We start from the raw sequence: 57,671 nt of genomic DNA, 5'->3' as shown, positions 1-57,671 counted from the left end.
TCTATGAAGGTAACAAGAGAACAATATGCACAGTTTTTACATAGAGCAATATTGCATGATATGGAACAAGGGCAGTAATAAAGTTTAACTAGTCAAAGTGAAATTTAAAAATAATACAAAAAAGGTCGTTGTTGTATAACAGCGACCTTTTTTGTATGAAGTAAAGTGCGAAAGAATGGCATTTTGAAAAAAAACGAAATGAATTTTCAAAAAAAACTTCCTTTTCTGAAGATTTGTTATATAATATAAAACATGAAATCAAATCTGTTATAAAACAGTTTAAGAAGGGGATGCTAATATGTCGACGCAAACTTCACGGGTTACACTCGTTGGAGAAATGTTACCAGCGTACAACGAAATATTGACACCTGAGGTGCTTAGTTTTTTGAAGGAACTACATGAGAATTTTAATGAGCGCCGCATAGAACTTTTACAAAAACGTGTAGAAAAACAAAAGAGAATTGATGCAGGGGAGTTTCCGAAGTTTCTAGAAGAAACAAAACACATACGTGAAGCGGATTGGACAATTGCCAAGCTGCCAAAAGACTTAGGGGACCGCCGCGTAGAGATTACTGGACCGGTAGATAGAAAGATGGTCATTAACGCTTTAAATTCAGGAGCGCATCTTTTTATGGCGGATTTTGAAGATTCGAATTCACCAACTTGGGAAAATGCAGTTGAAGGTCAAATCAACTTACGAGATGCAGTAAAGGGAACGATTTCACATGAAAATGATAAAGGGAAAGAATATAGATTAAATGAGAAAACAGCTGTACTCATTGTACGTCCAAGAGGATGGCATTTAGAGGAAAAGCATATGCAAGTTGATGGGAAAAATATGTCGGGTAGCTTAGTAGATTTCGGCTTGTACTTTTTCCATAATGCGAAAGCTCTTTTAGCAAAAGGGAGCGGCCCATACTTTTACTTACCAAAAATGGAAAGTTATTTAGAAGCGAGATTATGGAATGATGTATTCGTATTTGCTCAAAAATATATCGGCATTCCAAATGGAACGATTAAAGCAACTGTGTTACTGGAAACGATTCACGCTTCGTTTGAAATGGATGAAATTTTGTATGAGCTAAAAGATCATTCTGCTGGCTTAAACTGCGGAAGATGGGATTATATTTTTAGCTTTTTAAAGAGTTTCCGTAATCATAATAAATTCTTACTACCAGATAGAGCGCAAGTTACGATGACGGCGCCATTTATGCGTTCGTATTCTTTGAAAGTAATTCAAACATGTCACCGCCGTAATGCACCAGCAATTGGAGGAATGGCGGCACAAATTCCGATTAAAAATAATCCAGAAGCAAATGAAGCAGCTTTTGAAAAAGTGCGTGCTGATAAGGAGCGCGAAGCTTTAGATGGTCATGACGGGACTTGGGTTGCCCACCCTGGACTTGTACCGGTTGCAATGGAAGTATTTAATCACATTATGAAAACACCGAATCAAATTTTTAGAAAACGTGAAGAAATATGTGTAACAGAAAACAATTTACTAGAGGTACCGGTGGGAACGATTACAGAAGAGGGCCTTCGCATGAATATTAGCGTAGGTATTCAATATATTGCATCTTGGTTAAGCGGACGGGGAGCAGCACCCATTTATAACTTAATGGAAGATGCGGCAACTGCTGAAATTTCAAGAGCGCAAGTATGGCAATGGATTCGTCATGAAGGTGGAAAACTAAATGATGGTCGTAATATTACGCTTGAATTAATGGAAGAGTTAAAAGAAGAAGAATTAGCAAAAATAGAAAAAGAGATTGGTAAGGAAGCCTTTAAGAAAGGGAGATTCCAAGAAGCGACAACGTTGTTTACAAATCTCGTTCGAAATGATGAATTCGTACCATTTTTAACATTACCGGGTTATGAAATTTTATAAAAAATGAAAAGGGGATGGAACAAATGAAAAACGAAAGAATCGAGAAATTACAAGAGAGCTGGGAATTAGATGAGCGTTGGAAAGGGATCACACGTCCATATTCGGCAGAAGATGTAATTCGCCTGCGCGGATCGATTGATATTGAACATACATTAGCGCGCCGCGGTGCTGAGAAGCTTTGGACATCGCTTCATACAGAAGACTATATTAACGCACTTGGCGCATTAACAGGAAACCAAGCGATGCAACAAGTAAAAGCTGGGTTAAAAGCGATTTACTTAAGTGGTTGGCAAGTAGCAGCTGATGCAAACCTTTCTGGACATATGTATCCAGACCAAAGTTTATATCCAGCGAACAGCGTACCTGCTGTAGTGAAACGAATTAATCAAACACTTCAACGTGCGGATCAAATTCAGCATATGGAAGGAAGCGATGATACAGACTATTTCGTACCGATTGTAGCAGATGCAGAAGCTGGATTTGGTGGACAATTAAACGTATTCGAACTGATGAAAGGTATGATTGAAGCAGGTGCATCAGGTGTGCATTTTGAAGATCAATTATCTTCAGAGAAAAAATGTGGCCATTTAGGCGGAAAAGTACTACTACCAACGCAAACAGCAGTACGCAATTTAATTTCTGCACGCCTTGCAGCAGATGTAATGGGAGTGCCGACAATTATCGTTGCAAGAACAGATGCAGATGCAGCTGATTTAATTACGAGCGATATCGATCCTGTTGATAAAGCATTTATTACAGGAGAAAGAACACCAGAAGGATTTTACCGTACGAATGCAGGTCTTGATCAAGCAATTGCGCGCGGTTTAGCGTATGCACCGTATGCAGACCTCGTTTGGTGTGAAACGTCGGAACCAAATTTAGAAGATGCAAAACGATTTGCGGACGCAATTCATAAGGAGCATCCGGGAAAGCTACTTGCTTACAACTGCTCTCCGTCATTTAACTGGAAACAAAAACTAGATGAAAAAACAATTGCGAGCTTCCAAAAGGAAATCGCATCTTACGGTTATAAGTTCCAATTCGTAACGCTTGCTGGATTCCATTCATTAAATTACGGTATGTTTGAACTAGCACGTGGCTATAAAGAGCGCGGCATGGCAGCATACTCTGAACTACAACAAGCAGAATTCGCAGCTGAAAAACATGGCTACTCTGCAACACGTCATCAACGCGAAGTAGGAACAGGTTACTTTGATGAAGTTGCACAAGTAATTACAGGCGGAACTTCATCAACGACAGCGTTAAAAGGATCTACAGAAGAAGCACAGTTTACGAAATAAAAGGAAGGGCACCTTTTTGAAGGGTGCCCCTTGTTATTTTGTAATTGATGCGAGAGTAAAGGAAATTATACTAACTTACCGACACGAAATGACAATATCGTCATATGTTTATCAGATCCAATCCCCTCTATGCTCGCGAATAAACTTTATATCTTTTTCATAATGCTCTAGATGTCCTTCATCAATCATTCTTTGGAAGTTAATATCGCCCTCTTGAGCTTTTCTTTTCATATATGTACATAACCCTTCTAAACGAAGCAACACCATTCCTAAGTAATCTTCACCCATATTTTTACCATAGGATTGAACAAACAACTTCACTTTTTCTTTAATACGATCTGCATGTTGCGATGATTCATAATGAATGGCTTCACCAGATTCTGTATAATACACTCTACTTAAAGGCACACAAGTATAAAGTGTATAAGCGATATCCCATAGTCTTGGACCAGGAGCAGCAACATCGAAATCAATAATCCCTACTGGTTTCTCATTATTGAAAATAATGTTATATATGGCAAAATCATTGTGACATAAAACCTCAATGTTATTTGGCGTGTGATCCATCGGTTTCCAATCATCTAATAACGGAAAATCACTTACAGCATCATGGTAAAGGCGGAGCATCTTTGCGATTTCTTTTAATACATCATTAGATCGCATATATTCTTTTAAAGGATAATTGCCAGCTTCTCCTTCAATAAAGGATAAAATCTCTCTATCTTTTTCATCTACACCTAAAAACTTTGGAGCATAATGAAATCCTTTGTTTTCTAAGTGTTGTAATAGCTTATGGATCTTTGCGCTATCTGGCTTTAATTCTCGACGAACAGTATTTTCAGAACGATATACGTTCGAAACGTTTCCGCCTGTTAGCTTTTCTTCGTTATCGTAGTTTGACATGTGAAAATTCCCCCTATAATTAAAAAATCCAATTCCAAATAGTGAATAGACCAACAATGGCAGAAAAGAGAAGGCAAGCAAGGAATGCTAGACAGCCAAAAGGAACTAGCTTATCTTGCCATGTTTCTTTATACTCATAAATTAACTCCTCTGCTACTTTCTTCTGCACTGAAGATAAAGGTTGATCTTTATACAAACCTTTTAAATGGTTAGAATCGCCTTTAAACTTTAAAGCACGTGCAATATGATGAGGATTATTTCCCATTGATTTTTCAAATAATAAACATGATTCATGCATAATGTCTGTTTTATGTTTCTCTAGATACCAGTAACGTCCAGCCATTTCTGGATATTGTAATGTATAATAAATATCTCCGAGTTGTTTTCGAAGATGTAATTCATTTGGGTATGTAAAGATGAGGCCATGCAATCTATCTCTTGCTTTTCCAAGATTATTATTTTCAATATCCTCTTCGATTCTTTTTAATGTTTTTCTAGGAATTTTGTTGTTCATAAATTCCTCCTTATTTGGAATAGAGATAATTATATTTTATAAGAAATACTAAAAATTAGAAATTCCATTTTAGAAAAAGATTGTACATTTTATTTTAATGTGCTATGATGATGTCAGTTGAATAGTTAAATTAAGCAATCCATATGTTATCAAGTGCTGAAAACGAACGAGAAAAAGTATGTGAGAACTAGTTTATGTTTCGTATTTGATAATGTGTGGATTCTTTTTTTAGACAGGAAGACTAAAAAAATTAAATTTGTATTTTCTTAGGAGGAAATAATCATGGCAGTAACAGGACAAGTAAAATGGTTTAACAACGAAAAAGGCTTCGGTTTCATCGAAGTTCCAGGCGAAAACGACGTATTCGTACACTTCTCTGCAATCGAAACTGAAGGTTTCAAATCTCTAGAAGAAGGCCAAAAAGTTAGCTTCGAAATCGAAGAAGGTAACCGTGGACCTCAAGCTAAAAACGTAATCAAACTATAATTTTATAGTTGATGATGGAAAAAAGGATGGCTTATGCCATCCTTTTTTTGTTGTGGGGAAAGTTTTTTCAGAGCCTGTTTTTATATCTAAATCTCTTTTTCTATGTTACAACGGGTGAAAAATTATCTGGAATGCGTATTAGTTTCTGTAGAAGAATTAGTTCAGCAAGAGCATTTACTGCGTATGATAGTAAATAACTATAAATTTGTATTCTTCATCAAAATGAGGGAATCTTTTCCAGGTAGACCTTGAGTAACATCTTTTTTGTTAGCATTGTTGTTGGAATTTTGTACGTTTTGAGATGATGTTTCTAACAGTTGTTCTTGTTCCTTACTAGGGGTATTCAGAGCATCTGAGGGGATGCTATTAACCTGCTGGCTTAATAGGTTTTCTTTATCCATAGTATACAGCTCCTTTTTGGAATTCGATAAAAAGCAATGTAAGTATGAAATGACCACTTATATATATTGTGTTTTTGAATGAAATTATATACAAAACTTATATTATAAAGTTAACTAATTAACGAATTATTAGTGATGGATAAAGGTGTACAAATTTGAAGTTATTAATAAAAATTAAAAGCGAGTAACAAGTACAAATACTTTTTCTCATGTTTTAGATAAGGATCATATTACAAATCAAAAAAGATGTAGAGAACCTTGGAAGAAAATATAGTTTTTTAGAGTGAAGAAGAATAAATAAAATGATACTACAAATGTAAAAAGGCATTCCATAAAGGAAGGCCTTTTATTGTTCTTGCCCTGATTTTTTCTTCTCACGTTTTTTACATTCTGGACATTTTGATTTACGAAACGGTTTAGCAAAGAATAGCAGAATGAAAAATAAACCGAATATAATGCTAGCTGAGTTTTTCACGATAATGACGCTGCTATTTTTCATTTGAATCGATGGTTGGATTTCTTTTTCTTCCATAGTGGCCCTCCATATATTGGATTTATATTTTAATTATAGCAAAGTTAGTTGTTGTAATGATGTGAAATGAGGAAGTGATTTCAAATATTTATAGTAGTATAAATGTTTTTTGTGTACATTATTATCTTTTTATTATTATATAGTTAATTTTAAATTTAAAGAATGGTTGATAAATAATAAATCTATGTAAAATAGTGGAATATGCAATCCGTTTTCTTTTCATAGGTGCTAAAATTATATATGCAGCTGCTAATATAAATGGAAAAAAGGAGATAATAGAGCATGGAAAGTAAAGTGGAACGCTATGTCGAAAATTATGTTGTAACGAAAAATACGATGGCCTTACTTCCTGTTATTCTAAGTGAAAAGAAAATTGTTACTCGAGTCGTTGAAATGAATGATTCTTTTTTCGTATTTCAAAAACCTCTAGATATTATAGAAAGAAGTTGCCGCAAGCATGGCTCGAGTTTCTTAGGCAGAAAAGAAGGAACGAAAGAGTTAACTCATATTACACATAAAGCACCAATTGCGATTAGTCCTACAGATCAACTTTATTTTTTTCCTACCTATTCTTACTCTAGAAAAGAGTGCGCTTGGTTGTCTCATTTTTATATTGAAAGTAATAAAGAATTAAAAGATGGAAATCTTATTATTAGATTTATAAATGGCTTTGCTGTGAAATTAGAAATATCAAAAACTAGTTTTGAAAATCAACAAAATCGTACAGCGAAATTACGTACTGAATATGAAGATCGTAGGAAAAAACAAGGGAGCCCTTGTTTTAAAGAGATTGATAAAAAAGAGGAATCAACATTAAGACCCGCTTATGAGAAGGTGTATGTTGTTAGAGAAGATGAAGTGTAATATAGAAAAAGCTGCCTCTAGAATGTTGCTTTAAGCGACATTCTAGGACAGCTTTTTTGCTATTTAAATATTAATAAGTTTCTTCCTTACGGGCAGCATCCATCATAATGAAGATAGCTGATAAAATATGCAAAATCATTCCTACAAACGGAATCCATGCAAGGCAAGAAGTTACAATTCCTAGCACATTACCGTTAGCACTCATATTAGCTTTTTTAGCCAATACTAAAGTAACGATATGTAATACTAGCATGAAAAGAAGTGGTAACCAAAGTAAAGAAACAACAATAGTTCCTCCGAGTACAGGTATTCCCAGTAAAGCCTCTAAGGCACCAGTAACCCATTTTAATAATTTTACTGTGTCTTTCAAAGTATTTCCTCCTAAAAACATAAAATAAATATATTGCTATATTAAGTATAACGGATTTATGGTGTTTTTTTAATAAAAAATGTAAAAAATACTATTTTTTTATAGTTAAATAAATTATTTGCAATATACTATTTTTGAAGGGATATAAGAATATTGTTGGATAGGGTGTTATTAATATGTAATATCTTGTCAAATATTGATAGATTATCATAGCTAAATAATGAAGGAATTCTTATGAAAGATATGGAAACTTTAATAAATACATCTCCATATGTCGTATCTACCATTTCCTCTTTCATATAAGCGATGATACAGTAGGGATAGTATTTAGAGTAAAGGGGTAAAGTGTAGAATGGATTTTCAGACAATCAAAGAGTATTTTTCACCAGAAAATATGGATCATATTGTTGAGAGTTATAAAGCGTTCGGACCACTTCTTGGTATTGGTTTACCGATGATAGAGGCGTTGATTCCAGCATTACCGCTTATTGTATTTGTACTGGCGAATGCTGTTGCATTTGGCTTTTGGCTCGGTTTTCTTTATTCATGGCTTGGATCAGTAATGGGTGCCTTACTTGTCTTTTTCATCATCCGCCATTTTGGCCGCAGTCGTTTCTTTTCGTTTGTAAATAAGCATGAGAGAGTACGAAAAGCAATGGGGTGGATTGAAAGGAAAGGATTCGCACCGATTTTTGTTATATTTTGTTTTCCGTTTACACCGTCAGCGCTAATAAATGTTGTCGCTGGTTTATCCCGAATTAGTGTAAAACAGTTTGGGCTAGCGTTAGCATTCGGAAAGCTTGTGATGATTTTTATTTTAACGTATATCGGTCATGATTTAATGTCATTTATTCATAATCCGGTGAAATCAGTCATTGTAGCGATTGGTATTTTTATTTTATGGTATGTCGGTAAGAAAATTGAAGTAAAGTTAGAATTACAGTAAGAATAGTCTTCTTTATAAGTGTAGGCTTCATTATTAAAGGATAAGGGGAGAAGCAGATGAAGAAAACTTTGAAAAAAGAAGGCATAGAGTGGATACGAACAATTTTAATTGGTGTATTATTAGCTGTATTTTTTCGAACGTTTTTCTTTTCAACGTATGTTGTAGAGGGGAAGTCAATGATGCCGACCTTGCAAGATGGCAATATGCTCGTTGTAAATAAGGTGAGTTATCAAGTTGGGGACTTGAACAGATTTGACGTTGTGGTGTTTCATGCGAATAAAAAAGAGGACTATGTAAAGCGAATTATCGGTTTACCTGGAGATCATATTGAATATAGGCATGATAAATTATATATAAACGGACAATTTATTGATGAGCCGTATTTAGAGAAGTATAAGAAAGAGATAAATGGAAGGCAACTAACAGGCGATTTTAAATTAGAAGAGTTAACGAAAGAAAAGCTGGTGCCACCCGGGTTTATTTTTGTAGTAGGTGATAACCGGCTCGGGAGCTGGGATAGTAGACACTTTGGCTTTGTAAAAGCTGATACAGTCGTCGGGAAAGTTGATTTGCGATATTGGCCAATTCAAGAGGTGCAAACGAATTTTTCAAAAGGTTGATATAATGAAGTAGAAGTATAGAAAAGACAAACAACTCAGTTTGTCTTTTTTCGTGTACTATAATACAATTATAGTAGCAAACTAACGTTCGTTATGTAAGTGAAAGGTGGGGTTACATGTCACTTCGATTTGTGATTGGTAGAGCGGGAAGTGGAAAAAGTACACTTTGTTTACGCGAAGTGCAAGAAGAGTTAAAACAGCGCCCGAGAGGGAAAACAATATTATATCTTGTGCCAGAACAGATGACATTCCAGACGCAGCAGGCGTTAATTGGAAGTGAGGATGTAAGAGGTTCTATTCGGGCACAAGTTTTTAGTTTTTCACGATTAGCGTGGAAGGTGCTGCAAGAAGTTGGCGGAGCGAGTCGTCTTCATATTGATGAAGCTGGTGTACATATGTTACTCCGTAAAATTGTAGAGTCTCGTAAAGATGGATTATCGGTGTTCCAAAAAGCAGCGGAGCAAAACGGTTTCTTTGAACATCTTGGCAGTATGATTGCAGAGTTTAAACGTTACAATGTAACGCCATCTAACGTATATGAAATGTGGCAACAATTAGATGCGCATAGTAGCAGTGCCGAACAAAAGTTACTAGCGAATAAAGTGTATGATTTACAGTTACTATATGATGATTTTGAGCGTGCTTTAATTGGAAAATACTTAGATTCAGAAGACTACCTGCAATTGCTAGTGGAAAAGCTTCCGCAGTCTGAATATGTAAATGGTGCGGAAATTTATATAGATGGATTTCATTCATTCTCCCCGCAAGAGTTAGAGATTTTAAGGCAGCTTATGATTTGTGGAGCGAGAGTGACGATCACGTTAACGATAGATGAAAAAACGTTAGCGCAGCCAGTAAATGAACTCGATTTATTTTATGAAACGACGTTAACGTATGAAAAAATAAAACAAGTAGCGCGTGAAGAGAAAATAGAAATTGAAAAAACAATTCCACTTATAGAACAGCCGCGTTTTCATTCTCCGGCATTAGCGCATTTAGAAGCTCATTATGAAGCGCGTCCGAATGAGAAATTTAACGGTGAAGCGAGTGTAACGATTAGTACAGCTGCGAATTTACGAGCGGAGGTAGAAGGTGTTGCTCGTGAAATTCGTAAACTTGTCGCGGATGAAAAATATCGTTACCGAGATATTGCAGTGCTTCTTCGTAATGGGGAAAGTTATTACGATGTGATGCGAACGTTATTTACAGATTATAATATCCCGCACTTCATCGATGAAAAACGCCCGATGTCACACCACCCATTAGTAGAATGTATTCGTTCTGCACTCGAGATTATTAGTGGGAATTGGCGTTATGATGCGGTGTTCCGTTGCGTGAAAACAGAGCTTTTATATCCATTAGACGTAAGAAAAGAAGCGATGCGTGAAGAAATGGATGAATTTGAAAATTACTGTTTAGCGTACGGTGTACAAGGAAAGAGATGGACTGCTGAAGATCCATGGATGTATCGCCGTTATCGTTCTCTTGATGATACGAACGGGATGATTACAGACAGTGAACGTGAAATGGAAGAGAAAATAAATAGGCTACGTGACGTTGTAAGAACACCTGTTATTCGCATGCAAAAAAGGTTAAAGCGTGCAGGGACAGTTATGCAAATGTGTGAAGCAGTTTACTTGTTTTTAGAAGAACTGGATGTTCCGAAGAAACTAGAAGAATTACGTATACGTGCAGAAGAAAGTGGAGATTTCTTATTTGCGACAGATCATGAACAAGTATGGGAAGAAGTAATGAGCCTTCTTGATACATTTGTAGAGATGCTTGGGGAAGAGAAAATGTCTCTTTCTATGTTTACTGACGTTATGTCGACAGGTCTTGAGGCACTTCAATTTGCTAACATTCCGCCGTCATTAGACCAAGTGTTAATTGCTAATATTGATCACTCCAGGTTATCTGACGTGAAAGCAACGTTTATTATAGGTGTAAATGAGGGTGTCATTCCAGCAGCACCTATGGACGAAGGGATGCTTTCTGATGAGGAAAGAGAAGTTCTTGGTGCGGCAGGGATTGAATTAGCGCCAACGACAAGACAAACTTTGTTAGAAGAACAGTTCGTTATGTATCAAATGGTAACGAGAGCGTCTGAGAAGTTATACATTTCATGCCCGCTTGCAGATGAAGAAGGAAAGACGTTACTTGCGTCTAGCTTTATTAAGAAAATAAAAAGAATGTTCCCTAATGTGAAAGATTCATTTATTACGAATGACGTAAACGATTTATCACGTTCAGAACAAATTTCATATGTAGCAACGCCAGAAGTAACGTTATCTTACGTTATGCAGCAACTACAAACGTGGAAGCGATACGGATTTGAAGGGAATTTAGACTTTTGGTGGGACGTATATAATTTCTACGTAACTTCAGATGAATGGAAACAAAAAAGTAGCCGCGTCTTATCAAGTTTATTCTATCGAAATCGTGCGCAGAAACTAAGTACAGCAGTAAGTAGAGATTTATACGGAGATACAATTAAAGGAAGCGTCTCTCGTATGGAACTATTTAACCGTTGTGCATATGCTCATTTTGCGCAGCACGGTTTATCGCTTAGAGAGCGTGATATTTTCAAGCTTGATGCGCCAGACATAGGCGAATTATTCCATGCGGCATTAAAGAAAATTGCGGACAAGTTATTGCGTGAAAACCGCACTTGGGCGGATTTATCCATAAAAGAGTGTGAACATCTTTCTGTTTTAGTAATAGAAGAAATCGCACCGTTATTACAACGACAAATTTTATTAAGTTCAAACCGTCATTTCTATTTAAAACAAAAACTACAACAAATCATTTTCCGTACGTCAATCATTCTTCGTGAACATGCGAAGTCAAGCGGATTCGTACCAGTTGATTTAGAAGTGCCGTTCGGTATGGGTGGTACAGGATCGCTTCCGCCGATGGAATTCTCGTTACCAAATGGTGTGAAGATGGAAGTTGTCGGCCGTATTGACCGTGTTGATAAGGCAGAAGATGAAAACGGGACGTTCTTACGTATTATTGATTATAAATCAAGTTCAAAAGCGTTAGATTTAACGGAAGTGTATTACGGATTAGCACTTCAAATGTTAACGTATTTAGACGTTGTTACTTCAAATGCACAGACGTGGATGAAAAAAGGCCACGCAGCATCACCAGCTGGTGTACTGTACTTCCATATTCATAACCCAATTGTTGAGATGAAAGGTGACGCATCTGAAGCTGAGATTGAAAAGGAAATATTAAAGAAATTTAAAATGAAAGGACTCGTACTAGGAGATGCTGACGTTGTTCGTTTAATGGATAACAAACTTTCAACAGGAAGTTCAGATATTATTTCTGCTGGCCTGAAAAAAGACGGTAGCTTTAGTGCGCGTTCAAGTATTGCAAGCGAGCAAGAGTTTAACGTACTACAGAAATATGTACACCATACGTTTGAAAATATCGGAAAAGACATTACAGAAGGTGTTATTGATATTGCTCCTTATAAAATGGGGAATAAAGCGGCATGTACGTTCTGTAACTTTAAATCTGTTTGCCAGTTTGATGAGTCACTTGAAGATAATCAGTTCCGATCGTTAAAAGATATGAAAGATAGTGAAGCGATGGAGAAAATAAGAGAGGAGGTTGACGGAGAATGATAGAAAATTGGCCTAAAAAACCAGAAGGTAGTCAATGGACGGATGACCAGTGGAAAGCTGTTGTAGCGAACGGACGTGATATTTTAGTTGCGGCTGCAGCTGGGTCAGGTAAAACAGCAGTATTAGTTGAACGTATTATCAAGAAGATTATTAATGAAGAAAATCCAGTCGATGTCGACCGCCTGCTCGTTGTAACCTTTACGAATGCAGCAGCGCAAGAGATGAAAAACCGAATTGGGGAAGCGTTAGAAAAGGTATTAATTGATGAACCAGGATCTCAGCACGTAAGAAAGCAGCTGAGCCTATTAAATAAAGCTTCCATTTCAACAATTCATTCATTTTGTTTACAAGTCATTAGAGGATATTACTACATGCTTGATGTTGATCCTCGTTTCCGTATCGCGAATCAAACAGAAAATGAATTGTTAAAAGAAGAAGTGCTAGATGATATATTAGAAGAAGAGTACGGAATCGAAGATAATACAATCTTCTTTGAACTTGTTGATCGTTATACGAGTGACCGTAGTGATGATGACTTACAACGTATGATTTTAGCGCTTCATACAGAGTCAAGAGCGCATCCAAATCCGGGAAAATGGCTTGATAAATTAGTAGAAGCATATGACGTAGAAGGAAAGACTATTGAAGATTTAGTATATGCTTCTTACTTATTAGAAGATGTGAAATTCCAGCTTGAAACAGCGGAACAGCATATTCGTAAGGCAACTGAACTCGCAATGCTTCCTGACGGTCCTGCGCCTCGCGTTGAAACCCTGCAAGCAGATGTAGCTTTACTTGGAACGCTATCATCAGCTGCTCGTGAGTCGTGGACAAGATTGTATGAAGCGATGCAAAACGTATCGTGGCAAACATTAAAGCGTATTAAGAAAAGTGATTACAATGAAGATGTTGTAAAACAAGTAGACTCTCTTCGTAATAAAGCGAAAGATGAAGTAAAGAAATTACAAGAAGAGTTATTTAGCCGCAAACCTGAAAGTTTCTTACGAGATTTTCAAGATATGCACCCTGTATTAGAAAAGCTTGTTCAACTTGTAAAAGTATTTACAGAGCGTTTCCAAGCGATGAAGCGAGATAAAGGAATGGTCGATTTCACAGATTTAGAGCATTTCTGTTTACAAATTTTAAGTGAACAAAGTGAAAATGGTGAAATGAATCCTTCAGCAGTAGCGCTTCAATATCGTAATAAATTTGCTGAAGTGTTAGTCGATGAATATCAAGATACGAACTTTGTACAGGAATCCATTATTAAATTCGTAACGAAAGATTCTGAGAGTGAAGGAAACTTGTTCATGGTTGGTGATGTAAAGCAGTCGATTTATCGTTTCCGACTAGCCGAACCAGGACTATTCCTAGGAAAGTATAAACGCTTCACACAAGAAGGATCGGGCGGCGGAATGAAGATTGACTTAGCGAAAAACTTCCGTAGTCGTCATGAAGTACTAGCAGGTACGAACTTTATTTTCAAACAAATTATGGGCGAAGAAGTTGGGGAGATTGACTACGATGCTGATGCTGAATTAAAGCTAGGTGCTAGCTATCCAGAAGGTGAAGATGTAGCGGCAGAGCTATTATGTATTCAGCAAACGGAAGAAGAAGTAATGGATGGAGAAGAAGGTGCAGAAGTCGAAAAAGCACAGCTAGAAGCTCGTCTTATGGCGCAGCGTATTAAAGCGATGGTTGATTCAGGTTATGAAGTGTATGATCGTAAAACGGATAGTATGCGCCCTGTACAATACCGTGATTTCGTTATTTTACTCCGCTCGATGCCGTGGGCGCCGCAAATTATGGAAGAGTTAAAATTGCAAGGAATTCCAGTATATGCTGACCTTGCGACTGGTTATTTTGAAGCGACAGAAGTAAATATTATGATGAACGTATTCCGCGTTATTGATAATCCGATGCAAGATATTCCGCTTGCAGCTGTACTTCGTTCACCGATTGTGGGACTAAATGATGAAGACCTTGCGACGCTTCGTGCTCATGGGAAGAAAGGGTCATTTTATGAAGTAATGAGCTCGTTCTTAAAAGGAGCACCGCTTGAAGAAGAGCAAGAACTTCATGATAAATTAGAGTGGTTTTATAATTTACTGCAAGGATGGCGTGAATTTGCACGTCAACAATCACTTTCTGATTTAATTTGGAAAGTGTACGGTGAGACAGGTTATTACGACTTCGTTGGCGGTTTACCAGCTGGAAAGCAAAGGCAGGCAAACTTACGCGTGCTATATGACCGTGCAAGACAATATGAAGCAACATCATTTAGAGGGTTATTCCGCTTCTTGCGTTTTATTGAACGTATTTTAGAACGCGGTGATGATATGGGTACGGCGAGAGCCCTCGGTGAACAAGAAGACGTTGTTCGCATTATGACGATTCATAAAAGTAAAGGGCTAGAGTTCCCGGTCGTATTTGTAGCTGGACTCGGTCGTCGTTTTAATACACAAGACTTAATGAAGCGTTTCTTACTGCATAAAGATTTCGGTTTCGGTTCACAATTTATCGATCCGCGTAAACGAATTAAATATACGACATTATCGCAACTTGCAATTAAACGCAAAATGAAAATGGAATTAATCGCGGAAGAAATGCGTGTATTATATGTAGCGTTAACGCGTGCGAAAGAGAAGTTAATTTTAATCGGAACAGTTAAGGATGCAAATAAGGAAATGGAAAAATGGCTTGATGCGAGGGAACATAATGAATGGTTATTACCAGATCACATACGTGCCGGAGCGTCTTGTTATTTAGACTGGATTGCACCTTCATTATATAGACATCGTGATAGTGAAATGCTTCTTGAATTAGGACAAGGAAGTATTCCAAGTGAAATTTACGGGTATGACACTAGCTGGAAAGTAGAAGTTGTGGACGGTAATACGCTACTTGCACCAGAGCCAGTTCAAGAAGAGAAACAAGAATTGTTAGAAGCGCTCCGTGAGAAAAAGGCTGTTCCATTAGAAAGTGAACGGAAAGAAGAAGTGTACGACAGATTAATGTGGAAGTACGGATATGAGGATGCGACATCTCATCGTGCGAAGCAGTCTGTTACAGAAATAAAGAGAAATTATCAATCTGAAGAAGGTAGCGATAACGCCTTTATTAAAAAACTACGTGCACCAATTAAAACACGCCCGCGCTTTATGGAGAAAAAAGGGTTAACGTACGCAGAGCGTGGAACAGCAGTCCATGCCGTTATGCAGCATGTTGATTTGAAGAAGCCGATTACGGTTGAAGTTCTTCAAGAGCAAATCGCAGCAATGGTAAATAAGGAATTATTAACATTCGAGCAGGCGGAAGAAATAGCGATTGAAAAAGTAATTTCATTCTTTGATAGTGACTTAGGTAAAAGGGTATTAGCGGCGAAAAGTGTTGAGCGTGAAGTACCATTTACGATGATGCTTGCAGCAAAAGAAGCATATCAAGATTGGCAAGGGAAGAGTGAAGAAACGATTCTTGTCCAAGGGGTTATCGACTGCATGATTGAAGAGGAAGATGGCATTACGTTAATCGACTTCAAAACAGATACGATTGAAGGGAAATTCCCAGGTGGATTCGAACAAGCAAAACCAATTTTAGAAGATCGATATAAAGTGCAACTTTCGTTATATGCAAAAGCACTGGAGAAAAGCTTGCAACATCCTGTGAAAGAGAAATGTTTATACTTCTTTGATGGGAATCACGTTGTAAATATTGAAGGATAGACAACAGAAAGGAGCTATAAAAAAATGACAACGTTAAGAACTTGTGAACAGGGACACGAGTACTATAAAAGTAGCGATTGTCCAACTTGCCCAACCTGTGAGAAAGAGAGAAAACCAAAAGAAGGTTTTCTCTCTCTTCTTTCAGCGCCAGCAAGAAGGGCATTAGAACACCGTGGAATTCAAACTGTAGAAGAACTCTCAAAATATAGTGAAAAAGAAATTTTAAAACTGCATGGTATGGGACCTGCGTCTTTGCCGAAGCTTAGACATGCTTTGGAGGAGAGCGGATTATCATTTAAATAAAATGAAATAGTGCCTCTTCACTACTTACTTGTTTATACTACTATTTGTGAACAGTAAAGCTCTTGCTTATTAAAATTTCATTTTAATAATTTGAATTAGATAAAAGAAAAAAGTAGGAGAATATCTCCTACTTTTTTTACGCTGTTCCAATCTGATCTTGATCCGCTACATCAGAATCAAACGTATTTGTTGCACTAACACCGCTAAAAGTATTCACAACAAACCCAACATTGGAAGCTCCAGATCCGTTATAGGCTTTCGTGTTTTCTTTCGGAGACACGTTATAAAAATCTCCTAAGTTGAAAGAGCCGTTACTGTTTTGAACGACGAGATTTCCTACAACCGAAGGCATACCATCCACCTACTTTACTAAGTTTTTTAATTACTATATGAATTATTGTGCGGAAGGTTCATCCGTAATATATTGGCGGATTTGCATAATACGAGAGTTATTAAAAACATAATCAACATTTCCAATTTGAAAGCAACCAGAATTTAAAAGTGTCCGCAATTCAACATTATTAACTTCAATAAAAGGGCATTCATTTACAATGTTTAATTTTACATCTGTCGTTCGTTTTGGAATTGTAATGTGTTCATCTGTAAAGATTTCAAAAGCATCAAAGCGACCTTCTCCCCTTATATAACAAGGAATTTCACGGTGGACGGCAAGAGCTCTACTTTTTAATTCCATTTGGTTTGCATCTCCAACTTGAAATACGGCAGTAATCCCTAAAGAAATAATAGAAACATTTTGGACAATGGACACATGATGCAACATAATTTCTCAGTCTCCTTATTAACCTGGAGTAGGAGGGACATCTGTTACTAATGGTACAAATGGTCCCTCTGTAACAGTTTCGAATGGTGTATCGAGAATAGAAGATAGAATGAGGAGATTGGCATCTCCAATTAAAAAGAGTGCGGACGACGATACACCGTTCATTTTAATCTGTCCGACTTTTAACTCACGGTTTACAACGTTAAGGTTCATACATACTTACTCCTTTCGGAAATTTCCCGGTATGTGCTGAATAAAGGAGAGAAAGGCTTTGTCAATATCTTGTTTCATTGCCTGAATAATGATATCTCGTAAATAATCTGGATCTGTTGAAATACCTTCATATGATTGAACTTGTGATAAATAATAAGGGAGTCGATGCTCCATCTGTTTTTTTATGTCATCCACCATCATTTGTCGATACATTTCATCAAGCGGTGTTCTCTCTTCTTGTTCAAAATGTAGAATACGATTATATGCTTCTTCATCTAAGTATCGATGCATTTCTTGGAGGATACCTTGATAAAAGTCTGGATTTGTTTCGGTTTCAGGATTTACCTTCAATGTTTCTGTATCCACTTGAAAATCTTCAATTTGTTGTCCTTTTGCTGAAAATGGATTTAAGCCAATATTTAAAGTACCATTTAAATTTTCGACTTTTAATTGATCGAATTTGTATTCCACTTTTCCTACAGAAGAGGAGGGGCGATTTTTTAATTCGTTAAGCTCTTCTTGGAGTTGGCGTACTTGATCTTCTAAATTCAGGATGGCTGCTTGTTGTGTTTGAAGAGCTTGTTGAAGTTTGTGTAAGTAAGTATATATATCTTGATTCATTTGTGAAACCTCCTTTTCAATAGGGAGGGTAAAAATATTCCTGCTATATATTTATGACAAGGATGTCTTAAGAAGAACTAGTTGATGGTTTGATAGAAATAATTTGTCCTTTTGCCTGTAATGGGCGAAGTGGCTCCGTAAATCCGCCCGTATTTGAAAATTTAGATAGGGCTTTAATACTTCCAGCAGTACCAATTTGGAATACAGAAGAGGTTGTGATGCTATCAATTTTAATACTGTTGATGATGATACTTTGGTTTACATACAAATTCAATGCAATCGCCTCCTTTAAGTTGAGCCAATTATCGCTTGATCGATTACATCTGAATCGTTGACAGTCGTTGCACTTTGATAATTGTAGACAGAAACGTTATCTCCAACGTTGAAAGAGCCGGCCCCGGCGAAAGCGCGTGAGTAACTAATAGGCCTAATCGCAAATACATCTCCGATATGAAAAATACCACTTGATCCAATATTGACGATGCGGATATGTCCGACCATAGCTGGCATACAAAACACCTTTCGTTTTTAAAATTTTCTTTTCTACTATTGTATGGGCGTTTCTAATAAAATGTGTGTTTTTTTGAAATAAAAGAAACACACGCGTTATTGCGTGTGTGTGTTGAACGTTTGAGTAGGGTGGAAATTCGTATGTACATGACAAATTACATTTAAGAGCCTGTCCAGTTCTTGGCTACAATCCACTGTTCTTTGAGAAGTCATTCCGTAGCGTTCAGCAAAATAGATCATTTTTTCACGTTTTTTTTCAATAGCTTGCTCAAACATTGAAATCGGCTCCATCTCTAAATGAAATTTTTAGTATATATGTAGTACATATTATACAAAAAATTCATAAAAAAGAAATGCCTTCGCTAAAAAAAGTAAAATTTCTACATTTTATGCTAAATAATGAATAAGTAACGAATAAGGTGCGAGAAGAATATTGTAAAAATTAGCGTGCATGAGAAGGTTTTTTTCTTGCGGATGCGAATACAATTAAAGGGCATGAGTTTTAGGATGGAGAGTGGAAATATTGCGTTTTGTAACGGCGAAGAAAGAAGAAAAGGTATTTGTAGGTATTGTGGATGAAGAAGAAGAAAAGGTATTACACTTAAGAGAAGCGCAAAGACAAAAAGGGGAAAAGGTTACAATCCCTATTACAATGTTAGAGTGTATTGAAAGAGGGACTGAATGCTTTGAGAAAGTATGTGAAATTGTAAATTGGGCAAAAGAGAACGGGGAAGCGGCGTATTATCCGTTAACAGAGGTGAAAATATTAGCGCCGATTCCAAGGCCAAGAAAGAATATTTTGTGCGTTGGAAAAAACTATCGTGAGCATGCGGTAGAAATGGGCGGAGTAGAGTCTATTCCAGAAAATATAATGATCTTTACGAAAGCACCAACAACAGTTATTGGCATAAATGAGCAAATTAATGGTCATCCTCACGCAACGGACGAACTAGATTATGAAGGAGAACTAGCTATCATTATTGGTAAGCGAGGGAAGCAAATTAAAAAAGAAAAAGCGCTTGAGCATGTTTTTGGTTATACGATTATAAATGATGTAACAGCTCGAGACATTCAAAGAAAGCATAAACAGTTTTTCCTTGGGAAAAGCTTCGATACATTTTGCCCGATGGGACCGTATTTAATTCATAAATCGGTGGTTAATGCGCCGAATGAATTACACATTGAAACGGTAGTAAATGGAGAAGTAAGGCAAACTTCCAACACAAATAAAATGATTTTTTCGATAGAAGAAATTATTTCAACGATAAGCAAAGGAATGACTTTAGAACCAGGCGATATTATCGCAACAGGAACCCCGGCTGGTGTCGGAAAAGGTTTTACACCACCGAAGTTTTTACATGCTGGTGATGAAGTGGTCATTACAGTAGAAGGAATTGGTACTTTGCGAAATGTAGTGAAATAAAGAAAAGAGCTATCTTGTATAAAGATAGCTCTTTTCTATGGTCTCGGATTATAGAGGTAATCGATAACGGCAAAAGTGTAAAGACCAATGAATGCAAGTGTACAAATGCCAAATAATATAACCGCAAGTGCGCTTTTTTCTCGTCCAAAACCAATGATAGTAAGAATAACAGCAGTCCAAAATGATGCTTTCAGTAGTGTGAATGTAGTAGGAGTTGAGTAATGAAGCCATGTTGTGGAAAGTAGGAAGCTAAAGAATGTAACTAAAATAAAAGATGTAGCTAAATAGTTAATCTGTTTACCATATCTTAATAGCATATCGCACCTCCTTTATAATTCAAAAATACAGAAAATTACAATTTCATCTTAATATAAATGAATATAAAAAGAAAGAGGTTGTCCCAACATGTTGGACAACCTCTCTATTATTACGATAATACAGCTTTAATTTTTTGGAATGCCCACTCTAAATCTTCTTCAGAGATTACTAGAGGTGGTGCGATACGAATTACGTTTTCGTGTGTTTCTTTACATAGTAGCCCAGCTGCTTTTAGTTGTTCACAGTAAGGACGAGCTGGCTCGTTTAATTCGATACCGATGAATAAACCTTTACCGCGAACTTCAGTGATCATTGGGTTATCAATTTCTTTTAATTGCCCAACTAATTTTTCTCCTAATTGAAGAGAACGCTCTGTTAATTTTTCTTCTTCTAACACTTCAAGGGCTGCGATAGACACAGCACATGCAAGTGGGTTACCACCGAATGTAGAACCGTGAGAACCTGGCTCAAATACACCTAAAATGTCGCGGTTTGCTGCAACGCAAGAAATCGGGAACACACCGCCACCAAGTGCTTTACCAAGTATGTACATGTCAGGAGTTACATCGTCCCAGTCACAAGCGAATACTTTACCAGTACGGCCTAAGCCTGTTTGAATTTCATCTGCTACGAATAAAACGTTTTCTTTTTTACATACTTCAAGAGCTTCTTTTAAGTAACCAGCTGGTGGGATGTTAATTCCTGCTTCACCTTGAATTGGCTCTAAAATGAATGCTGCTGTGTTTGGTGTAATTGCGGCTTTTAATGCTTCTAAATCACCGTAAGGAATTACAACGATGCCAGGAAGCATTGGACCGAATCCACGCTTGTACTCTTCGTTTGAAGACATAGAAACAGAACCCATTGTACGTCCGTGGAAGTTATCTTCACAAACGATGATTTCAGCACGGTTTGCTTCTACTTTCTTCACATCATAAGCCCAGCGACGAACTGTTTTAATTGCAGTTTCAACAGCTTCAGCACCTGTGTTCATTGGAAGTACCATTTCTTTATTAGTTAGTTTCGCAACTTTTTCGTACCAAGGACCTAATTGATCGCTATGGAAAGCACGAGAAGTTAACGTAACACGATTAGCTTGGTCAATTAAAGCGTTAATAATTTTCGGGTGACGATGACCTTGGTTTACTGCAGAATATGCACTTAATAAGTCCATATAGCGGTTTCCTTCAGGATCTTCTACCCAAACACCTTCTGCTTTAGAAATAACGATTGGAAGTGGGTGATAGTTATTTGCTCCGTATGTGTCTGTAAGTTCGATAATATCCTTAGTTTGAATCATGATTGTTCCCCCTTTTGTTATTACAAGAAGTTTGTAAATACTCTAAATATTATAGCATTTAAATGTAAAAAAGCGAAACATTTCCTGAAAATAAATGAACATGTTATCATATAGAGTGAAAAAGTGTGAAAAGAGGAGGTAAGGGATACGATGGTACATATGCATATTACATCATGGGCGTTAGGTTTAATTTTATTCTTCGTTGCGTATTCACTTTATTCAGCAGGGAGAAAAGGTAAAGGTGTACATATGGGGCTTCGCCTAGTGTATATCTTCATTATTGTGACAGGCTTCATGTTGTACATGAGTATTGTAAAGACAGCAACAGGTAGCATGCACATGTGGTACGGCTTAAAAATGTTAGCTGGTATTTTAGTTATCGGTGGAATGGAAATGGTTCTTGTAAAAATGAGCAAAAACAAACCAACAGGGGCGGTTTGGGGCTTATTTATTGTTGCGTTAGTAGCGGTATTATACTTAGGACTAAAATTACCGCTTGGCTGGTACGTATTTAAATAAAAATAAAACCACCTTATAATCTCAAGTGTTTGGGAGATAAGGTGGTTTTTTATTTTAAGTTGCATCGATATGCAACTCTTCTCCGTTTACTTTCGTAAAACGAAACATATTTTTATTGGATGTAGTGTGACGGACGAAATGGTGCTGTAGTGTACAGATCATCTCTTCGTTATCAAACAAAAGAATATTTACTCCTTCCCGTGACTCCTCTTTCGGCAAGAAGGATAAATAATTATGACAATACATGCAATCATATAAAGAGTAGTGAAGTGATTGCAATGATTCGGTTAATAATGTGAAGACGGAGTCAGGTAATTCTTCGAGCCATTCATTATAGCTAAGAAGTAATTTTTTTCGGATACGTATCATTTCCCCGTTTTGCAGGAGGTGCTGTTCGTTGGCAATTTGTAATATATCTTGTTCATAGAAACGAGCTGGTAGCCAGTTGCTGTTATATAAAATCTCAAAACCATCTTCGGCAATATCTTCTAATAAAAATGCTTCATCATTTTCATCATCAAAGAATACCCATTCATTGTTTATATATTCTACATTACCGACTGTATGAGCGCGGGGCTGGTTATATAAAATATGGTTACGTTGTATCATACACGATTTCTCCTTTATGAAAAGTAGTTATTCCTGTTATAGACAGTTCGTGCATTCTTTATAACTAGACACATCTAGACATAGGTGGGCATACAATAAAACACGTTTTACTGAGTGAGAATGCTATTCCATATGTGGATAGTAGGTTATCGTCAAGTTTTTCATTTTTTGATCCGCACTCTTAGGGTGGGGATTACTGCACGTTCAAGAAAAGAAATAAGATGGAAGGATGATTTATATGTGCGGGATTACAGGATGGGTGGATTATAAACGCTCATTAGAAGGAGAAAGAGATGTCGTTACGAAAATGGCTGAGACGTTAGCGAAACGTGGTCCGGATGATAATAAAGTTTGGATTAAAGGCAATGTCGCATTTGGGCATAAACGATTAATCGTTGTTGACCCTGAGGGCGGGAAACAACCGATGACTTGTTTAAAAGATGAAACGAATTACGCCATTTGCTATAACGGTGAACTTTATAACACAGAAGACATTCGAAAGGAATTATTAAGAAGAGGATATACGTTCAAAGGTCATTCTGATACAGAAGTATTATTAGCTTCTTATATTGAATGGAAAGAAGAATGTGTCGATCATTTAAACGGTATATATGCGTTTGCTGTATGGGATGAACAGAAAGAACAAGTATTTATTGCGCGAGATCGACTAGGTGTAAAACCGCTATTTTATAAATATGATAGTGGGCGATTACTATTTGGTTCAGAGTTAAAAGCGATACTGGCTCATCCAGATGTGAAGGCGGAAGTAACGTTAGAAGGATTATCCGAAATATTCGGTCTTGGACCATCGAGGACACCTGGTCATGGTATTTATGCTGGTATAAAAGAATTACGTCCAGGTCATGCGATGACATTTTCAAAGAACGGTTTATGTATATGGAGATATTGGAATGTAGAAAGCAAAAAACATGAAGATTCCTTTGAAGAAACAGTAGAGAAAACACGCTTTTTATTACAAGATGCGATTACAAGGCAGCTTGTTTCTGATGTACCACTATGTACTTTTTTATCAGGTGGTGTAGATTCGAGCGCTATTACAGCTATTGCAGCGAAAGAATACGAGAAATCAGGAAAAGGGCAATTACACACGTATTCTGTTGATTACGAAGATAATGACAAATACTTTAAAGCGAATGCGTTCCAGCCAAATTCAGATGCTCCGTTTATTAATTTAATGACTGAGACATTTCAAACAACCCATCATCGCTGCGTCATTTCGAATGAAAAATTAGCAGAGTATTTAACTGAAGCAGTACTAGTTCGTGATTTGCCTGGTATGGCAGATATCGATTCGTCATTATTATGGTTTTGTCGTGAAATTAAACAAGATTTTGTCGTCGGTTTATCTGGGGAATGTGCAGATGAAATATTTGGTGGATATCCGTGGTTTTATAGAGAAGATGATTTACAATCGAGTGCCTTTCCGTGGATGCGCTCTACAGAAGCGCGTGAACAACTGCTAAAGAAAGGATGGAGAAATAAATTAAATTTACAACAATATGTACAAAGGCGCTATGAAGAGTCGATTCAAGAAGTTCCTATTTTGGAGGGAGAAAGTCCGCTAGAAGCAAAAAGACGCCAATTATTTTATTTAAATATGGTATGGTTTATGACAACATTATTAGACAGAAAAGACCGCATGAGTATGGGGGCAAGTTTAGAAGTACGTGTTCCATTTGCAGATCATCGCCTTGTCGAATATGCGTGGAATATTCCTTGGGAAATGAAAATGTATAAAAACCGCGAAAAAGGTCTATTACGTAAGGCGTTAGAAGATGTACTTCCACATGACATCTTATATAGAAAGAAGAGTCCTTATCCGAAAACGCACAATCCACACTATACAAAAGCAGTAACAGTATGGCTTCAAAATCTATTAACGGATAAAGGTTCAATTTTACACGAATTGTTTGATAAAGAGCAGTTGACCGGATTAATTCAGTCTGGTGGCAGTGCATTTCAAACACCATGGTTTGGTCAATTGATGACTGGGCCACAGCTTTTAGCTCATTTAGCACAAATTCACGTTTGGTTTAAAGAATATGGAGTAAATATTAAGGAATAAGGGAAAAGCGGCTTACAATTATGTAAGTCGCTTTTTATTAAATAAATTGTCATATAAAATTCAAAATCACCTTATAAATAATACTTAATTAGAATTATTATTTTGACGTACTTATTATTGCTTGTTATAATTGGAAACAAACGTTCTGAAAAGGATTCTCATTTATAAAATTGAGGTGTTATATAGATGACAAAGAAAAAAATAGGTTTACTCGTAATGGCGTATGGAACACCAGAATCATTAGACGATGTAGAGGCATATTATACACATATCCGTCACGGGCGTAAGCCGTCAGAAGAAGCGCTTGAAGATTTAATTGGGCGCTATAAAGCGATTGGTGGAATTTCGCCGCTTGCAAAAATTACGAAAGAGCAGGCGCATAAATTAACAGATTCAATGAATAACATATTTACAGAGTATGAATTTACTTGTTACTTAGGTTTAAAACATACTGCGCCATTTATAGAAGATGCTGTAGAGGAAATGAAGCGAGATGGAATTGAGCAGGCAATTAGTATTGTGTTAGCGCCGCATTATTCGACTTTTAGCATTAAAGCGTATAATGAGCGCGCAATTTGCCTATCAAAAGAAATAAAAGGTCCTGTTATAGAACCGATTGAGCAGTGGTACGACGAACCAAAATTTATTTCTTATTGGGCAGATCAAATAAAAGAGACGTTTACTAATATTATAAATAAAGAGAAAGCCGTCGTAATTTTTTCGGCGCATAGTTTGCCAGAAAAAATTATTGCAGCAGGAGACCCATATGTAGAGCAACTAAAGCATACTGCAGATTTAATTGCAGAAGCTGCAAATATTCAAAACTATACAATTGGTTGGCAAAGTGCTGGGAATACTCCAGATCCATGGATTGGTCCAGATGTGCAAGATTTAACGAAAGATTTATATGAAGAGCATGGGTATGAATCTTTCATATATTGTCCAGTTGGTTTTGTGGCGGAGCATTTAGAAGTTTTATATGACAACGATTATGAGTGTAAAGTTGTAACTGATGAATTAAATGCCAAATATTTTAGACCGAATATGCCAAATGCACAATCTGCATTTATCGACTGTTTGGCTGAAATTGTTTCCGAAAAAGTGAAGGAAATAGTTGACAAAGATTTAGTTTTGAATAATAATTAGTTTATAATAATTTTAAATAAATAATAATTACTATGAAAGAAAGAGGAGGATCCCCCTAGATGAATCCAAATAATCGCTTAACAACAAACCAAGGTGCTCCAGTTGGAGACAACCAAAATTCTCGTACAGCTGGTCGTCGTGGACCGGTATTATTAGAAGACTATCATTTAGTAGAAAAACTTGCGCACTTTGATCGTGAACGTATTCCGGAGCGTGTTGTGCATGCACGTGGTGCAGGTGCTCACGGTGTATTCGTAACGAGAAATAGTATGAAGCAATATACGAAAGCAGCATTTTTACAAAATGAAGGAACTGAAACGCCTGTATTTGTTCGTTTTTCAACGGTTATTCATGGTCAAGGTTCTCCTGAAACAGCACGTGACCCACGTGGGTTCGCTGTTAAATTTTATACAGAAGAAGGAAACTACGATATCGTAGGTAATCATTTACCAGTTTTCTTCATTCGTGATGCAATTAAATTCCCTGATATGGTTCATTCTTTAAAACCAGCACCGGATACAAATATTCAAACGCCAGATCGTTATTGGGATTTCATGACGTTAACTCCAGAATCTACACATATGATGACATGGGTATTTTCTGATTACGGTACACCAGCAAGCTATCGTGAAATGGAAGGTTTCGGCGTCCATTCATTTAAATGGATTAATGAAGAAGGTAAAATTGTTTACATTAAATACCACTGGAAACCACAACAAGATGTACGTAACTTAAATGCGAAAGAAGTGCAAGAAGTACAAGGGAAAGACTTCAACCATGCAACTCGTGACTTGTTCGATGCAATCGAAAAAGGAAATCATCCGAAATGGGATTTACACGTACAAGTTATGCAATTAGATGAAATGGATACTTTAGACTTTGATCCACTAGATCCAACGAAAGTATGGCCAGAAGATCGCTTCCCATTAATTGAAGTAGGGACGATGACGTTAAATCGTAACCCGAAAAACTTCTTCGCAGAAGTAGAGCAAGTGGCGTTCTCTCCAAGTGCAACTGTAAATGGTATTGAACCATCTGAAGATAAATTATTACAAGGTCGTTTATTCTCTTATCCAGATACACAGCGTTACCGTCTGGGGGCAAATTATTTACAAATTCCAGTAAACTGCCCGTACGCAGCTGTTAACAACCAACAACGTGATGGCGCGATGCAAATGAATCAAAATCCATCTACAATTAACTACGAACCGAGCCGTCATACTGAAAATCCAGTTGAAGACAAGGCTTACCGCGATTCAACTATGAAAGTAGAAGGTTATGTATCTCGTGAAAAAATCGAGAAACCAAATGACTTTAAACAAGCAGGTGAGCGTTACCGTTCATTTTCTAAAGAAGAGCAAGATAACTTAATTGCAAACTTAACAAATGATCTAAAAGACGTAAATGAACGCACAAAATTATTAGCTGTTTGTAACTTCTTCCGTGCAGATCAAGAATACGGAATGCGCTTAGCGCAAGCTTTAAATGTTGATATTACGCAATATGTAGGAAATGCTCCGAAATAAATAGGGAAAGACGACCGGGTTTCGGTCGTCTTTTTTGTATAAAGTTATGTGGGGTATTTTGCATTTAAATCATGTCGGAATTTGTTTATAAATCGATATGTTGTGTCGAACCGTTGATATATTTACATTGATACTAGGTGGGGTATGTTGCCCGTTGCGCAAAAAAGAGATGCAATCTATTACTAATAGATTGCATCTCTTTTTTAGTTTACTCGTTCTGCATGTTCATAAGCCTTCTCGCCATGCATCGAAATATCAAGTCCCATGTGTTCCTGGTGCTCATCTACCCGAACAGGGAGGAAGAAGTTAATAACTTTAATAATGGCATACGTCATTATTATTGTGAATGCATATGTTGCTCCAATTGCTACCAGTTGTTTAAACAGTAAAGCGGCGTTTCCGTAAAATAATCCGTTAGCGCCATCACTGTTTACCGTAGTAGTTGCAAATAGTCCTGTTGCAATACCGCCCCAAGTTCCTCCGATGCCGTGGCATCCAAAGGCATCAAGTGTATCATCATACCCGAATTTTGTTTTTAAGAAGAAAACGGCGCCAAAGCATAATATACCACCAATTGCTCCGATAAGAAGGGCGGAGAAAGGTGTAACGAACCCGCAAGCTGGTGTAATAGCGACTAGACCAGAAACAACTCCGCAAGCAGCTCCCATCGCGGTCGGTTTTGATTGGAAGAACCATTCAGAAAGCATCCAAGTTAGAGCGGAGGCAGCAGCGGCTATATTTGTATTAATAAATGCAGTTAAAGCTACGTCGTTTAAGGATAATGCGCTGCCGACGTTAAAACCGAACCAGCCAAACCATAATAAGCCTGCGCCTAACATTGTAAATGGCAAATGGTGAGGAGAAGAACCATTTATGTTTTTTCGTTTTCCAAGGAAAATAGCTAATACAAGACCAGCAACTCCGGAAGTGATGTGAACGACGTTTCCGCCAGCGAAGTCTAGTGCACCAAGTTCCCTTAGCCAGCCGCCGACGCCCCATACCCAATGAGCGACAGGGTTGTAAACGATTGTTGTCCATAGAAGGATAAAAATAAGAAAGGCAGAAAATCGCATTCTTTCAGCGAATGCACCTGAAATTAAAGCTGGAGTTAAAATGGCGAACATGAGTTGAAACATCATGAATAAATTGTGAGGAATAGTAGATGAGTAGTCTGGATTTGGTGCGTAGGTAACTCCGTTTAGCCCGAACCAATCAAGTGTACCGATAATCCCGTGCCAATCTGGTCCGAATGATAAAGAATAGCCGATAACAATCCATTGAATCGAAACGATAGCCATTGCGCTATAACTATGCATCGTTGTACTGAGTACATTTTTGCTGCGAACCATACCTCCATAAAAAAGTGCCAATCCTGGTGTCATCAACATGACCATTACTGTCGTCATAAACATAAAAACCGTATCTCCCATATTCATGATTTACCCTCCTATAATGTTAGAAAAAATAACATCATCTTGTTATGTTTCATATCATATTCGAAAACAAACTAAAAATCAACTAAAAATTCAGAAAATTATATACATGATGTTAGTAAACCTAACATATATTATTTTGTGAGGATTGAAATCGACATATGCGTTTCATTCGGAAAATTGGTATAATATTCTTACAATTAAAAAACTTGGGGGATGCGTGTGGGAAAAATACGGACTAGGAAACTATTCATTTGTTTTTGCTTAGCTGTTGTTTTGTTTGTACCAATACATACTTTTGCAGACGAAAAAAGAGAGTGGCGAGACGAAGTTATCTATTCCATTATGATTGATCGCTTCAATAATGGAGAACCGAAAAATGACAAACAGTTAGAAGTTGGCAATTTGGAAGGGTATCAGGGTGGAGATATAAGAGGGATTATAAAAAGACTGGATTACATAAAAGAAATGGGTTTTACCGCTGTTATGCTTTCTCCGCTTTTTGAAAGTGGAACGTATGATGGGTTAGATGTGCGAAATTTTCAAAAGGTAAATGAACATTTCGGAACAGAAAATGATGTGAAAGAACTTATCCAAAAAGCGCACGCAAAAGGAATGAAAGTTGTACTTCAATTTCCACTTGGGGGAAACGAACAGCAAGTCATCGACGCGTTGAAATGGTGGGTCAAAGAAGTTGATTTAGATGGCAGTTATGTGATACATAGTGAAAAAAAATCGGATGCTTTTTGGGATGGCGTACAAAAAGACATGCAAGCAATAAAGAAAGATTTTCGTATTATGACAGAGGAAGATAGTGAGTATAACGAAAAAATAGTAGAATCGTTTTCTAAAGCGGATGTATCGGTGAAACCTTTATATGATGTGAGTAAAAAAGACGGGGAATCCATTATATTTTTAGATAACCAAGATACAAAAAGATATGCTCGTATTGCAAAAGAAAATATGTATTATCCGCCATCACGTTTAAAACTGGCGCTTACATATTTGTTAACATCACCTGGAATTCCGAATTTTTATTACGGAACTGAAATTGCATTAGATGGAGGAAGTGTACCCGATAATAGACGATTAATGGATTTCAAATCAGATGAAAAATTTATGCAGCACATAACAAAACTAGGTGAACTTAGACAAGCGAGACCGTCTTTACGACGCGGTACGTTTGAGCTACTGTATGATAAGAGCGGGATGAGTATACTAAAACGAAAATATAAAGATGAAGTAACTTTAGTAGCAATTAATAATACGAAAGAAACACAAAAAGTCTCCTTACCTGCAAGTGCGATTGGTGAAAAACAAGAGTTAAGAGGATTGTTAGAGGATGAAATTATAAGAGAAGAAAACGGAAAGTTTTATCTCGTTTTAAAGCGTGAAGAATCAAATGTGTATAAAGTTAACGGAGAAACAGGTGTGAATTGGTTATTTATCTCCTTAATCGTTGGGGTGAATGTATTATTTATTGCGTTTTTAATTGCAGTTAAAAGGAAACGTAGATGAGATGAGAAGTTACTCGCTCTATGTTCATGTCTTCTTATTGGATTTGTAAGTTTGTTCGGTGGGACCAGGTTAGGGAGAAAGTCTTCTTCCTAGCCTGTTTTTGTGTCAATACGGATAGAGAAAGACCTTTGAAACAAACAATAATTGCAACTATATTAATTTTACATTACATTAAAAGTTAGAGAATACTCTTATACTAATACAGTGCTAAATAGTAGGTGGGAAAATGGAATTTTACGATTTGGGTATTACCATTAAAGAGCTTAGAATTAAAAAAAATATATCACAATCCGAATTATGTCATGGAATATGTTCGCAAAGTCAAATTAGCAAAATAGAAAAAGGTATGATTTATCCATCTAGTATATTGTTATATCAATTATCAGAGAGACTTGGTATTGACCCAAATAATATATTTGCATTAACTCAAAACAAAAAGTTAAAATATGTAGAAAATGTAAAATGTGTAATAAAAGATTGCTTAAAGCAAAAACAATATAAAGAACTTTATGAAATCGTGAAAAAAGAGAAAGATGAAAAAAATTTTCAGGCAAAAGAAGATAAACAATTTCTCCTATGGCATGAAGCAATTGCTGTATTTGAGGTGAACAAATCTATAAAAACTGCTTTAAAGCTTTTAAATAATGCATTAAAACTAACTTTAACCAATGTTGATTTTTTATCAGAAAGAGAAATAGATATTATGCAGACAATGTCTATATTTTATGCGGAAAATAAAGAATATGATAAAAGTATTACTATATTAGGAAGATGTTTAACTAATTTTAATAAGTTAGATTTTCCGAGAGATAAAGCGATTAAATTAAAAATCATTTTTAATTTAGCGAAATGTTTAGGTATGACCTATCAATATGAAGAAGCGGTAAAATACCTTGATAAGGGCATCAAATTAGCTATTAATCTAAATACTTTATACTTATTAGGTGAACTGTACTATTTAAAAGGATGTAATTTATTAAGATTTAAACAACAGGATGAAGAAGATATTGCAAATAACATGAAAAAAGCATTATTTATATTTGAACTAACAGAAAAAGAAAATCTGATAAAAGTGGTTAAAGAAAAATATTTTGAAAACCAAACTGAAAAAAGTCATTCATAATACATTTGAAAATCACTTGAGATATAATAAAACCTACAGGGGAAATCCCTGTAGGTTTTATACTTATAAACTTGCTTCTAAAATATTAGTGTTTAATATAAATTTTTGAATAAGAGTTTACTTAGTGTACTTTTTATTTTGAAGTCTGCATCTTTATTAACAATTTATGCTTCTTTTTAATTCCATCCAAATATTGTTAAAATTGAGATGATTCAAGTCGGAGGAAGGCACTTTGAGGTGTCTTTTTTTTATGACCTTTATCATTAACTATTTAATGTTTTTTAAATGATTACATGACATATTTTTTTTGTACCAAGCTTTGTTGATACAGTTAGACTTATCCGTTAGTGTATTCGTATTATTAGAACATCCTACAGTATTTAGGGAGAATGTGGCTAATAAAAACCATAATATTAATTTCTTCAAATAACCACTTCTAACTCTTTTTTAATTAACATTTTTTAAAATACTTATTAATTTTACATTACATTAAAGGTCGGAAAATATTCTTATACTCATAAATTGTTACGTTTTGGCGTGGAGAGGAATTATGAGTTATAGCAATTTTTAAGATGACTTTGGCCTAGGATGTAATTACTAAGAAAAGTAATTCAAATCGAAGGGAAAACGTCTTAAGGTGTCTTTTCCTTATTTTCAATTTACTTAGCGATTTTTATCGCATATACCCTTTTTCTATGGTTTGTTCTTGTAATATTGTCTCTGCTAGGCTAAAAAGAAAACTCCTCTAATTAAGAGGAGTTTTTTTTAGCGGTAGTTAATGAACTGTACGTCGATTGGTAAATCGGCGCTACGAACAGCTGCGATTACGGCTTGTAAGTCATCACGGCTTTTCGCTGTAACACGTACTTGATCGTCTTGCACTTGTGTTTTTACTTTTAATTTCATTTCTTTAATGATGTTGTTAATTTTTTTAGCGTTATCTTTATCGATACCTTGTTGAAGTGTTGCGCGTTGGCGAACAGTGTTGCCAGTTGCAGCTTCAACTTTTCCGTAATCTAAGTTCTTAATTGGAACGTTACGTTTTACAAGTTTAGAAATTAAAACGTCTTTTACTTGGTCTAATTTGAACTCGTCGTCAGAAGTTAAAACTAGTACTTCTTTTTCTAATTTAATATCACTTTTACTTCCTTTAAAGTCATATCGGTTTTGGATTTCTTTTAATGCGATATTAATTGCGTTTGTTACTTCAGGTAATTCTACTTTCGAAACGATGTCAAAAGAACTATCTTTTGCCATAGTTAGCACCTCCAAATAAATTTCTAATCTTGTTATGTACTGTACATACTAAAGTATAGCTGAAAACGAGTCTAGACTTAAGTGTTTTCATACTTATATTCATGTAACCTCACTTTATTATAGTGAATTTTGGGCAGTTGGACAAATACAGGAAAAATCATGTTATAATTAACTTTTGTTTGGAATGATAAAAAAGATAATTTTATATATATAGAAGGGAATTAAAAAATATGTATTTGCAAATAGGATCGATTGAACAGGTAACTGTTTTACGCGAAACGGAAATTGGATATATGGTTGGGAATGAAGAAGAAGAAATTTTCCTACATAAAAACGAAGTAGCTGGAGAAATTGAAGAAGGCGATACGATTGATGTATTCTTATATCTTGATCACCAAAATCGTATTTCAGCAACAATGAAGGAGCCAATTATTACAACGTATGATTGGAACTGGGTAAAGGTTGTAGAAGTCATTCCTAGTTTAGGTGTGTTTGTTGATATTGGTGTATCAAAAGATATACTAATTCCAGCTGATGAGTTCCCGATTTATATGCCAGTATGGCCAGAAGTAGGCGACGAATTATATTGTACGTTAAAATTAACGAATCGTGATCGTTTAATTGCTCTTCCGGCAAGAGACAGTGATATGCAAGAAATTATCGTAGATGCAACGCCATCTATGCGTAATAAAAACGTAAATGGACGTGTATATCGTTCGCTTCAAGTTGGTTCATTCGTACTAACTGATGAGCATTTCCGTGCTTTCTTACACCATACAGAAAGAAAAGAACAAGTCCGCATCGGGGAGCGTGTAACGGGCCGTATTATTGACGTGAAAGATGATGGTACAATTAACATTTCACTTCTTCCTCGTAAAGAAGAAGGAATGGAAGACGATGCGGCAGTAATTTATGCATATATGGAAGAACGAGGCGGAGCAATGCCGTTTTGGGATAAGAGCCATCCAGAAGATATTAAAGAACGCTTTAACATGAGTAAAGCTGCATTTAAGCGCGCACTTGGTAAGTTGATGAAAGAAGAAAAAGTTTACCAAGAAGAAGGTTGGACTTACTTTAAGAAATAAAGTAAATGAAAAAAGAACTATTCTTTCTCTGAATTTTTAAGAGAAGGGATAGTTCTTTTTATTTTTAATAATGTATTCGCTCTATAAGGTAAACATTGAAAGAAGTAGGCAGGATGGAAGCTAAAGTTATAGAAGAGGTATGTTATAAAATTTAAAAAATATATGGTTAATTATTATATAGTTTTTTAAGTAAGATTTTGATTGTAGTATTTCTTATGTGATTCATTAAAAAGGATAAAAGAATATAAGAATATAAGAGATTTATCGCAGTGTTTGTACTGTTTATCCCGCTATTCACCGGGCAGTAAGATCCTCACTGATTAAAGTTTCACTTTATGTATAAAATCTTGATAGCTTTTACACTATGTTTTGAATTTTTACAACGCTGACAGTATTAAAAATATAAAATAATTAGGATGATTATATGCATATTTGGACACTAACAAATTGGCGGAAATATTATAATTTAGAAGAGAAGAGTCATCGCATGGGACTACGATTAAAATTCGATAAAGATGTTGATCCTGAAGTGAGAAGAGCTATTAAAGAGTTTTGCAAATGGATACGCCGAGAATATTTTTTCCCGATTAGAGTACCTATTTATGTGAAATCTTCATATAAAATAAAGGCGATGGATGGTGAGTTGGTCTATGGTACTTTCTTTGAACCATTTAATCGGAATGATGAGCCGTATATTCGTATTTCGACAGGAGATTATTGTGATGAGCTAGAGAAAAGAGGAAAAGATGATGCTTTGGGAGGATATTTGTTTACTATTGCGCATGAACTAACGCATTATTTCCAATGGATTAATGATATAAAACTAACGAGAATTGGATATGAGAGGCAGGCTACTACTTATTCAGGGTATATTATTGATGAATATAAAGAAACTAGAGAGCATCCGTGAAATAGAAACTTTATAGGTAATTGGAAGTATGATAATAAGCAATGTGCTTGAATGAATGCCCTAATATTTAGAGGTTATCTGGAAGTAGATATCTGAATTATCAAACGAAAGTGAGTGTGAGTAATACGCTTTGATAAAGAGGTGAGCATATGAAATTTTATAATGCCGTATATCTTATAATTTCTTATGATAGAGAACTTATCAATAAAAGTTGTATGATTGCGGGGATCACAAAAAAATTAACAATATGTAAATAAGTTTGGCCTACATTTCAGGATTATTGATTTTTTTCCTTGGTGTAATAACATGAAACTGGAAATGTTTTAATAGTTTCTGATGCATTTTGTATACTTTTAGTTACAAGTGATCGAGAGAGAATAGATGAGATATTGAAAGAGAGGTACGAAAATGCAAGGTAATGTACTGGAACAATTAATAAAGAGTCTCTCAGTATTATCCCTTGAAAAAGAACGCGAAATAGCAGCAGTTGAATTACATGATATATATGAGAGTGCTGAAAGGTTTGAAAAAATGCTTGAAAATATTATGAATTCGAAACATTCTAAAGAAGACTTAATAGATGCGTTAATTGAAGTGGAGATAGAATTAGATCACATCAATTGGCATTATAAAAGCTTGAAGAAACAGTTGAAAATATTGATGAAAGATTAAAAAGCACAACCTTATGTAAAAAGATAAGGTTGTGCTTTTTTTAATTTCCTTGCGGTGAAACAAGAGTAAATGTATCTTTCAAATCACTATCATTTATTTTAATATTTGCCTTTTTTAATTCATCTTGTAACAATTTTTGGCTGAATGTAGGATCAGCAGTACGTTCTTCCTCTAAGTTTTTGCGAATAGAGTTTTTTACCTCATCGTAAGGTTTTAGATCTTTTTTATCAGTTAATTTAATAACGTGATAACCGTTTGATGATTTTACGGGATTGCTAATTTGTCCAACATTTAGTTTGTAGGCAGCGCTTTCGAATTCAGGAGCCATTGTACCTGAATTGAAGTATCCAAGGTCTCCACCTTTATCTTTTGATAGTAGATCTTGTGATTCTTGTTTTGCTAATTCTTCAAATGAAGCACCAGCATCTAGTTTACTCTTTATTTCTTTCGCTTCATTTTCGTCACTTACTAAAATGTGACTCGCTTTAATTTCTGGCTTATAGTGGTCTTTTACGTCTTTTTCTGTAATGCTTTTCTTAATCGCTTCATTCATAGCAAGTTTGAACTTAATTTGATTTTTGAAATCCTCTTCATCTTTTAAACGATTGTTTTCTAATACTTTTTTGAATTGATCTCCATATTGTTTTTTTACTTTTTCTACTTCTTTATTTACCTCTTCATCAGGTACTTTATATTTTTTTGTGATGACGTCTTGTGCCATCATTTCGTATAGCATGTCTTTTCCGTAACGATCTTTCAATTGTTTTTCGAAGTCGTCCTTCGTAACAGTCGAGTCTGTTGCTGTGGCGACTGTAGCTGATCCGTTTTTTTGTCCGCAAGCAGATAGCATCAATATACTTATTAGTGCAGTAATAATGAAAATATGTTTCCCTCTCATGCCAACACCTCATCCGAATATGTTATCGCTATTGTAGAATATAGAAGTGAACATGAAGTGAATTTTTAATGTTTTTTTCCTTTAAAATGTAAAAAAGTACATCAACATAATTGTTGATGTACGATGGAATCAAAGGTGATCGGTCTTTTTAGAGTATGCACGTTTACCTTGCTGAATATTTTTTTGCTCTTGCTCATTTTTTTGTGTGCGTTTTGCATTATTATCGCGTGCTTTTTTGTCGTTATCACTCGTATGTGGCATATGTATCAACTCCATTTCTAAACGTTGTACGTTTATCATTTCCTTTTTCGTAAAGACTATGTATAGCGGTGCATTTATGAAGGGTAAAGGTGGATTCGAAATGGATTTGAAGTTGAATTATACTGAACTTATAAAGAAGTTAATCGTTGTAATCATCGCAGGTTTATTAAACGCGATTGGGATGAATTTATTTTTAACGCCAGCGAAAGTGTATGCGAGTGGCTTTGCTGGATTGTCTCAATTATTATCACAAATATTAGGTGATTTTTTATCGATTCACATATCTACAGGAGTATTGTTTAGCTTATTTAATATTCCTGTCGTTATTTTAGCGTGGAAAAAGGTTGGAAAGGCCTTCACCTTTTTTAGTTTTCTTTGTGTTATATTTATGACTTTGTTTCTAGAAATCATCCCTGTTAGAGCGGTTTCGAATGATATCATATTAAATGCGATTTTTGGCGGGATTATTTCGGCAATTGGAGTAGGGATTGCTTTAAAGTGGGGTGCTTCTACAGGTGGATTAGATATTATCGCCATGATTTTATCGAAAATAAAAGATAAGCCTGTCGGTACATACTTTTTCTTTTTTAATGCAATTATCATTATCGCTGCTGGCTATGTATATGGATGGGAAAAAGCGTTATATACGTTAGTGACTTTATATGTATCAACGAGAATTATTGATGCGATTCATACTCGTCATGTAAAGATTACAGCATTAATTGTTACGAAGAATGGGGCGGACGTAAGAAAGGCGATTCACTCGCGATTAGTAAGAGGGATTACAACGATACCAGCAACAGGTGCTTATACGAATGAAAATAAAGAAATGTTAATGATGGTTATTACTCGTTATGAGTTATACGAATTAGAGAGGATTATTAAACAAGTGGACCCAAGTGCATTTACAAATATACTGCAAACAGTTGGGGTGTTCGGATTGTTTCGGAAAGATTAAAGAGGACCAAAGTTGGTCCTCTTTTTTAATGTACATTCGTAATGTTTTGCAATTGCTCTTGCATTTCACGGAGCTGAACTTTTTCAGCAGTTGAAGAGTTTGCGTAAGCGGATTGCAAAGCATTTTTTGCTCTATACACGAGATCTTGTTGCTCAGTACCGCTTGAACAAGATACGGCATTTTCAACAGCATCTCTAGCTTGTTGGAATAGTAAGTTCCCCATTTAAACCCCTCCAAAAGAAGAGTTACTTCTTGCCTTTTCTGCCTCAGCTAATGTACCTCTGTACGGGAATCTTGCATCATGCTTCATAACAGCATCGGCTCCTTGTTGGATAAAACGTTTTGATTTGTTCTTTTTACCCATTTGAAAAACCCCCTTTATTTAGCTGAAAACAATCGACGCGATGTCTCATGCGTCTACTTATAGTATGGACATTTGGCAGGAAACTATAAGTAGGGAATTTTTAGATTACAACCCAAGAACCTCTTCTAAATATAAAGCAATACCATCTTCTTCGTTCGTTAACGTCGTTTGGTTTGCGAGTGATTTTAATTCAGGTATGGCATTTCCCATTGCGATGCCGTGACCAGCAAATTCAATCATTTCAAAATCATTATCCTCATCACCGAAAGCGATAATTCGCTCTTGTGGAATGTTGTAATGACTAGAAATTTTTTGTAATCCAACCGCTTTATTTAATCCACTTTTCACAATCTCAATAATCGGCCAAGGTGCGCCCCATTTTCTATGGTCGATTACTTCCGCGTGCATATCCGTTAAATGTTGACGAATTGCAGTGGAATGCTCGTCATGTGCATCAATTAATAAGCAGGTTGGATGATCGTTTAAAATATTTAATAAGTCTCCTGTAAAAATCTTAGGAGATCCGAATTCGAAAATATGTTTTTTATCTTCATCAATTTCACGAACATACACATCGTCCATAACTTCAGCGTATATATTTTTCACGCCGAAATCAAAGCAAGCTCGTACAATTTCTTGCGCTGTTGCTAGCTCAAGAGGGGAGTGATGTATACCCCAGTTTGAATCAAGAGGATGGTGTACGTACGCACCGTTAAAGTTTACGATAGGTGTATTCAGACCGAGTTCTTTATAGTAATCATAACTAGCGCGGAATGGACGTCCTGTTGAAATAACGACAACGTGTCCTTGTTCCTTTGCTTTTGCAATTGTATGTTTCGTTCGAGTGGAAATTATTTTGTTGTCTGTTAATAAAGTGCCGTCTAAGTCTAATGCGATTAAATGTTGTTTGTTCATAATTTCACCTCTTATAATAATTTTTTTATTTCTATCTGTATTTCCGTCTTTAATATGCAGAAATAAGAGGTTAGACCTGGTGAAATGACCATAGATGAAAATTTCACTATATATCCATCTTACGTCTCAAAGTGCTGCGGTGTCTACTATTTCTCGTTGGAAATTAAGAAAAGTCAACATCTTTTTAGAAAGTTCAAACAATGTTTCTTTCATTATGTACAAATTGTGAAAAGGGTTACATTGCCCGTGTGATGAGACTTATAATGAACATGTAATCTTCTCGTATATGTTTGACTCTCCTTTGAAACTAGCCTAGAGTAGGTTGGTTTCTTTTTTTTTTCTACAAGTAGGAAAGAAATCCCTGCTTACGCTTGTGTCATTCATATATATGTACAAGAACGAGATGTAGTACTGTTTCCTAAACATGACAGAAAAGCTTTCTTTTAAAATGGATATACTAAAGAGGCAAAGACGTCATGGAAGGAGAATGAAAATGGGACAAAATCGCAGGTTTCGTTCTGGACAAAAAGCGCCAAATGATGGGGTTTATGTAGAAATTGGTGAAACGGGAAGTATGGTGAAAAATCCGCAAATGGTACAATTAACTGCCGGTGAAAAGTTTCCAGATAATACGAATCATAACCGTCAGTGGACATATAAAAGAAAACCGTAACAGAAGCCGCAATCTTTATTGCGGCTTTTTTGTCATGACACATTATAATTTCATTTACCGCACTGTTTTGAGCAGCGTAATGAATGTTCCTGTTTTCTTTTTCCAATAATAAGTTTGAAAATACATAGGCAAAATTATTGTATAAAAAAGTCAGTTGGCGTATAATCAAATCAAAGGTCAAAGAAAGTCAAACTTTTGGAGGGCTGTAAAGATGGACTTAAATCAAATGACAACAAAAACACAAGAGGCGATTATGAGTGCCCAATCTTTAGCGGTATCTCATCATCACCAAGAGGTGGATACTGTTCATCTATTACTTGCATTATTAGAAGAGCAAGATGGATTAGCGGTACGTATATTTCAAAAAATGAATGTTGATATAGAAGCGTTAAAGCAAGGCGCTGAAAGCTTAATTAAAAAGAAACCTTCTGTAACGGGAAGCGGTGCAGAAGTTGGAAAATTGTATGTAACGAGCGCTCTGCAACAACTGCTTGTAAGAGCAGAGAAAGAAGCAGAAAAACTGCAGGATGATTACATTTCAGTAGAACATGTATTGCTTGCTTTTTCTGAAGAAAAAGGCGATATAAATCAATTATTTACAACATTGCATATTACGAAAGATAACTTATTACAGTCTTTAATGACAGTTCGGGGGAATCAAAGAGTGACTAGTCAAAATCCAGAAGCAACTTATGAAGCGTTAGAAAAATATGGCCGTGATTTAGTGGCAGAAGTGAGAGCCGGGAAAATTGATCCTGTTATCGGCCGAGATAGTGAAATTCGACGCGTTATCCGCATTCTTTCACGTAAAACGAAAAACAATCCTGTTTTAATTGGGGAGCCAGGTGTTGGTAAAACAGCAATCGTTGAAGGATTAGCACAGCGTATTGTGAAAAAGGATGTACCTGAAGGATTGAAAGATAGAACGATTTTTGCGTTAGATATGAGTGCGCTCGTAGCTGGTGCGAAATTCCGTGGTGAGTTCGAAGAGCGTCTGCACGCTGTATTAAATGAAATTAAAAAGAGTGAAGGACGCATTTTATTATTCATTGATGAACTTCATACAATTGTTGGTGCTGGTAAAACAGAAGGTGCAATGGATGCAGGGAATATGTTAAAACCGATGCTTGCGCGTGGTGAACTGCATTGTATCGGGGCGACAACGTTAGATGAATATCGTAAATATATTGAAAAAGATCCAGCGCTTGAAAGACGTTTCCAACAAGTATTAGCAGAAGAACCAACTGTTGAAGATACAATCTCAATTTTACGTGGATTAAAAGAACGCTTTGAAATTTATCACGGTGTAAATATTCATGACCGAGCGATTGTAGCAGCGTCAGTTTTATCAGATCGATATATTTCAGATCGCTTCTTACCGGATAAAGCAATTGACCTTGTTGACGAAGCATGCGCAACAATTCGTACAGAAATTGATTCTATGCCGACAGAATTAGATGAAGTAACGCGTCGTATTATGCAGTTAGAAATTGAGGAAGCAGCTCTTGGAAAAGAAACGGATCGTGGTAGCCAAGAGCGCCTAAAAACATTGCAACGTGAATTATCGGATTTAAAAGAAGTTGCAAGTGGTATGAGAGCGAAATGGGAGAAAGAAAAAGAAGACATTCACAAAGTTCGTGACTTACGTGAACATTTAGAACGTTTGCGCCGTGAATTAGAAGAAGCACAAGGTAATTACGATTTAAATAAAGCAGCCGAACTTCGTCACGGGAAAATTCCTGCAATCGAAAAAGAATTAAAAGAAGCGGAAGAAATGGGCGCGCATAATAAACAAGAAAATCGTTTATTACGTGAGGAAGTAAGTGAAGAAGAAATTGCAGATATTGTTTCACGCTGGACTGGTATTCCTGTTGCTAAACTTGTTGAAGGAGAACGCGAGAAATTACTACGCTTAGAGCAAATCTTATCAGAGCGTGTCATCGGACAAGAGGAAGCAGTAAGCTTAGTATCAGACGCGGTTCTTCGTGCTCGCGCTGGTATTAAAGACCCGAATCGTCCAATTGGTTCCTTCATTTTCTTAGGCCCTACGGGTGTTGGTAAAACAGAACTTGCAAAAACGTTAGCGCAGTCTTTATTCGATAGTGAAGAGCAAATGATTCGTATTGACATGTCTGAGTATATGGAGAAACACGCAGTGTCACGCCTAATTGGTGCACCTCCTGGATATGTAGGATATGAAGAAGGCGGTCAATTAACAGAAGCGGTAAGACGTAAACCATATTCCGTTATTTTATTAGATGAAATTGAAAAAGCACATCCAGAAGTATTCAATATTTTATTACAAATGTTAGATGATGGACGCATTACAGATTCGCAAGGTCGTACAGTGGACTTTAAAAACACAGTTATTATTATGACTTCAAATATTGGATCTGCTCATTTACTAGATGGATTAGAAGAAGATGGTTCGATTAAAGAGGAATCAAGAGACCTTGTAATGGGGCAATTAAGAGGACATTTCCGCCCTGAATTTTTAAACCGTGTTGATGAAATTATTTTATTCAAACCTCTTACAACGAATGAAATTAAAGGCATTGTTGATAAAATTGTAAAAGAATTACAAGGTCGTCTAGCTGACCGTCACATTACAGTAGAATTAACAGATGCAGCAAAAGAATTTGTTGTAGAAGCTGGTTTCGACCCAATGTACGGAGCTCGTCCGTTAAAACGATACGTACAACGTCAAGTGGAAACGAAATTAGCAAGAGAATTAATTGCAGGAACAATTACTGACAATTGTCACGTAGTTGTTGATGTAGAAAATAACGAATTAGTCGTTCATGTGAAATAAAAATAAAAAGAGTTCGGATAAAATCCGGACTCTTTTTTTAGTGTTGTTCTACTGGCTCGTTTGGAATTGCGGCTGAAATTGCTAGTACTAATACAGCAAGAACAACTGAGAAAATAGACGCTTGGTTAAAGTCGTATGTACCGCCAGTCATAGAGCCGATTACATAGCTCATCATATGTACAAGTAAGAACGACCAAATTAATGCCCAAATGAAACGCATATTTTACACCTCTATTCGTTCAATCTGTCCTTATTGTAACACAATTGAAAAAAGAATATAGAAAAATATTTGTAGATTTTTCAACGCAAATTTGCATTCCGTTCATACATTATAAAAGAGTGGTTTTATATGTTTAGAAAATAAGGCGGGGGAAAAATGAGTATTACGGAACGTTTTTTTTACTTAGAAAAAGAACCATGTGTTATTTATTTACCGGAGAAGCCAAATGGATTTTCTGTTATGCTCCTCGGTGATTATAACTACTTTATTGAGAATGGTACAAGTTTATGGACGCAACATGCGGGTAAATCTTATTTCTTACATGGTCTTATTAAGCAAGGCTACACGGTCTTTTCCTCTAATTTATACGGAAGACATTGGGGAAACGATCAATCTGTTCGTCTGGCAAAACGTTTATATGATGTTGTTTTGAGAAAAGAGACGTTAAATGCGAAAATGCACATTATGGCAGATGGTATGGGAGCGCTTGTGGCACTTGAAATGATGAACAAATATCCTGAATGTATTCGTTCTGTTGTTATGTTAAATCCGTGTTTAGATTTACCAGAATATGTGAGTTTTGAGAAAGAGCATAAGTTTTTTTACAAGAGACTCGTGAAGGAATTAAGTTTGGCGTATGATTCCAAAGAAGAAGGATTAGAATTAAAAATAAATAAGAAATCATTTACGCTTCTTCCATCTTGTGTACCTGTTAAAATTTTTGTATCAACGCAAGAAAAAAGAGGAAGAAAACAACAGTTGCGTAAATATGAGAAAATGAGGCAATTAAATCAATGTGATACTTCTGTCTTGTTCCATCTGCAAGATGTGAAATATAAAATGGTTAGGCAAACGACCGATTTCTTTAAAAAATATGAAGAAGAATTGTGAAGCTCCCATATACATAAATGAGGAGCTATTTGCTTCAGAGGGAAAGGGTTGGTGGTATGGAACGCGTGCTGATAATAGGTGCACTTACGTTTGTAGGTTATCACCTTGTGAATAAAATGATCGCAGAAGAAGTAGAAGTGTATGGTCTTGATTTTGATGAATTCGATAGTATGACCAAAATTAATGAAGAGAAGTTATTGTTAATTGGGCGAAATGCGTTATTTACGTATTATTCGATAAGAGATGAAGATGGATGGAGATCGGTAGAGGAAGAGAGATTCGATACTGTCTACTTTTGCTTATATGAGCCAAATCAGCAATGTGGATTTCGGAATGAAAGAGTCATATTACAATATTTAAAGCGAATTATAAGAATGTGTGAAGAACAAAAAGTGAAGTTAAATTTAATTTCTTCTATTGAAGTAAGTAGTACAGGTGAATCCGAAAATAAGCGCCTATTTTTGAAAGTAGAAGAAGGATTGAAAAAAGGGAATTTAAAATATAGTGTATTTCGAGTTCCTACATTATATGGACCGTGGCAACCATCCTTTATGATGTATCATCAGCTCATTTTATCAGAATTAGACGAGAAAGAGTGCCGTTGTACGAGTGAGGAAAAAGGAAGTGATTTGCTTTACATTGAAGATGTATGTGAATACTTATGGGAAAATGGAACGAACGGGGCGCATCTTGGTATATACAATTTACTTAGTGGTAAACAGTCATTATGGGAAAAAGGTATGAATCTTTTACGCGCGGATGATAAAGTAAATAAAAATAATAATGAAATAAGAGATGAGGCTATTGAAGTCATTTCGATAAAAAGAAATACTCCGTTAGAATACGGTTTAAATAAGCAACTGGCACACATGAAAAAATATAAAGAGTTATACGAAGAGTAGCACGCGTGTTACACTATTGTATGTGAAAGTTTTAATGGAGAGGAAGAGTATAATATGAACGAAAAAAGCATGCAGTTTTTACAAATCGCAATGAAGCATTTACCAGAAGCAAAGGCAATTTTAGATGATAACGGAATTGCACTTGATATGGAGAAGGCACAGCCGGTGTTAGAATTGTTAATGAAAGTTATGAACGAAGCTTATGAGCTTGGGAAAGCAGATAAAGAATAAAATCCTTCTTTTTTGATGGAGGAGAGGCTCGAATCGTGAGTAGAAGCGGTTCGGGCCTTTTTATTTGGAATGAAACACGAAAAGGTATGATTCTGTTTCTTTTAATGAAAAATAAAGTGGATAATGCGTTAGCTTTATGTTTTATGCGAAATATATTCTAGACAAAAATACATTTATGTTTTAAAATTAGTACCAAGTCATAATAATTGATATAAAACGGAGGGCTGCGATGTGAACGTGGGCATTTTAGGGATCGGAAGATATGTGCCAGAAAAAGTAGTCACAAATCACGATTTAGAGAAAATAATGGAAACATCCGATGAATGGATTCGTACGAGAACGGGAATTGCAGAAAGACGCATTGCCGATGATACAATAGATACTTCATATATGGCCGTAGAGGCTTCTAAAAAAGCACTTGAAGATGCAGGAATTAACGGAGAGGATATCGATCTGATTTTAGTAGCGACAGTAACACCAGATCGTGCTTTTCCAGCAGTTGCTTGTGTAATTCAAGAAGCAATAGGAGCGAAACATGCAGCTGCAATGGATTTAAGTGCAGCATGTGCTGGCTTTATGTACGGAATGATTACAGCGCAGCAATTTATTCAAACAGGAACTTATAAAAATGTATTAGTAGTTGGTAGTGATAAACTATCTAAAATTGTAGACTGGAACGATCGAAATACAGCAGTACTATTTGGAGACGGAGCCGGTGCTATCGTAATGGGAGCTGTTTCAGAAGGTAAAGGCGTTCTATCTTTTGAATTAGGAGCAGACGGAAGTGGCGGCAAGCACCTTTATCAAGACGAGTATGTTATGATGAATGGCAGAGAAGTGTTTAAATTTGCCGTTCGTCAACTTGGTGATTCTTGTCTTCGCGTTTTAGATAAAGCTGGTCTTACGAAAGAAGATGTAGATTTCTTAGTACCGCATCAAGCAAACATTCGTATTATGGAATCTGCAAGAGAGAGGTTAAATTTACCACAAGAAAAAATGAGTATGACAATTGAGAAGTTCGGTAATACATCAGCTTCTTCAATTCCGATTGCAATGGTAGAGGAATTGCAAAACGGACGTATTCAAGACGGTGATTTAATTATACTTGTTGGTTTTGGCGGCGGATTAACATGGGGAGCAGTCGCTCTTCGTTGGGGTAAATAAGGACTGAGAGAAAAAAAGGAGTGTATTTTGTATGGAAAAAAAGAGGGTCGTAATTACAGGACTAGGAGCTGTTACACCGGTCGGAACAGATGTTGAAACAGCATGGGAAAACATTAAAAAGGGTGTATCTGGAATCGGGCGACTTACAAGAATTGATCCAGAACTATTTCCAGCAAAAGTAGCAGCGGAAATTAACGACTTTGAAGTCGAGAAATATATTGATAAAAAAGAAGCGCGCCGTATGGACCGCTTTACACAATATGCAGTAGCAGCAGCGAAAATGGCAGTTGCAGATGCAAAGCTTGAAATTACAGAAGAAAACGGACCTCGAATTGGTGTATGGATTGGATCTGGTATTGGCGGTATGGAAACATACGAAGAACAATTTAAGATTTTTACTGAGAAAGGCCCGCGCCGCGTGAGCCCATTCTTCGTGCCAATGATGATTCCAGATATGGCAGCAGGTCAAGTATCAATCGCAACAGGAGCAAAAGGAATTAACACTTGTTCTGTAACGGCTTGTGCATCTGGTGCAAACTCAATTGGTGATGCATTTAAAGCAATTCAGCGTGGTGATGCTGATGCAATGATTACAGGCGGAGCAGAAGCACCGCTAACAAGTATGGCATTCGCAGGATTTAGCTCAGCGAAAGCATTAACATTTAATGAAGACCCAGCAACGGCTTGCCGTCCATTTGATAAAAACCGTAGCGGTTTCGTAATGGGTGAAGGTTCAGGGATTCTAATTCTTGAAGAATTAGAGCACGCATTAGCACGCGGTGCTCACATTTACGCGGAAATTGCTGGTTATGGTGCAACTGGAGATGCGTTCCATATTACAATGCCTGCTCCTGGTGGTGAAGGCGGAGTGCGTGCAATGCGTCAAGCTTTAGCTGATGCAGGCCTACAGCCAGAAGATATTGATTACATTAATGCGCATGGTACAAGTACGGATGCGAATGAAAAATATGAAACGATGGCAATTAAAGAAACTTTCGGTGAGCACGCGTATAAAGTAGCAATTAGCTCAACGAAATCAATGACAGGTCACTTATTAGGAGCAGCTGGTGCTGTTGAAGCGATTTTCTCTATTAAATCAATTACAGACGGAGTAATTCCTCCAACAATTAACTATGAGACACCAGATCCAGAATGTGACTTAGATTACGTACCGAATCAAGCGAGACATCAAGAAGTAAATGCAGTATTAAGTAACTCATTAGGATTCGGTGGTCATAACGCAGTGTTAGTATTTAAATCGTATAAATAATAGATGAAATAAGGAGTTTTTCCGCAATATATTGCGAAAAAACTCCTTATTTATTTTTACGTCTTTTTCTCCTGTAGCATATACATAAGAAAAAAGGAGGGATAAAGATGGGGGTTATTGAAACAGCTGAGTGGCTACATTTATATTATGGACGGCCAGAAAAACTTTGTGAGAAATTTACGAAGTATATTCCGTTGCCAAAAGAAAGGTTGTATCGCTTTTTAATTTCAAAAGGGATGTATCGTCCGGTCATGCGTGGGGAAAAGGAAATTAAAGAATTAGAGGAAAAGGAAATTTGGAAAGAGTTGAGCCTGGAGTATGATAAATTGAAAAATTGGTTGAAGGGTCCGGATGTCCCTGTCTTTATTTTATTATCAGATTCCTATAATCGAACTGTGCAAGAAGAGTATAACGGTAGGGCTGGATTATCTATGCGTCATGTTATTTTCTTATTCGTATGTGGACGGAATTCGGTAGAAGAATTAAAAGTGTTATTGGCGCATGAATATCATCACATATGTAGGTTACATCAAATTGAGACGAAAGAAACAGAATATACATTACTTGATACGATGATTATGGAAGGGCTAGCTGAGCAAGCAGTGACGGAAAGATATTCAGAAAAAAACAATGCACCGTGGACGGCGTATCTTTCAAAAGAAGAGGCTGTTTATTATTGGAAAAATGTTGTACATGAAAGAATAAGTATAAAACGAGGAACAAGGGAACATGACATCTTATTAAATGGATTTCACTCTTATCCGAAGATGCTTGGCTATGCGCTTGGATTTCATATTGTCAAAGATTGTGTAACTTTGGAAGGAGAAGATACACTTTCTTTATTATCTATAGATGCAAAAGAAATATTGAATAAAGCAAATACATTTCATATATAAAAAAACAGGAGCTTGATTTCCTGTTTTTTTTAGTATTAATAGAAGAAAAAATAATAATTAGAATATATTTCCTCAAGTGGAATAAAGTTAAGCAAAAATGAACATAATGATTGGTACAAACAGTAGTGAAGTGAGGGGTAGTGAATGTTATATCTACATGATGTATGGGTAAATTGGTTTGAAGGTGAAGAGAATGGGTATAACGTTTGTCATTTTTACGAATGGCGGAAAGATGATACGATTGAGCTATTAGATCAAGTGCCATTATTAAAAGTAGATGCCACATTATATCATTACATCGAGAACGAATTGTTAGAGCTTCCGCAAAAAATGCTGGAAGACGTACATCATAAGGCTTATATTCGTAAAAATCATGAACGTTTGCAGCAAGAGTATTGCTTTGTTGTTACAGATGGAAAAGGAATTATTGCGATTGACACAATTGGTTACAATGTACCAATTCGCAAAAGCAGACTTATACCACGCCAAGAGCAGATGGTATATGAGATGGTAGAAAACGTACAAGCAGAAAAGTATGAGTTCCAAGTAGAAGAAACAGAAAAAGAACACCACATTTTATCACCATCGCCTTTCATTATGAATGGCTTGACTCGTAAAGAACGACAGCTAAAACAATTATTATTTATGGCGTTAGATCAATTACATACAACGAAAAATACAGCAGAGATTCGCTATTGGTACACAGAGTGGGATCCATCAGCATATGGAACGGTTCAACATATGGAGTTCGAGGATATTTGGGCTAGACTGTATGATGAAGTGAAAGCTGGCTGGTCTGAGAAACATGAACAATTATGCGAGCGTCTCGTAAAAGGACAGCCATTTTTTGAAAAGTTATGGGAAATGGAAAATGAGCAAAAGGTAAATTAAAAAACCGCCAATTGGCGGTTTTTTAATTTTGTAGAAATCCAGCTCCAGCAGCGAGCTCTTCGTGTCTAAGAACCTTCCGCATAAGAAGACAAAAAGCGTCTTCTATGTGAAAGAACCTTAGCCAGTCAGAACTGAACGAGCCGCTTCCGCTTATATGAAATCCGGCTCCTAGCCCTTCGCGTCTAAGAACCTTCCCCACGAGAAGGTAAAAAGCACCTTCTGTGGGAAAGAACCTTAGCCGTCAGGGCTAAGCAGTCGCCTCCGCTTTATATGTTACCTACGTTTTCTGCTTAGTCCCATTGCGTTTTCTACTTTGCGTAGTTGTTTGAATGCAACGCGGTTTGCTTTTTCTGCACCTTTGTCTAGAATTTCGTCTAGTTCTGGTGAGTTGATTAGTTCGTTATATTTGTCTTGGATTGGACGAATTGCTTCTACGACTACTTGCGCTAGGTCGCCTTTGAAGTCGCCGTATCCTTTTCCTTCGTACATTGTTTCAATTTCTTCAACTGTTTTTCCAGAGAATGAAGAGTAGATTGTTAATAGGTTAGAGATACCAGGTTTGTTCTCTTTATCAAATTTCACAATACCTTCAGAGTCAGTAACAGCACTCTTAATTTTCTTTTCAATTGTTTTTGGCTCATCAAGCATACTGATCATTGATTTTGGATTCGGATCAGATTTACTCATTTTTTTCGTAGGTTCTGTTAATGACATAACACGAGCTCCTACTTTTGGAATACGAATTTCAGGCATTGTGAAGATTTCACGGTAACGTTTGTTGAAACGCTCTGCTAAGTCACGTGTTAATTCGATATGTTGCTTTTGGTCATCACCAACCGGCACGATTTCAGTGTTGTAAAGCAAAATATCAGCAGCCATTAATGGTGGATACGTAAGTAATCCAGCTGGAACTGAATCTCTACCAGAAGCTTTATCTTTGTATTGCGTCATACGCTCTAATTCTCCAACGTAAGCAACAGATTGCATGATCCATCCTAGTTGAGCGTGTGCTGGTACTTCTGATTGTACAAATAAAGTAGCTTTTTCAGGGTCAATGCCACATGCTACATAAAGTGCAGCAAGACTGCGGATGTTTTTACGAAGTTGTACGGGATCTTGAGGTACTGTAATCGCATGTTGGTTTACAATACAGAAATAACAGTCGTGTTCATTTTGAAGCTCTGTAAACTGCTTCATTGCTCCTAAATAGTTTCCAAGTGTAATCGTTCCACTTGGCTGAATACCAGAAAAGATAACTGACATAAGTAATTCCTCCTAAAATAGAATGCGTGATGGGGGAAGAGAAGGCAAACAAAAAAGCCCATTCATCCCAAAAACTATAGGGACGAATGGACCGCGGTACCACCCTAATTATTTCACTACCGTGAAATCTCTCTAATCCATAATAACGTTTGGATATAACGCCAAAGCCTACTACTTTCGGTTCGGTTTGGTGCTCAAAAGCCCATTCCATACTGTACAATTACTTGTTCACACCAACCACAAGCTCTCTGAAATTGCCTCAATATGTACTCTTCTTTATCATCGCATACATATAAATTTATTTATTGTTACTTTAGCTCTTTTAATATGAAAGAACTAAAGTTTTATAACAAAATGTTTTGCTGATTATTATATCATATGGGATAGTGTTTGCAAACTACATCAAAATAGTAAAGCTAATGAGGGTCGAGAACAACCCAAGAACGATACCTGTAATACAAATTGGATATGTCCATTTGAATGAATATGTTTTATAAATACGTTCTTTCTTATCTGTAGGCTCCTCGACTTCTTCAATTAAAGAGTCAATCTTTTTGTTCGTACCAAATACTCTTTGGAATGCGTAAATGGTTACATTGAAAAAACCATTTTGAAATATGTATAAAAAACCACCGATAAGAATAAAAAACAGTGCAATATAAAACAAGATGTTGACAAAATTCAACAAAAATTGCGATGAAATGAGGAATGCGCCAATACTAGAAGCGATTATCGCTATGAAAATTAGTATACAAGTATGAAAAAAAACTTTATTCAAAATGTTCCCCTCCGTCAAAATATTACTAGAATTATTATACTATAAAAGCTATAATATGTACTAGAATTAATTTTTTGAAAATTATACGCAATTAAAGGTCTGATTTCAAGATGATGGTAGCAATGTTAACGTATCCCTTTACAAAAAAATAAAAATATAAACATTTTATTAAAAATTTTAACAAAAAAACAAAAAACTATATTCACAATTGTTATATTATATGTATAATGAAAATTGTAGAAACTTGGAGATTATTCTTTCAATTCTACTTTTTAACAAGTGAGGGTACAGGAAGTGCAAGTAGGGGAGGTAACACAACATGAAGAAAAAGATACCGTTATTAGTTGCATCGACGTTGACAGTCAGTATGTTAGGGGCTTGTAGTTACCAAAAAGAGGATAATAAAGCAGGCGCAAAAGAAAAATCCTCAAACAAACAAGTGTTAAATTTAACCGAAACAGCTGAAATTCCAACTATGGATACGACGTTATCAACAGATGCAACATCTTCTAACATCATGAATAATACAATGGAGGGATTATATCGTCTGGGGAAAGATGATAAACTTGTTCCAGGTGTCGCGAAATCTTATGAGAAATCAGAGGATGGCAAAAAGTATGTATTTAAATTACGTGAAGATGCGAAATGGTCTAATGGTGACCCTGTAACAGCGAAAGACTTCGTTTATTCTTGGCGAAGAGCTGTAGATTCAAACACGGGTGCCAAGTTTGCTTACATACTATTTGATGTTAAAAATGCGGAGAAAGTTAACAAAAAAGAATTACCAGTTGAAGAACTTGGTGTAAAGGCAATTGATGATCATACACTTGAAGTGGAATTAGATAATCCTGTTCCTTATTTTGTAAGTTTAACAGTCTATCCAACATTGTATCCTTTGAATGAGAAGTTTGTAACAGAACAAGGAGCAAAATTTGGATTAGAATCCAATACGACACTTTATAATGGTCCATTCGTATTAAATGAATGGAAGCATGAACAAAGCTTCAAACTTAAGAAAAACCCAACGTATTGGGAAAATAAAGAAGTAAAACTTGAGGAAATAAACTTCAATATTGTTAAGGATCGTTCAACTGCTATAAATTTATATGAAACGAAAGCAATTGATCGTGTAGTGTTAACATCAGAGTTTGTAGATAAATACAAATCAGATGCTGATTTCAAAACGATTAAGAGGCCATCTACACAATTTATTCGCTTAAATGAAAAGAATAAATTTTTAGCAAATAAAAATATCCGAAAAGCAATTGCAATGTCCTTTGAACGTGAAAATATCGGAAAAGTTATCTTAAACGATGGTTCAGAGGGGATATATGGTTTTGTTCCGAAAGGCTTAGCAAAAGGTCCGAATGGAAAAGACTTCCGTGAAGAGAACGGAAAGCTTATAAAAGAGGATATTAAAGAAGCTCAAAAGTACTGGGAAGCTGGTAAAAAAGAACTTGGTGTAGACAAAGTAGAGTTAGAGCTATTAAACTTTGATACTGATGATGCTAAAAAAATCGGAGAGTATTTAAAAGGCCAATTTGAAAAGAACTTACCTGGTCTAACAGTTCCGACAAAAATGCAGCCATTTGCACAAAAATTAAAACTTGAAGCAAGTGGAGATTATGCGATGTCGTATGCCGGATGGAGTCCAGATTATATGGATCCAATGTCATTCCTTGAAATGTATACAACAGGTAATGCGCAAAACAAAGTAAATTATGCAAATTCAGCGTATGATGATTTAATTAAAAAAGCAAAAACAGAAGTTGATGTACAAGCTCGCTGGGATGCACTATTAAAAGCGGAAAAACAACTGCTTGAAGATGCTGCGATTGCTCCAGTATATCAACCTGGAAAAGCATATTTACAACGTGGCTCAATTACTGGCCTATTAGAACATAAATATGGCGGAGAATTTAGCTATAAGTGGGTTGAACTCAAAAATTAAAAATGGTTTCCATCATGAATAAGGGTATATGCCTATGATGGGCATATGCTCTTATTTTAAAAAAATAAAAGTAAGAATATTTTAAACTATCTTATTGCTTTTGAGAAAAACGGGGAGGTGCTTGACTATGGGACGTTATGTATTAAAACGTTTCGTGTACATGGCTTTGACATTATTTTTAATTACTACACTGACTTTCTTTTTGATGAAATTACTTCCGGGTTCTCCGCTTAAAAACCAGGAGAAGCTATCACCGGCACAAAAAGAAATCATTCTTGAAAAATACGGATTGAATGATCCGGTACCAGTTCAATACGCACGTTACTTAGGTAACTTAGCAAAAGGTGATTTAGGGGTATCATTCCAATATGATAACCGTCCAGTAACAGATATGATTGTGGATCGTATTGGACCATCAGCACAGCTTGGTTTACAAGCGATTATATTAGGAACATTTATCGGTTTAATTTTAGGAATCGTTGCGGCACTTCGTAACAATACGTGGGTCGATTATGGAGCGACAATTATTTCCGTACTCGGGATGTCGGTACCATCATTCGTATTCGCCGCTTTACTACAATATTTCGTAGGGGTAAAACTTGGTTGGTTCCCAGTAGCGTTCTGGAAAGGACCAGAGTTTACAGTAATGCCTACAATTGCTTTATCGATGGCAGTTATCGCAACAATCGCACGTTTCTCTCGTGCAGAATTAATTGAAGTTATGCAAGCCGATTACATTTTAACAGCGAAAGCTAAAGGAATTAGCCAAGGCGTTATCATTGTCAAACACGCACTTCGTAACGCATTAATTCCAGTAGTAACAATTTTAGGACCAATGGTTGCGGCATTAATTACAGGAACACTTGTTATCGAGCAAATTTATGCTGTACCAGGACTTGGGGAACAATTCGTTAAATCTATTACAGTGAATGACTATACAGTTATTATGGGAACTACGATTTTCTATAGTGCGATCTTCATTTTAGTTATTTTCATTGTCGATATTTTATACGGAATTATTGATCCTCGTATTCGTTTAGCGGGAGGGAAAAAATGATGAAAGATGTACAAAAATTATCTCCAGATTTATTTCAACAAGCCAATCAAAATAATGTTGATAATGAAGTCATTGCCCGTCCAAGCTTAACGTTTTGGCAAGATGTAAGAAGACGTTTGTTCCAACATAAAGGTGCGATGATTGGTTTCGTATTATTAAGCCTTATTATATTACTAGCGATTTTTGGACCGATGGTAAGTAAACACTCGTATAAAGAGCAAGATTTAGGTCGTGCGAAAATGCCACCAAAAATTCCAGTTATTGAAAATGTTCATTGGTTACCATTTGACGGTACAGATCAATATGGTGTTGACCAATATGAAAAACGTGATATTAAAGAGTACTTCTGGTTTGGTACAGATGATCTTGGTCGTGATTTATGGACAAGAACATGGGAAGGTACACGCGTATCATTATATATCGCTCTTTTAGCAGCAGCAATTGACTTAGTAATTGGGGTTGCATACGGAGGTATTTCAGCGTTTTATGGCGGCAGAGTAGATAATATTATGCAACGTATTATGGAGATTATTAACGGTATTCCATACTTAATCATCGTTATCTTAATGGTAATCATTATGGGATCTGGTATATGGTCAATTACACTCGCAATGGCAATTACAGGTTGGATAGGGATGTCGCGTATCGTTCGTGGACAAATCCTGAAATTAAAAAACCAAGAATATGTATTAGCATCTCGTACATTAGGTGCAACAAATACACAATTAATTGTGAAACATTTAATTCCAAACGTAATGGGACCTATTATCGTAATGACAATGTTTACAATTCCATCAGCGGTGTTTGGTGAAGCGTTCTTAAGTTTCATCGGTTTAGGAATTCAGCCACCATTTGCGTCACTAGGTTCTCTTGTAAATGATGGTTATAAATCTATTCAAACGTATCCGCATATGATGTTCATCCCTGCGGTTGTCATCAGTATATTAATTTTAGCGTTTAACTTAATGGCAGACGGATTACGCGACGCGTTAGATCCAAAAATGCGTAAGTAAAAGAGGGGAGAGGCAAAGATGAAAACATTGTTAGAGGTAAAAGATTTACAAGTCTCCTTTGATACACATGCAGGTGAAGTACAAGCTGTACGCGGCGTTACTTTTGATTTGAAAAAAGGAGAGACATTGGCGATTGTAGGAGAATCTGGTTCAGGGAAATCAGTTACTTCTAAAGCGTTAATGGGATTAATTCCGAATCCTCCTGGACGCATTAAAAATGGTGAGATCGTATTTGAAGGTCGTGACTTAACGAAATTAACAGAAAAAGAAATGCAGCAAGTACGTGGTAAAGATATCGCGATGATTTTCCAAGATCCAATGACATCATTAAACCCAACGATGACAATTGGAAATCAAATTATGGAAGGCCTTATTAAACACCAAGGGATGAGTAAAGCAGACGCACGTAAAGTTGCTTTAGAATTAATCGACCTTGTAGGTATTCCAAATCCAGAAGCTCGTTTAAAACAATATCCTCACCAATTCTCAGGTGGTATGAGACAGCGTGTAGTTATTGCGATGGCGTTAGCTTGTAACCCGAAATTATTAATTGCCGATGAGCCGACAACAGCGCTAGACGTTACGATTCAGGCACAAATTTTAGAACTTATGAAAGACATTCAGCAAAAAACAGAAGCGGCAATTATTTTCATTACGCATGACTTAGGTGTAGTAGCAAACGTTGCTGACCGAGTGGCAGTTATGTACGCTGGTAAAGTTGTTGAAATTGGAACTGTAGATGAAATTTTCTATAATCCGAAACATCCATATACTTGGGGCTTAATCGCATCTATGCCAAGTTTAGATGGCTCAGAGGAAGAGTTATATGCAATTCCTGGAACGCCTCCGGATTTATTAAAGCCGCCAAAGGGTGATGCTTTTGCACCACGTAACCCACAGGCACTAAAAATTGATTTTGAAATGGACCCACCTTTATTTAAAGTAAGTGATACACACTATGCGGCAACTTGGTTACTTCACGAGCAAGCTCCAGAAGTAAAACCGCCGGCAGTTGTTGAAAAACGTATTCTTCAAATGAAAGCAGGTGAACAACATGACTAAACAACGTGAGAAATTAATTGAAGTAAAAAATGTAAAGCAGCACTTCGACGTGAGTGGTGGTGTTGTCAAAGCGGTTAATGATATTTCATTTGATATTTACCGCGGAGAAACATTTGGTCTTGTAGGAGAATCAGGTTGTGGTAAATCAACAACTGGAAGAACGATTATTCGTTTATATGATGCAACTGCTGGTGAAGTATTGTTCGATGGTGAAAACGTACATGGTAAGAAATCACGCGCAGAATTGAAGAAATTCAACCGTAAAATGCAAATGATTTTCCAAGATCCATACGCATCATTAAATCCTCGTATGACAGTAGGGGATATTATCGCAGAAGGTATTGATATTCACGGATTAGCGAAAAGTAAAAAAGAGCGCATGGATCGTGTCCATGAATTATTAAACACAGTTGGTTTAAATAAAGAGCACGCAAACCGTTTCCCGCACGAATTCTCAGGTGGACAACGTCAGCGTATCGGTATCGCTCGAGCGCTTGCTGTAGAACCAGAATTTATCATTGCCGATGAGCCGATCTCAGCACTTGACGTATCGATTCAGGCGCAAGTTGTAAACTTACTGAAAAAGCTACAAAAAGAAAAAGGTCTAACATACTTATTCATTGCCCATGATTTATCGATGGTAAAATACATTAGTGACCGCATCGGCGTAATGTACCGTGGGCAAATTGTAGAACTTACAACAAGTGAAGAGTTATATGCGAATCCAGTTCATCCATATACGAAATCACTATTATCAGCAATTCCGCTACCAGATCCAGATTATGAGCGTAATCGTAAACGTATCGTATACGATCCATCGCAGCATGATTACGGTAGCGAAGTGCCAACAATGCGTGAAATTCGCCCAGGACATTTCGTACTATGTTCTGAAGCGGAGTATAAGAAATATAAAGAGATTTATCAATAATAAAAAAAGCCATTCTTCCATTATGAAGTGCACCCCAATTGTTAGACACAGTCTAACAATTGGAGGTGCATTTTTTATAGCTAAATTTTCTTCAAAAGAAAAAATCCAAGCGGTGAAACGATATTTAGATGGTACAGAAAGTGGAAAAATAATTGCTAAATCTATAGGAGTTAACCCTAGCGTACTTCGTGAGTGGATTAGACGATATGAGTCTTCAGGTGAAAAGGCCTTTGAAAAGTGCTATACATTCTACCCAGCCCAGTATAAACTAGATGTACTTTATTATATGAATGAACACGGGACATCTATCAGAGAAACAGCGGCACTTTTCAATATACCGTCTTATGAAACACTTCGGAAGTGGAAAATAGCTTATGAAACAGGAGGATTGGATGCCCTACAATTAAAGAAAAAGGGGCGTCCAACCATGAAAGATAAAAAAATAAAACCAGTAGATGAAAGATCAATCGAAGCCTTACAAGCGGAAAATGAGCGTTTACGTATGGAAAATGCATATTTAAAAAAGTTGAATGCCTTAGTTCAAAACAAAGAAAAATCACCAAACAAGACAAAGCGCAAGTAATCTACGAGTTAAGGCATGAATTTCCTATCAAGGAGTTACTTCAACTCGCAAACATTCCACGTAGTACGTACTATTACTGGATGAAACGTTTTAATCGTCCTGATCCAAATGCGGAGGTAAAAGAACTGATTCAAGCTATTTATAATGAACACGATGGG

General features: G+C 36.3%; 60 protein-coding genes, 1 pseudogene and 1 other annotated feature (1 of these 62 running past the window's edge). Of the genes and pseudogenes, 36 read left to right on the top strand and 25 right to left on the bottom strand.

Translation table 11 applies throughout. The features are described 5' to 3' along the window. From MR170_RS05650 to aceA, 3 genes are all read left to right on the top strand, one after another. Positions 1 to 78, top strand: the 3' end of a protein-coding gene (locus tag MR170_RS05650) for an S-layer homology domain-containing protein (protein ID WP_072939738.1). 690 nt of this gene lie to the left of the window's left edge; 78 of the gene's 768 nt are visible here — the last part of the coding sequence; its start codon lies beyond the left edge, outside the window; it ends in the stop codon at positions 76 to 78. 220 nt (positions 79 to 298) lie between these two features. Further along, positions 299 to 1,888, top strand: coding sequence for a malate synthase A (gene aceB, locus MR170_RS05645; RefSeq protein ID WP_242307611.1), 1,590 nt, complete (start codon positions 299 to 301; stop codon positions 1,886 to 1,888). A 23-nt stretch (positions 1,889 to 1,911) separates the two neighbouring features. Then, positions 1,912 to 3,189, top strand: a complete 1,278-nt coding sequence (gene aceA / locus MR170_RS05640; RefSeq protein WP_000787346.1) for an isocitrate lyase — start codon at positions 1,912 to 1,914, stop codon at positions 3,187 to 3,189. A gap of 111 nt (positions 3,190 to 3,300) precedes the next feature. Here the strand turns inward: aceA and MR170_RS05635 are convergent, their stop codons facing one another. Then, complete coding sequence (locus MR170_RS05635; protein WP_098629154.1) at positions 3,301 to 4,092, bottom strand: phosphotransferase; 792 nt, start codon at positions 4,090 to 4,092, stop codon at positions 3,301 to 3,303. Positions 4,093 to 4,111: 19 nt separating this feature from the next. Next, on the bottom strand, positions 4,112 to 4,606 hold the full coding sequence (locus tag MR170_RS05630; protein ID WP_043936617.1) for a DUF6584 family protein: 495 nt from the start codon (positions 4,604 to 4,606) through the stop codon (positions 4,112 to 4,114). A 282-nt stretch (positions 4,607 to 4,888) separates the two neighbouring features. Here MR170_RS05630 and cspA point away from each other — a divergent pair, with 282 nt between their 5' ends. Continuing rightward, complete coding sequence (gene cspA, locus MR170_RS05625; RefSeq protein ID WP_000301522.1) at positions 4,889 to 5,092, top strand: RNA chaperone/antiterminator CspA; 204 nt, start codon at positions 4,889 to 4,891, stop codon at positions 5,090 to 5,092. A 197-nt stretch (positions 5,093 to 5,289) separates the two neighbouring features. On the opposite strand, the gene MR170_RS05620 is transcribed toward cspA, so the two are convergent. Next, complete coding sequence (locus MR170_RS05620) at positions 5,290 to 5,493, bottom strand: hypothetical protein (protein ID WP_242307608.1); 204 nt, start codon at positions 5,491 to 5,493, stop codon at positions 5,290 to 5,292. A gap of 346 nt (positions 5,494 to 5,839) precedes the next feature. Further along, positions 5,840 to 6,025, bottom strand: coding sequence for a hypothetical protein (locus MR170_RS05615; protein WP_000391373.1), 186 nt, complete (start codon positions 6,023 to 6,025; stop codon positions 5,840 to 5,842). Between the two features lie 282 nt (positions 6,026 to 6,307). Here MR170_RS05615 and MR170_RS05610 point away from each other — a divergent pair, with 282 nt between their 5' ends. Beyond that, positions 6,308 to 6,889, top strand: a complete 582-nt coding sequence (locus MR170_RS05610) for a competence protein ComK (RefSeq protein ID WP_075720553.1) — start codon at positions 6,308 to 6,310, stop codon at positions 6,887 to 6,889. Positions 6,890 to 6,959: 70 nt separating this feature from the next. On the opposite strand, the gene MR170_RS05605 is transcribed toward MR170_RS05610, so the two are convergent. Continuing rightward, complete coding sequence (locus tag MR170_RS05605) at positions 6,960 to 7,259, bottom strand: hypothetical protein (RefSeq protein ID WP_000655757.1); 300 nt, start codon at positions 7,257 to 7,259, stop codon at positions 6,960 to 6,962. A 352-nt stretch (positions 7,260 to 7,611) separates the two neighbouring features. Here MR170_RS05605 and MR170_RS05600 point away from each other — a divergent pair, with 352 nt between their 5' ends. From MR170_RS05600 to MR170_RS05580, 5 genes are all read left to right on the top strand, one after another. Further along, a complete protein-coding gene (locus tag MR170_RS05600) occupies positions 7,612 to 8,205 on the top strand; it encodes a TVP38/TMEM64 family protein (RefSeq protein WP_043936619.1) in 594 nt (197 codons plus the stop codon). A gap of 56 nt (positions 8,206 to 8,261) precedes the next feature. Then, positions 8,262 to 8,825 (top strand): signal peptidase I, encoded by a 564-nt coding sequence (lepB, locus tag MR170_RS05595; protein ID WP_016082503.1) that lies wholly within the window; start codon positions 8,262 to 8,264, stop codon positions 8,823 to 8,825. Positions 8,826 to 8,941: 116 nt separating this feature from the next. Beyond that, positions 8,942 to 12,457: a helicase-exonuclease AddAB subunit AddB gene (gene addB, locus MR170_RS05590; protein ID WP_242307605.1), complete on the top strand. Its 3,516-nt coding sequence runs from the start codon at positions 8,942 to 8,944 to the stop codon at positions 12,455 to 12,457. Further along, positions 12,454 to 16,179 (top strand): helicase-exonuclease AddAB subunit AddA, encoded by a 3,726-nt coding sequence (addA, locus tag MR170_RS05585; protein WP_242307600.1) that lies wholly within the window; start codon positions 12,454 to 12,456, stop codon positions 16,177 to 16,179. Before addB ends, addA begins: the two co-directional genes overlap by 4 nt. A 24-nt stretch (positions 16,180 to 16,203) precedes the next feature. Beyond that, positions 16,204 to 16,482 carry an RNA polymerase alpha subunit C-terminal domain-containing protein gene (locus MR170_RS05580; RefSeq protein WP_016082500.1) on the top strand — a complete coding sequence of 93 codons (279 nt, stop codon included), beginning with the start codon at positions 16,204 to 16,206 and terminating at the stop codon, positions 16,480 to 16,482. A 136-nt stretch (positions 16,483 to 16,618) separates the two neighbouring features. Here the strand turns inward: MR170_RS05580 and gerPF are convergent, their stop codons facing one another. The 7 genes from gerPF to MR170_RS05545 form a co-directional block, all read right to left on the bottom strand. Next, the gene (gene gerPF / locus MR170_RS05575; protein WP_001141570.1) at positions 16,619 to 16,834 is read right to left on the bottom strand and encodes a spore germination protein GerPF; all 216 of its coding nucleotides are present in this window, start codon (positions 16,832 to 16,834) and stop codon (positions 16,619 to 16,621) included. A gap of 42 nt (positions 16,835 to 16,876) precedes the next feature. After that, a complete protein-coding gene (locus MR170_RS05570) occupies positions 16,877 to 17,263 on the bottom strand; it encodes a spore germination protein GerPE (RefSeq protein WP_016082499.1) in 387 nt (128 codons plus the stop codon). Between the two features lie 18 nt (positions 17,264 to 17,281). After that, positions 17,282 to 17,476 (bottom strand): spore germination protein GerPD, encoded by a 195-nt coding sequence (gene gerPD / locus MR170_RS05565; RefSeq protein WP_001052807.1) that lies wholly within the window; start codon positions 17,474 to 17,476, stop codon positions 17,282 to 17,284. 6 nt (positions 17,477 to 17,482) lie between these two features. Next, positions 17,483 to 18,097 (bottom strand): spore germination protein GerPC, encoded by a 615-nt coding sequence (gerPC, locus tag MR170_RS05560; protein ID WP_242307595.1) that lies wholly within the window; start codon positions 18,095 to 18,097, stop codon positions 17,483 to 17,485. A 67-nt stretch (positions 18,098 to 18,164) separates the two neighbouring features. After that, positions 18,165 to 18,371: a spore germination protein GerPB gene (gerPB, locus tag MR170_RS05555; RefSeq protein ID WP_001055456.1), complete on the bottom strand. Its 207-nt coding sequence runs from the start codon at positions 18,369 to 18,371 to the stop codon at positions 18,165 to 18,167. Between the two features lie 14 nt (positions 18,372 to 18,385). After that, the gene (gene gerPA, locus MR170_RS05550; RefSeq protein WP_001111187.1) at positions 18,386 to 18,607 is read right to left on the bottom strand and encodes a spore germination protein GerPA; all 222 of its coding nucleotides are present in this window, start codon (positions 18,605 to 18,607) and stop codon (positions 18,386 to 18,388) included. Positions 18,608 to 18,703: 96 nt separating this feature from the next. After that, complete coding sequence (locus MR170_RS05545; protein ID WP_048565003.1) at positions 18,704 to 18,883, bottom strand: aspartyl-phosphate phosphatase Spo0E family protein; 180 nt, start codon at positions 18,881 to 18,883, stop codon at positions 18,704 to 18,706. Between the two features lie 247 nt (positions 18,884 to 19,130). Between MR170_RS05545 and MR170_RS05540 the strand changes: the two genes are divergently transcribed. After that, positions 19,131 to 20,030, top strand: a complete 900-nt coding sequence (locus MR170_RS05540) for a fumarylacetoacetate hydrolase family protein (protein WP_029442121.1) — start codon at positions 19,131 to 19,133, stop codon at positions 20,028 to 20,030. 35 nt (positions 20,031 to 20,065) lie between these two features. Here MR170_RS05540 and MR170_RS05535 read toward each other — a convergent pair whose 3' ends face one another. Together MR170_RS05535 and rocD are read right to left on the bottom strand one after the other, a co-directional pair. Next, complete coding sequence (locus tag MR170_RS05535) at positions 20,066 to 20,347, bottom strand: hypothetical protein (RefSeq protein WP_029442122.1); 282 nt, start codon at positions 20,345 to 20,347, stop codon at positions 20,066 to 20,068. A 110-nt stretch (positions 20,348 to 20,457) separates the two neighbouring features. Further along, positions 20,458 to 21,648, bottom strand: a complete 1,191-nt coding sequence (gene rocD, locus MR170_RS05530; RefSeq protein ID WP_000616660.1) for an ornithine aminotransferase — start codon at positions 21,646 to 21,648, stop codon at positions 20,458 to 20,460. 150 nt (positions 21,649 to 21,798) lie between these two features. Between rocD and MR170_RS05525 the strand changes: the two genes are divergently transcribed. Further along, positions 21,799 to 22,167: a YisL family protein gene (locus MR170_RS05525; RefSeq protein ID WP_242307592.1), complete on the top strand. Its 369-nt coding sequence runs from the start codon at positions 21,799 to 21,801 to the stop codon at positions 22,165 to 22,167. Between the two features lie 54 nt (positions 22,168 to 22,221). Here MR170_RS05525 and MR170_RS05520 read toward each other — a convergent pair whose 3' ends face one another. Beyond that, positions 22,222 to 22,776, bottom strand: coding sequence for a DUF2777 domain-containing protein (locus MR170_RS05520; RefSeq protein ID WP_242307591.1), 555 nt, complete (start codon positions 22,774 to 22,776; stop codon positions 22,222 to 22,224). A gap of 238 nt (positions 22,777 to 23,014) precedes the next feature. Here MR170_RS05520 and asnB point away from each other — a divergent pair, with 238 nt between their 5' ends. The 3 genes from asnB to katB all read left to right on the top strand — a co-directional run bounded on the left by asnB (position 23,015) and on the right by katB (position 27,534). After that, positions 23,015 to 24,862, top strand: a complete 1,848-nt coding sequence (gene asnB / locus MR170_RS05515) for an asparagine synthase (glutamine-hydrolyzing) (RefSeq protein WP_242307590.1) — start codon at positions 23,015 to 23,017, stop codon at positions 24,860 to 24,862. Between the two features lie 186 nt (positions 24,863 to 25,048). Continuing rightward, entirely contained in the window at positions 25,049 to 26,008 is a 960-nt protein-coding gene (hemH, locus tag MR170_RS05510) for a ferrochelatase (protein ID WP_043936622.1), read from the top strand. Between the two features lie 59 nt (positions 26,009 to 26,067). Continuing rightward, on the top strand, positions 26,068 to 27,534 hold the full coding sequence (gene katB, locus MR170_RS05505; RefSeq protein ID WP_242307583.1) for a catalase KatB: 1,467 nt from the start codon (positions 26,068 to 26,070) through the stop codon (positions 27,532 to 27,534). A 203-nt stretch (positions 27,535 to 27,737) separates the two neighbouring features. On the opposite strand, the gene MR170_RS05500 is transcribed toward katB, so the two are convergent. Continuing rightward, positions 27,738 to 28,970, bottom strand: a complete 1,233-nt coding sequence (locus MR170_RS05500; protein ID WP_242307576.1) for an ammonium transporter — start codon at positions 28,968 to 28,970, stop codon at positions 27,738 to 27,740. 219 nt (positions 28,971 to 29,189) lie between these two features. Between MR170_RS05500 and MR170_RS05495 the strand changes: the two genes are divergently transcribed. Then, positions 29,190 to 30,485 carry an alpha-amylase family glycosyl hydrolase gene (locus MR170_RS05495; protein ID WP_242307571.1) on the top strand — a complete coding sequence of 432 codons (1,296 nt, stop codon included), beginning with the start codon at positions 29,190 to 29,192 and terminating at the stop codon, positions 30,483 to 30,485. 226 nt (positions 30,486 to 30,711) lie between these two features. Continuing rightward, positions 30,712 to 31,608 (top strand): helix-turn-helix domain-containing protein, encoded by an 897-nt coding sequence (locus MR170_RS05490; protein ID WP_242307565.1) that lies wholly within the window; start codon positions 30,712 to 30,714, stop codon positions 31,606 to 31,608. 765 nt (positions 31,609 to 32,373) lie between these two features. Here MR170_RS05490 and MR170_RS05485 read toward each other — a convergent pair. Continuing rightward, positions 32,374 to 32,865 carry a YajQ family cyclic di-GMP-binding protein gene (locus MR170_RS05485; protein WP_001040146.1) on the bottom strand — a complete coding sequence of 164 codons (492 nt, stop codon included), beginning with the start codon at positions 32,863 to 32,865 and terminating at the stop codon, positions 32,374 to 32,376. Positions 32,866 to 33,095: 230 nt separating this feature from the next. Between MR170_RS05485 and MR170_RS05480 the strand changes: the two genes are divergently transcribed. From MR170_RS05480 to MR170_RS05470, 3 genes are all read left to right on the top strand, one after another. Continuing rightward, complete coding sequence (locus MR170_RS05480) at positions 33,096 to 33,950, top strand: CvfB family protein (protein ID WP_000281261.1); 855 nt, start codon at positions 33,096 to 33,098, stop codon at positions 33,948 to 33,950. 424 nt (positions 33,951 to 34,374) lie between these two features. After that, positions 34,375 to 34,860, top strand: coding sequence for a hypothetical protein (locus tag MR170_RS05475; RefSeq protein ID WP_029442129.1), 486 nt, complete (start codon positions 34,375 to 34,377; stop codon positions 34,858 to 34,860). Positions 34,861 to 35,268: 408 nt separating this feature from the next. Continuing rightward, positions 35,269 to 35,532 (top strand): hypothetical protein, encoded by a 264-nt coding sequence (locus tag MR170_RS05470; RefSeq protein ID WP_242307563.1) that lies wholly within the window; start codon positions 35,269 to 35,271, stop codon positions 35,530 to 35,532. A 40-nt stretch (positions 35,533 to 35,572) separates the two neighbouring features. On the opposite strand, the gene prsA is transcribed toward MR170_RS05470, so the two are convergent. After that, on the bottom strand, positions 35,573 to 36,430 hold the full coding sequence (prsA, locus tag MR170_RS05465) for a peptidylprolyl isomerase PrsA (RefSeq protein ID WP_029442131.1): 858 nt from the start codon (positions 36,428 to 36,430) through the stop codon (positions 35,573 to 35,575). A gap of 129 nt (positions 36,431 to 36,559) precedes the next feature. Further along, positions 36,560 to 36,691 (bottom strand): DUF3941 domain-containing protein, encoded by a 132-nt coding sequence (locus tag MR170_RS05460; RefSeq protein ID WP_001120851.1) that lies wholly within the window; start codon positions 36,689 to 36,691, stop codon positions 36,560 to 36,562. Between the two features lie 100 nt (positions 36,692 to 36,791). On the opposite strand from MR170_RS05460, the gene MR170_RS05455 reads away from it, so the two are divergent. Beyond that, entirely contained in the window at positions 36,792 to 37,649 is an 858-nt protein-coding gene (locus MR170_RS05455) for a YitT family protein (RefSeq protein WP_016082482.1), read from the top strand. A 25-nt stretch (positions 37,650 to 37,674) separates the two neighbouring features. On the opposite strand, the gene MR170_RS05450 is transcribed toward MR170_RS05455, so the two are convergent. From MR170_RS05450 to MR170_RS05440, 3 genes are all read right to left on the bottom strand, one after another. Continuing rightward, positions 37,675 to 37,872 carry a DUF3813 domain-containing protein gene (locus MR170_RS05450; RefSeq protein WP_000527408.1) on the bottom strand — a complete coding sequence of 66 codons (198 nt, stop codon included), beginning with the start codon at positions 37,870 to 37,872 and terminating at the stop codon, positions 37,675 to 37,677. Then, positions 37,873 to 38,013: a hypothetical protein gene (locus MR170_RS05445; protein WP_000516816.1), complete on the bottom strand. Its 141-nt coding sequence runs from the start codon at positions 38,011 to 38,013 to the stop codon at positions 37,873 to 37,875. Between the two features lie 105 nt (positions 38,014 to 38,118). Further along, positions 38,119 to 38,928 carry a Cof-type HAD-IIB family hydrolase gene (locus MR170_RS05440; RefSeq protein ID WP_029442133.1) on the bottom strand — a complete coding sequence of 270 codons (810 nt, stop codon included), beginning with the start codon at positions 38,926 to 38,928 and terminating at the stop codon, positions 38,119 to 38,121. 493 nt (positions 38,929 to 39,421) lie between these two features. On the opposite strand from MR170_RS05440, the gene MR170_RS05435 reads away from it, so the two are divergent. Next, positions 39,422 to 39,601 carry a YjzC family protein gene (locus MR170_RS05435; RefSeq protein WP_016082481.1) on the top strand — a complete coding sequence of 60 codons (180 nt, stop codon included), beginning with the start codon at positions 39,422 to 39,424 and terminating at the stop codon, positions 39,599 to 39,601. Positions 39,602 to 39,812: 211 nt separating this feature from the next. Then, positions 39,813 to 42,413, top strand: a complete 2,601-nt coding sequence (gene clpB / locus MR170_RS05430; protein ID WP_242307559.1) for an ATP-dependent chaperone ClpB — start codon at positions 39,813 to 39,815, stop codon at positions 42,411 to 42,413. Positions 42,414 to 42,450: 37 nt separating this feature from the next. Here clpB and MR170_RS05425 read toward each other — a convergent pair whose 3' ends face one another. Next, positions 42,451 to 42,633, bottom strand: coding sequence for a YjzD family protein (locus MR170_RS05425; RefSeq protein WP_001211116.1), 183 nt, complete (start codon positions 42,631 to 42,633; stop codon positions 42,451 to 42,453). 156 nt (positions 42,634 to 42,789) lie between these two features. Between MR170_RS05425 and MR170_RS05420 the strand changes: the two genes are divergently transcribed. From MR170_RS05420 to MR170_RS05390, 7 genes are all read left to right on the top strand, one after another. Next, positions 42,790 to 43,524, top strand: coding sequence for a lipase family protein (locus MR170_RS05420; RefSeq protein ID WP_242307556.1), 735 nt, complete (start codon positions 42,790 to 42,792; stop codon positions 43,522 to 43,524). A 29-nt stretch (positions 43,525 to 43,553) separates the two neighbouring features. Next, positions 43,554 to 44,426 (top strand): NAD-dependent epimerase/dehydratase family protein, encoded by an 873-nt coding sequence (locus MR170_RS05415; protein ID WP_016082477.1) that lies wholly within the window; start codon positions 43,554 to 43,556, stop codon positions 44,424 to 44,426. Between the two features lie 54 nt (positions 44,427 to 44,480). Continuing rightward, the gene (locus MR170_RS05410) at positions 44,481 to 44,657 is read left to right on the top strand and encodes a ComZ family protein (protein WP_001986215.1); all 177 of its coding nucleotides are present in this window, start codon (positions 44,481 to 44,483) and stop codon (positions 44,655 to 44,657) included. Positions 44,658 to 44,888: 231 nt separating this feature from the next. Then, positions 44,889 to 45,821 (top strand): beta-ketoacyl-ACP synthase III, encoded by a 933-nt coding sequence (gene fabH, locus MR170_RS05405; protein ID WP_016082476.1) that lies wholly within the window; start codon positions 44,889 to 44,891, stop codon positions 45,819 to 45,821. A gap of 31 nt (positions 45,822 to 45,852) precedes the next feature. Then, positions 45,853 to 47,091 carry a beta-ketoacyl-ACP synthase II gene (fabF, locus tag MR170_RS05400; protein WP_000412656.1) on the top strand — a complete coding sequence of 413 codons (1,239 nt, stop codon included), beginning with the start codon at positions 45,853 to 45,855 and terminating at the stop codon, positions 47,089 to 47,091. Positions 47,092 to 47,198: 107 nt separating this feature from the next. Then, positions 47,199 to 47,987 carry a DUF2268 domain-containing putative Zn-dependent protease gene (locus MR170_RS05395; RefSeq protein WP_242307554.1) on the top strand — a complete coding sequence of 263 codons (789 nt, stop codon included), beginning with the start codon at positions 47,199 to 47,201 and terminating at the stop codon, positions 47,985 to 47,987. Between the two features lie 144 nt (positions 47,988 to 48,131). Beyond that, positions 48,132 to 48,878: a YjbA family protein gene (locus MR170_RS05390; RefSeq protein WP_242307552.1), complete on the top strand. Its 747-nt coding sequence runs from the start codon at positions 48,132 to 48,134 to the stop codon at positions 48,876 to 48,878. 273 nt (positions 48,879 to 49,151) lie between these two features. Here the strand turns inward: MR170_RS05390 and trpS are convergent, their stop codons facing one another. Next, positions 49,152 to 50,141 (bottom strand): tryptophan--tRNA ligase, encoded by a 990-nt coding sequence (gene trpS, locus MR170_RS05385; RefSeq protein ID WP_029442135.1) that lies wholly within the window; start codon positions 50,139 to 50,141, stop codon positions 49,152 to 49,154. Positions 50,142 to 50,216: 75 nt separating this feature from the next. After that, positions 50,217 to 50,433, bottom strand: a binding site (T-box leader). A gap of 105 nt (positions 50,434 to 50,538) precedes the next feature. Further along, positions 50,539 to 50,919 (bottom strand): DUF3899 domain-containing protein, encoded by a 381-nt coding sequence (locus MR170_RS05380; RefSeq protein WP_001044985.1) that lies wholly within the window; start codon positions 50,917 to 50,919, stop codon positions 50,539 to 50,541. A 319-nt stretch (positions 50,920 to 51,238) separates the two neighbouring features. Here MR170_RS05380 and MR170_RS05375 point away from each other — a divergent pair, with 319 nt between their 5' ends. From MR170_RS05375 to MR170_RS05350, 6 genes and pseudogenes are all read left to right on the top strand, one after another. Then, on the top strand, positions 51,239 to 52,870 hold the full coding sequence (locus MR170_RS05375; RefSeq protein WP_016082473.1) for a peptide ABC transporter substrate-binding protein: 1,632 nt from the start codon (positions 51,239 to 51,241) through the stop codon (positions 52,868 to 52,870). Between the two features lie 127 nt (positions 52,871 to 52,997). Continuing rightward, positions 52,998 to 53,927, top strand: coding sequence for an oligopeptide ABC transporter permease (gene opp3b, locus MR170_RS05370; protein WP_000534166.1), 930 nt, complete (start codon positions 52,998 to 53,000; stop codon positions 53,925 to 53,927). Next, positions 53,924 to 54,940 carry an oligopeptide ABC transporter permease gene (gene opp3C / locus MR170_RS05365; protein ID WP_000974103.1) on the top strand — a complete coding sequence of 339 codons (1,017 nt, stop codon included), beginning with the start codon at positions 53,924 to 53,926 and terminating at the stop codon, positions 54,938 to 54,940. The genes opp3b and opp3C overlap by 4 nt, the downstream gene beginning before the upstream one ends. An 18-nt stretch (positions 54,941 to 54,958) precedes the next feature. Then, on the top strand, positions 54,959 to 56,002 hold the full coding sequence (locus tag MR170_RS05360) for an ABC transporter ATP-binding protein (RefSeq protein ID WP_000854346.1): 1,044 nt from the start codon (positions 54,959 to 54,961) through the stop codon (positions 56,000 to 56,002). Continuing rightward, on the top strand, positions 55,995 to 56,930 hold the full coding sequence (locus MR170_RS05355) for an ABC transporter ATP-binding protein (protein WP_016082471.1): 936 nt from the start codon (positions 55,995 to 55,997) through the stop codon (positions 56,928 to 56,930). The genes MR170_RS05360 and MR170_RS05355 overlap by 8 nt, the downstream gene beginning before the upstream one ends. Before the next feature lie 76 nt (positions 56,931 to 57,006). Beyond that, positions 57,007 to 57,671, top strand: a pseudogene (locus MR170_RS05350) (IS3-like element ISBth10 family transposase); the annotation flags it as partial.

The organism is Bacillus cereus group sp. BfR-BA-01524 (assembly GCF_022662595.1).
Taxonomy (GTDB): domain Bacteria; phylum Bacillota; class Bacilli; order Bacillales; family Bacillaceae_G; genus Bacillus_A; species Bacillus_A thuringiensis_S.
The sequence above is the reverse complement of the archived record's forward strand: the minus strand, read 5'-3'. Positions and strand labels throughout refer to the sequence as shown.

Coding starts and splice junctions, on each gene's coding strand:
- prsA (WP_029442131.1), bottom strand. CDS start 36,430: ATGAGAGGGAAACATATTTTCATTATTACTGCACTAATAAGTATATTG.
- addA (WP_242307600.1), top strand. CDS start 12,454: ATGATAGAAAATTGGCCTAAAAAACCAGAAGGTAGTCAATGGACGGAT.
- MR170_RS05635 (WP_098629154.1), bottom strand. CDS start 4,092: ATGTCAAACTACGATAACGAAGAAAAGCTAACAGGCGGAAACGTTTCG.
- fabF (WP_000412656.1), top strand. CDS start 45,853: ATGGAAAAAAAGAGGGTCGTAATTACAGGACTAGGAGCTGTTACACCG.
- MR170_RS05420 (WP_242307556.1), top strand. CDS start 42,790: ATGAGTATTACGGAACGTTTTTTTTACTTAGAAAAAGAACCATGTGTT.
- MR170_RS05450 (WP_000527408.1), bottom strand. CDS start 37,872: ATGGGGAACTTACTATTCCAACAAGCTAGAGATGCTGTTGAAAATGCC.
- MR170_RS05410 (WP_001986215.1), top strand. CDS start 44,481: ATGAACGAAAAAAGCATGCAGTTTTTACAAATCGCAATGAAGCATTTA.
- gerPF (WP_001141570.1), bottom strand. CDS start 16,834: ATGCCTTCGGTTGTAGGAAATCTCGTCGTTCAAAACAGTAACGGCTCT.
- MR170_RS05545 (WP_048565003.1), bottom strand. CDS start 18,883: ATGTTTGAGCAAGCTATTGAAAAAAAACGTGAAAAAATGATCTATTTT.
- opp3b (WP_000534166.1), top strand. CDS start 52,998: ATGGGACGTTATGTATTAAAACGTTTCGTGTACATGGCTTTGACATTA.
- opp3C (WP_000974103.1), top strand. CDS start 53,924: ATGATGAAAGATGTACAAAAATTATCTCCAGATTTATTTCAACAAGCC.
- MR170_RS05535 (WP_029442122.1), bottom strand. CDS start 20,347: ATGCTATTAAGATATGGTAAACAGATTAACTATTTAGCTACATCTTTT.
- addB (WP_242307605.1), top strand. CDS start 8,942: ATGTCACTTCGATTTGTGATTGGTAGAGCGGGAAGTGGAAAAAGTACA.
- MR170_RS05485 (WP_001040146.1), bottom strand. CDS start 32,865: ATGGCAAAAGATAGTTCTTTTGACATCGTTTCGAAAGTAGAATTACCT.
- gerPC (WP_242307595.1), bottom strand. CDS start 18,097: ATGAATCAAGATATATATACTTACTTACACAAACTTCAACAAGCTCTT.
- MR170_RS05390 (WP_242307552.1), top strand. CDS start 48,132: ATGTTATATCTACATGATGTATGGGTAAATTGGTTTGAAGGTGAAGAG.
- MR170_RS05500 (WP_242307576.1), bottom strand. CDS start 28,970: ATGAATATGGGAGATACGGTTTTTATGTTTATGACGACAGTAATGGTC.
- MR170_RS05490 (WP_242307565.1), top strand. CDS start 30,712: ATGGAATTTTACGATTTGGGTATTACCATTAAAGAGCTTAGAATTAAA.
- gerPA (WP_001111187.1), bottom strand. CDS start 18,607: ATGCCAGCTATGGTCGGACATATCCGCATCGTCAATATTGGATCAAGT.
- aceB (WP_242307611.1), top strand. CDS start 299: ATGTCGACGCAAACTTCACGGGTTACACTCGTTGGAGAAATGTTACCA.
- MR170_RS05425 (WP_001211116.1), bottom strand. CDS start 42,633: ATGCGTTTCATTTGGGCATTAATTTGGTCGTTCTTACTTGTACATATG.
- MR170_RS05375 (WP_016082473.1), top strand. CDS start 51,239: ATGAAGAAAAAGATACCGTTATTAGTTGCATCGACGTTGACAGTCAGT.
- MR170_RS05460 (WP_001120851.1), bottom strand. CDS start 36,691: ATGCCACATACGAGTGATAACGACAAAAAAGCACGCGATAATAATGCA.
- MR170_RS05440 (WP_029442133.1), bottom strand. CDS start 38,928: ATGAACAAACAACATTTAATCGCATTAGACTTAGACGGCACTTTATTA.
- cspA (WP_000301522.1), top strand. CDS start 4,889: ATGGCAGTAACAGGACAAGTAAAATGGTTTAACAACGAAAAAGGCTTC.
- MR170_RS05570 (WP_016082499.1), bottom strand. CDS start 17,263: ATGTTGCATCATGTGTCCATTGTCCAAAATGTTTCTATTATTTCTTTA.
- lepB (WP_016082503.1), top strand. CDS start 8,262: ATGAAGAAAACTTTGAAAAAAGAAGGCATAGAGTGGATACGAACAATT.
- aceA (WP_000787346.1), top strand. CDS start 1,912: ATGAAAAACGAAAGAATCGAGAAATTACAAGAGAGCTGGGAATTAGAT.
- MR170_RS05435 (WP_016082481.1), top strand. CDS start 39,422: ATGGGACAAAATCGCAGGTTTCGTTCTGGACAAAAAGCGCCAAATGAT.
- MR170_RS05600 (WP_043936619.1), top strand. CDS start 7,612: ATGGATTTTCAGACAATCAAAGAGTATTTTTCACCAGAAAATATGGAT.
- MR170_RS05360 (WP_000854346.1), top strand. CDS start 54,959: ATGAAAACATTGTTAGAGGTAAAAGATTTACAAGTCTCCTTTGATACA.
- MR170_RS05455 (WP_016082482.1), top strand. CDS start 36,792: ATGGATTTGAAGTTGAATTATACTGAACTTATAAAGAAGTTAATCGTT.
- MR170_RS05620 (WP_242307608.1), bottom strand. CDS start 5,493: ATGGATAAAGAAAACCTATTAAGCCAGCAGGTTAATAGCATCCCCTCA.
- MR170_RS05470 (WP_242307563.1), top strand. CDS start 35,269: ATGCAAGGTAATGTACTGGAACAATTAATAAAGAGTCTCTCAGTATTA.
- MR170_RS05525 (WP_242307592.1), top strand. CDS start 21,799: ATGGTACATATGCATATTACATCATGGGCGTTAGGTTTAATTTTATTC.
- trpS (WP_029442135.1), bottom strand. CDS start 50,141: ATGTCAGTTATCTTTTCTGGTATTCAGCCAAGTGGAACGATTACACTT.
- katB (WP_242307583.1), top strand. CDS start 26,068: ATGAATCCAAATAATCGCTTAACAACAAACCAAGGTGCTCCAGTTGGA.
- MR170_RS05520 (WP_242307591.1), bottom strand. CDS start 22,776: ATGATACAACGTAACCATATTTTATATAACCAGCCCCGCGCTCATACA.
- MR170_RS05445 (WP_000516816.1), bottom strand. CDS start 38,013: ATGGGTAAAAAGAACAAATCAAAACGTTTTATCCAACAAGGAGCCGAT.
- MR170_RS05615 (WP_000391373.1), bottom strand. CDS start 6,025: ATGGAAGAAAAAGAAATCCAACCATCGATTCAAATGAAAAATAGCAGC.
- MR170_RS05480 (WP_000281261.1), top strand. CDS start 33,096: ATGTATTTGCAAATAGGATCGATTGAACAGGTAACTGTTTTACGCGAA.
- MR170_RS05630 (WP_043936617.1), bottom strand. CDS start 4,606: ATGAACAACAAAATTCCTAGAAAAACATTAAAAAGAATCGAAGAGGAT.
- clpB (WP_242307559.1), top strand. CDS start 39,813: ATGGACTTAAATCAAATGACAACAAAAACACAAGAGGCGATTATGAGT.
- MR170_RS05610 (WP_075720553.1), top strand. CDS start 6,308: ATGGAAAGTAAAGTGGAACGCTATGTCGAAAATTATGTTGTAACGAAA.
- gerPD (WP_001052807.1), bottom strand. CDS start 17,476: ATGAACCTTAACGTTGTAAACCGTGAGTTAAAAGTCGGACAGATTAAA.
- MR170_RS05580 (WP_016082500.1), top strand. CDS start 16,204: ATGACAACGTTAAGAACTTGTGAACAGGGACACGAGTACTATAAAAGT.
- hemH (WP_043936622.1), top strand. CDS start 25,049: ATGACAAAGAAAAAAATAGGTTTACTCGTAATGGCGTATGGAACACCA.
- asnB (WP_242307590.1), top strand. CDS start 23,015: ATGTGCGGGATTACAGGATGGGTGGATTATAAACGCTCATTAGAAGGA.
- MR170_RS05475 (WP_029442129.1), top strand. CDS start 34,375: ATGCATATTTGGACACTAACAAATTGGCGGAAATATTATAATTTAGAA.
- MR170_RS05355 (WP_016082471.1), top strand. CDS start 55,995: ATGACTAAACAACGTGAGAAATTAATTGAAGTAAAAAATGTAAAGCAG.
- MR170_RS05395 (WP_242307554.1), top strand. CDS start 47,199: ATGGGGGTTATTGAAACAGCTGAGTGGCTACATTTATATTATGGACGG.
- rocD (WP_000616660.1), bottom strand. CDS start 21,648: ATGATTCAAACTAAGGATATTATCGAACTTACAGACACATACGGAGCA.